This window comes from Halorientalis salina (assembly GCF_005049285.1).
Taxonomy (GTDB): Archaea; Halobacteriota; Halobacteria; order Halobacteriales; family Haloarculaceae; genus Halorientalis; species Halorientalis salina.
Genome location: NZ_SOSC01000006.1, coordinates 1 through 57671 on the forward strand (window position 1 = coordinate 1; position 57671 = coordinate 57671).

Annotated in this window: 48 protein-coding genes, 2 tRNA genes, 2 rRNA genes and 1 pseudogene (1 of these 53 running past the window's edge); 25 read left to right on the forward strand and 28 right to left on the reverse strand. The window is 65.8% G+C overall.

Annotation, left to right across the window (positions count from 1 at the left end; all coding sequences use genetic code 11):
* From E2481_RS19010 to E2481_RS11950, 4 genes are all read right to left on the reverse strand, one after another.
* Nucleotides 1-660, reverse strand: a 23S ribosomal RNA gene (locus E2481_RS19010); the annotation flags it as partial.
* A gap of 269 nt (nt 661-929) precedes the next feature.
* Nucleotides 930-1001, reverse strand: a tRNA-Ala gene (locus E2481_RS11940).
* Between the two features lie 138 nt (nt 1002-1139).
* Nucleotides 1140-2610 (reverse strand): 16S ribosomal RNA (locus E2481_RS11945).
* Between the two features lie 832 nt (nt 2611-3442).
* A complete protein-coding gene (locus E2481_RS11950) occupies nt 3443-3754 on the reverse strand; it encodes a non-histone chromosomal MC1 family protein (protein WP_136717383.1) in 312 nt (103 codons plus the stop codon).
* 270 nt (nt 3755-4024) lie between these two features.
* On the opposite strand from E2481_RS11950, the gene E2481_RS11955 reads away from it, so the two are divergent.
* Together E2481_RS11955 and E2481_RS11960 are read left to right on the forward strand one after the other, a co-directional pair.
* Nucleotides 4025-4222 carry a hypothetical protein gene (locus E2481_RS11955; protein ID WP_136717384.1) on the forward strand — a complete coding sequence of 66 codons (198 nt, stop codon included), beginning with the start codon at nt 4025-4027 and terminating at the stop codon, nt 4220-4222.
* Nucleotides 4223-4273: 51 nt separating this feature from the next.
* Nucleotides 4274-5329, forward strand: a complete 1056-nt coding sequence (locus E2481_RS11960) for a quinone-dependent dihydroorotate dehydrogenase (RefSeq protein WP_136717385.1) — start codon at nt 4274-4276, stop codon at nt 5327-5329.
* Between the two features lie 211 nt (nt 5330-5540).
* Here E2481_RS11960 and pheT read toward each other — a convergent pair whose 3' ends face one another.
* From pheT to E2481_RS12000, 8 genes and pseudogenes are all read right to left on the reverse strand, one after another.
* Nucleotides 5541-7253 (reverse strand): phenylalanine--tRNA ligase subunit beta, encoded by a 1713-nt coding sequence (pheT, locus tag E2481_RS11965; protein WP_136717386.1) that lies wholly within the window; start codon nt 7251-7253, stop codon nt 5541-5543.
* Nucleotides 7253-8764: a phenylalanine--tRNA ligase subunit alpha gene (gene pheS, locus E2481_RS11970; protein ID WP_136717387.1), complete on the reverse strand. Its 1512-nt coding sequence runs from the start codon at nt 8762-8764 to the stop codon at nt 7253-7255. The genes pheT and pheS overlap by 1 nt, the downstream gene beginning before the upstream one ends.
* 267 nt (nt 8765-9031) lie before the next feature.
* Nucleotides 9032-10690, reverse strand: a complete 1659-nt coding sequence (gene thsB / locus E2481_RS11975) for a thermosome subunit beta (protein WP_136717555.1) — start codon at nt 10688-10690, stop codon at nt 9032-9034.
* Between the two features lie 269 nt (nt 10691-10959).
* Entirely contained in the window at nt 10960-11784 is an 825-nt protein-coding gene (locus E2481_RS11980; protein WP_136717388.1) for a DUF6159 family protein, read from the reverse strand.
* Nucleotides 11785-11946: 162 nt separating this feature from the next.
* A pseudogene (locus E2481_RS11985) lies at nt 11947-13196 on the reverse strand (RNA-guided endonuclease InsQ/TnpB family protein).
* A 75-nt stretch (nt 13197-13271) separates the two neighbouring features.
* Nucleotides 13272-13353 (reverse strand) — tRNA-Ser (locus tag E2481_RS11990).
* Nucleotides 13354-13380: 27 nt separating this feature from the next.
* A complete protein-coding gene (locus E2481_RS11995; RefSeq protein WP_136717389.1) occupies nt 13381-13584 on the reverse strand; it encodes a hypothetical protein in 204 nt (67 codons plus the stop codon).
* On the reverse strand, nt 13584-13961 hold the full coding sequence (locus E2481_RS12000) for a Rid family detoxifying hydrolase (protein WP_136717390.1): 378 nt from the start codon (nt 13959-13961) through the stop codon (nt 13584-13586). Before E2481_RS12000 ends, E2481_RS11995 begins: the two co-directional genes overlap by 1 nt.
* 120 nt (nt 13962-14081) lie before the next feature.
* Between E2481_RS12000 and E2481_RS12005 the strand changes: the two genes are divergently transcribed.
* Together E2481_RS12005 and E2481_RS12010 are read left to right on the forward strand one after the other, a co-directional pair.
* Nucleotides 14082-14939, forward strand: coding sequence for an SDR family NAD(P)-dependent oxidoreductase (locus E2481_RS12005; RefSeq protein WP_136717391.1), 858 nt, complete (start codon nt 14082-14084; stop codon nt 14937-14939).
* On the forward strand, nt 14932-15897 hold the full coding sequence (locus E2481_RS12010) for a patatin-like phospholipase family protein (protein ID WP_136717392.1): 966 nt from the start codon (nt 14932-14934) through the stop codon (nt 15895-15897). The genes E2481_RS12005 and E2481_RS12010 overlap by 8 nt, the downstream gene beginning before the upstream one ends.
* A gap of 14 nt (nt 15898-15911) precedes the next feature.
* Here the strand turns inward: E2481_RS12010 and ilvA are convergent, their stop codons facing one another.
* The 4 genes from ilvA to E2481_RS12030 form a co-directional block, all read right to left on the reverse strand.
* A complete protein-coding gene (ilvA, locus tag E2481_RS12015) occupies nt 15912-17123 on the reverse strand; it encodes a threonine ammonia-lyase (RefSeq protein ID WP_136717393.1) in 1212 nt (403 codons plus the stop codon).
* 209 nt (nt 17124-17332) lie between these two features.
* Entirely contained in the window at nt 17333-17722 is a 390-nt protein-coding gene (locus E2481_RS12020) for a gamma-glutamylcyclotransferase family protein (RefSeq protein ID WP_136717394.1), read from the reverse strand.
* Nucleotides 17723-17761: 39 nt separating this feature from the next.
* On the reverse strand, nt 17762-18409 hold the full coding sequence (locus tag E2481_RS12025; protein WP_136717395.1) for a CRISPR-associated protein Cas4: 648 nt from the start codon (nt 18407-18409) through the stop codon (nt 17762-17764).
* A 236-nt stretch (nt 18410-18645) separates the two neighbouring features.
* Nucleotides 18646-19251, reverse strand: a complete 606-nt coding sequence (locus E2481_RS12030) for a conditioned medium-induced protein 4 (protein ID WP_136717396.1) — start codon at nt 19249-19251, stop codon at nt 18646-18648.
* Nucleotides 19252-19414: 163 nt separating this feature from the next.
* Between E2481_RS12030 and E2481_RS12035 the strand changes: the two genes are divergently transcribed.
* Together E2481_RS12035 and E2481_RS12040 are read left to right on the forward strand one after the other, a co-directional pair.
* A complete protein-coding gene (locus E2481_RS12035) occupies nt 19415-21613 on the forward strand; it encodes a heterodisulfide reductase-related iron-sulfur binding cluster (protein WP_136717397.1) in 2199 nt (732 codons plus the stop codon).
* Nucleotides 21614-21717: 104 nt separating this feature from the next.
* Nucleotides 21718-23241 (forward strand): hypothetical protein, encoded by a 1524-nt coding sequence (locus E2481_RS12040; RefSeq protein WP_136717398.1) that lies wholly within the window; start codon nt 21718-21720, stop codon nt 23239-23241.
* Between the two features lie 18 nt (nt 23242-23259).
* Here the strand turns inward: E2481_RS12040 and E2481_RS12045 are convergent, their stop codons facing one another.
* From E2481_RS12045 to E2481_RS12060, 4 genes are all read right to left on the reverse strand, one after another.
* Entirely contained in the window at nt 23260-23592 is a 333-nt protein-coding gene (locus E2481_RS12045) for a HalOD1 output domain-containing protein (RefSeq protein ID WP_136717399.1), read from the reverse strand.
* Nucleotides 23589-23963: a winged helix-turn-helix domain-containing protein gene (locus E2481_RS12050; RefSeq protein ID WP_136717400.1), complete on the reverse strand. Its 375-nt coding sequence runs from the start codon at nt 23961-23963 to the stop codon at nt 23589-23591. The genes E2481_RS12045 and E2481_RS12050 overlap by 4 nt, the downstream gene beginning before the upstream one ends.
* Nucleotides 23964-24084: 121 nt before the next feature.
* Nucleotides 24085-24750 (reverse strand): helix-turn-helix domain-containing protein, encoded by a 666-nt coding sequence (locus tag E2481_RS12055; protein ID WP_136717401.1) that lies wholly within the window; start codon nt 24748-24750, stop codon nt 24085-24087.
* Between the two features lie 71 nt (nt 24751-24821).
* A complete protein-coding gene (locus tag E2481_RS12060) occupies nt 24822-25454 on the reverse strand; it encodes a DedA family protein (protein ID WP_136717402.1) in 633 nt (210 codons plus the stop codon).
* Nucleotides 25455-25557: 103 nt separating this feature from the next.
* Here E2481_RS12060 and hemB point away from each other — a divergent pair, with 103 nt between their 5' ends.
* The 8 genes from hemB (at nt 25558) to lrp (ending at nt 32454) form a co-directional block, all read left to right on the forward strand.
* Nucleotides 25558-26538, forward strand: coding sequence for a porphobilinogen synthase (gene hemB, locus E2481_RS12065; protein WP_136717403.1), 981 nt, complete (start codon nt 25558-25560; stop codon nt 26536-26538).
* Nucleotides 26539-26614: 76 nt separating this feature from the next.
* A complete protein-coding gene (locus E2481_RS12070) occupies nt 26615-27301 on the forward strand; it encodes a DUF4129 domain-containing protein (protein WP_169302433.1) in 687 nt (228 codons plus the stop codon).
* Nucleotides 27301-27846 carry a DUF7269 family protein gene (locus tag E2481_RS12075; RefSeq protein WP_136717405.1) on the forward strand — a complete coding sequence of 182 codons (546 nt, stop codon included), beginning with the start codon at nt 27301-27303 and terminating at the stop codon, nt 27844-27846. Before E2481_RS12070 ends, E2481_RS12075 begins: the two co-directional genes overlap by 1 nt.
* Nucleotides 27843-29129 carry a DUF58 domain-containing protein gene (locus E2481_RS12080; protein ID WP_136717406.1) on the forward strand — a complete coding sequence of 429 codons (1287 nt, stop codon included), beginning with the start codon at nt 27843-27845 and terminating at the stop codon, nt 29127-29129. Before E2481_RS12075 ends, E2481_RS12080 begins: the two co-directional genes overlap by 4 nt.
* Nucleotides 29126-29623 carry a DUF7519 family protein gene (locus E2481_RS12085; RefSeq protein WP_136717407.1) on the forward strand — a complete coding sequence of 166 codons (498 nt, stop codon included), beginning with the start codon at nt 29126-29128 and terminating at the stop codon, nt 29621-29623. Before E2481_RS12080 ends, E2481_RS12085 begins: the two co-directional genes overlap by 4 nt.
* Before the next feature lie 482 nt (nt 29624-30105).
* Nucleotides 30106-31569 carry an ammonium transporter gene (locus tag E2481_RS12090; RefSeq protein WP_136717408.1) on the forward strand — a complete coding sequence of 488 codons (1464 nt, stop codon included), beginning with the start codon at nt 30106-30108 and terminating at the stop codon, nt 31567-31569.
* Nucleotides 31569-31922, forward strand: coding sequence for a P-II family nitrogen regulator (locus E2481_RS12095; RefSeq protein ID WP_136717409.1), 354 nt, complete (start codon nt 31569-31571; stop codon nt 31920-31922). Before E2481_RS12090 ends, E2481_RS12095 begins: the two co-directional genes overlap by 1 nt.
* 64 nt (nt 31923-31986) lie before the next feature.
* The gene (gene lrp / locus E2481_RS12100) at nt 31987-32454 is read left to right on the forward strand and encodes an HTH-type transcriptional regulator Lrp (protein ID WP_136717410.1); all 468 of its coding nucleotides are present in this window, start codon (nt 31987-31989) and stop codon (nt 32452-32454) included.
* Between the two features lie 20 nt (nt 32455-32474).
* Here the strand turns inward: lrp and E2481_RS12105 are convergent, their stop codons facing one another.
* Nucleotides 32475-34352: an SLC13 family permease gene (locus E2481_RS12105; RefSeq protein ID WP_250137817.1), complete on the reverse strand. Its 1878-nt coding sequence runs from the start codon at nt 34350-34352 to the stop codon at nt 32475-32477.
* A 260-nt stretch (nt 34353-34612) separates the two neighbouring features.
* Entirely contained in the window at nt 34613-35089 is a 477-nt protein-coding gene (locus tag E2481_RS12110) for a hypothetical protein (protein ID WP_136717412.1), read from the reverse strand.
* 58 nt (nt 35090-35147) lie between these two features.
* Here E2481_RS12110 and hemL point away from each other — a divergent pair, with 58 nt between their 5' ends.
* The 7 genes from hemL (at nt 35148) to E2481_RS12145 (ending at nt 41351) form a co-directional block, all read left to right on the forward strand.
* Nucleotides 35148-36488: a glutamate-1-semialdehyde 2,1-aminomutase gene (gene hemL, locus E2481_RS12115; protein ID WP_136717413.1), complete on the forward strand. Its 1341-nt coding sequence runs from the start codon at nt 35148-35150 to the stop codon at nt 36486-36488.
* A 155-nt stretch (nt 36489-36643) separates the two neighbouring features.
* Nucleotides 36644-37594, forward strand: a complete 951-nt coding sequence (locus tag E2481_RS12120; RefSeq protein WP_136717414.1) for an ABC transporter ATP-binding protein — start codon at nt 36644-36646, stop codon at nt 37592-37594.
* The gene (locus E2481_RS12125; RefSeq protein WP_136717415.1) at nt 37591-38445 is read left to right on the forward strand and encodes an ABC transporter permease; all 855 of its coding nucleotides are present in this window, start codon (nt 37591-37593) and stop codon (nt 38443-38445) included. Before E2481_RS12120 ends, E2481_RS12125 begins: the two co-directional genes overlap by 4 nt.
* Entirely contained in the window at nt 38442-39086 is a 645-nt protein-coding gene (locus E2481_RS12130; protein ID WP_136717416.1) for a hypothetical protein, read from the forward strand. Before E2481_RS12125 ends, E2481_RS12130 begins: the two co-directional genes overlap by 4 nt.
* A gap of 54 nt (nt 39087-39140) precedes the next feature.
* A complete protein-coding gene (locus E2481_RS12135; protein WP_136717417.1) occupies nt 39141-39941 on the forward strand; it encodes an HVO_0234 family beta-propeller protein in 801 nt (266 codons plus the stop codon).
* A 77-nt stretch (nt 39942-40018) separates the two neighbouring features.
* On the forward strand, nt 40019-40867 hold the full coding sequence (locus E2481_RS12140; protein WP_136717418.1) for a ribose-phosphate diphosphokinase: 849 nt from the start codon (nt 40019-40021) through the stop codon (nt 40865-40867).
* Nucleotides 40868-40925: 58 nt separating this feature from the next.
* On the forward strand, nt 40926-41351 hold the full coding sequence (locus tag E2481_RS12145; RefSeq protein ID WP_136717419.1) for a hypothetical protein: 426 nt from the start codon (nt 40926-40928) through the stop codon (nt 41349-41351).
* Nucleotides 41352-41379: 28 nt separating this feature from the next.
* On the opposite strand, the gene E2481_RS12150 is transcribed toward E2481_RS12145, so the two are convergent.
* From E2481_RS12150 to E2481_RS12160, 3 genes are all read right to left on the reverse strand, one after another.
* Nucleotides 41380-42306: an alpha/beta fold hydrolase gene (locus E2481_RS12150; RefSeq protein ID WP_136717420.1), complete on the reverse strand. Its 927-nt coding sequence runs from the start codon at nt 42304-42306 to the stop codon at nt 41380-41382.
* 224 nt (nt 42307-42530) lie between these two features.
* Complete coding sequence (gene ileS, locus E2481_RS12155; RefSeq protein ID WP_136717421.1) at nt 42531-45728, reverse strand: isoleucine--tRNA ligase; 3198 nt, start codon at nt 45726-45728, stop codon at nt 42531-42533.
* An 89-nt stretch (nt 45729-45817) separates the two neighbouring features.
* The gene (locus E2481_RS12160) at nt 45818-46606 is read right to left on the reverse strand and encodes a hypothetical protein (protein WP_136717422.1); all 789 of its coding nucleotides are present in this window, start codon (nt 46604-46606) and stop codon (nt 45818-45820) included.
* A gap of 386 nt (nt 46607-46992) precedes the next feature.
* On the opposite strand from E2481_RS12160, the gene E2481_RS12165 reads away from it, so the two are divergent.
* From E2481_RS12165 to E2481_RS12180, 4 genes are all read left to right on the forward strand, one after another.
* The gene (locus E2481_RS12165; protein WP_136717423.1) at nt 46993-47628 is read left to right on the forward strand and encodes a uracil-DNA glycosylase; all 636 of its coding nucleotides are present in this window, start codon (nt 46993-46995) and stop codon (nt 47626-47628) included.
* A gap of 98 nt (nt 47629-47726) precedes the next feature.
* On the forward strand, nt 47727-51428 hold the full coding sequence (locus tag E2481_RS12170) for a PAS domain S-box protein (RefSeq protein WP_136717424.1): 3702 nt from the start codon (nt 47727-47729) through the stop codon (nt 51426-51428).
* Between the two features lie 391 nt (nt 51429-51819).
* Nucleotides 51820-52653, forward strand: a complete 834-nt coding sequence (locus tag E2481_RS12175; RefSeq protein WP_136717556.1) for a ZIP family metal transporter — start codon at nt 51820-51822, stop codon at nt 52651-52653.
* 142 nt (nt 52654-52795) lie between these two features.
* Nucleotides 52796-54604 (forward strand): LEA type 2 family protein, encoded by a 1809-nt coding sequence (locus E2481_RS12180; RefSeq protein WP_136717425.1) that lies wholly within the window; start codon nt 52796-52798, stop codon nt 54602-54604.
* Between the two features lie 32 nt (nt 54605-54636).
* Here the strand turns inward: E2481_RS12180 and E2481_RS12185 are convergent, their stop codons facing one another.
* The 3 genes from E2481_RS12185 to E2481_RS12195 form a co-directional block, all read right to left on the reverse strand.
* Nucleotides 54637-55713 (reverse strand): hypothetical protein, encoded by a 1077-nt coding sequence (locus E2481_RS12185; protein ID WP_136717426.1) that lies wholly within the window; start codon nt 55711-55713, stop codon nt 54637-54639.
* 109 nt (nt 55714-55822) lie between these two features.
* Nucleotides 55823-56974 (reverse strand): thiolase family protein, encoded by a 1152-nt coding sequence (locus E2481_RS12190; RefSeq protein ID WP_136717427.1) that lies wholly within the window; start codon nt 56972-56974, stop codon nt 55823-55825.
* Nucleotides 56975-57118: 144 nt separating this feature from the next.
* A protein-coding gene (locus E2481_RS12195; protein ID WP_136717428.1) for a hypothetical protein crosses the window boundary here: on the reverse strand, nt 57119-57671 show its 3' portion. 119 nt of this gene lie beyond the right edge of the window; the window shows 553 of its 672 coding nt (coding positions 120-672); its start codon lies off the right edge, out of view; its stop codon occupies nt 57119-57121.

Below are 57671 nucleotides of genomic sequence, written 5' to 3' on the forward strand. Positions count from 1 at the left end.
CCAAACAAGTACACTCCCTGGTTCGTTTTTCAAAACGTACGACGGAACATCGGCTTCCCGTAACCCCTACTGGAGGATCGCTCCTCGGTCGTTTGTTACGGGACCTTGTATGCCCCGTCGCTCCATCACCAACTGATTTCAAGCCCTATTGCACCTCCCTTCTGAGGGTGCTTTTCAGCGTTCGCTCACGCTACTTGTTCACTATCGGTCTCAGGTAGTATTTAGCCTTGGCAGTCGATGCCTGCCATGTTCACGAGGGATTTCCAACCCCCGATACTCCGGAGCTGACGCACACCGTACTGGTCTTCATTACGGGGTTGTCACCCTGTTTCACGCTCCGTTCCAGGAGACTTCGTGAAGACGATCCGGTGATGAGAGCCAGTCCAAACACCACATTGCGCGTAAGCGCTTCGGTTTGGGCTGCGTCGCGTTCACTCGCGGTTACTAACGACATCACATTCGTTTTCTTTTCCTGTCCCTACTGAGATGTTTCAATTTGGGACGTTCCCCATTGCGCAAAGCAATTGCGAAGAGGATTCCTATTCGGAGATCCATGGTTCTTAGCCTCCGTGCGGCTCCCCATGGCTTATCGCAGCTTGGCACGTCCTTCGTCGGCACCTGAGCCGAGCTATCCACCAGCTGGCATAGTAGCCAATCTGATATGGTGACCCGGACTAGGTCCGGGTCGTGTTGTAGTGACTCGGATATAATTCCGAGTCGACGTCGTTGAAGACTCGATGTAACTGCACACGAGTCCAGTGGACGCCTGGATCGCACGTACACACAGTCTCATCCGCACGCCCGGTGACAGCCGGCCGTGCATCAACCCTTCCCACCCGCGTTCACACGGGGTGGTGCATCGGTTCTCCGTACCCGATCCGAGCGCCGTCTCCCACTTAAGGGACACGGTTCGGAGCAGGCACGGGGTATGGACCCACAGGGATTCGAACCCTGGGCATCCTCCTTGCAAAGGAGGCACTCTACCACTGAGCTATGGGCCCGTGCGGTTCCGCCGACAATGTTAGCCCTGGCAGTTCATAGGTGCTCGGTCGGTTCGAGTGTGTCGAAACGTGAAAGTCACCGTGTGCCTGTCCGAAGACAGGACTTGTGGGCTGGGGCGAACCCCAGTCCCGTACGTTAGGAGGTGATCCAGCCGCAGATTCCCCTACGGCTACCTTGTTACGACTTAAGCCCCCTTGCGAAGCCCAGATTCGACCATCGCATGATGGCCTCATCCGGACCTCACTCGGGTGCTTTGACGGGCGGTGTGTGCAAGGAGCAGGGACGTATTCACCGCGCGCTTCTGACACGCGATTACTACCGAATCCAGCTTCATGCGGACGAGTTTCAGTCCGCAATCCGAACTACGACCGGGGTTAGAGATTAGCGCCCCCTCTCGGGGTGGCTTCCCACTGTCCCGGCCATTGTAGCCCGCGTGTTGCCCAGCACATTCGGGGCATACTGACCTACCGTTGCCCGTTCCTTCCTCCAGTTTGGCACTGGCAGTCTCCCTAGTGTACCCAACCACCGCAGGGTGTTGCTGGCAACTAGGGATGCGGGTCTCGCTCGTTGCCTGACTTAACAGGACGCCTCACGGTACGAGCTGACGGCGGCCATGCACCTCCTCTCAGTGGCTCCAGTAAGGTCATCAACCTGACCTTCACTGCACACTGTCGGTGCTGGTGAGATGTCCGGCGTTGAGTCCAATTAAACCGCAGGCTCCTCCGGTTGTAGTGCTCCCCCGCCAATTCCTTTAAGTTTCATCCTTGCGGACGTACTTCCCAGGCGGCTCGCTTCTCGGCTTCCCTACGGCACAGCGCAGGCTCGTAGCCTGCGCCACACCTAGCGAGCATCGTTTACAGCTAGGACTACCCGGGTATCTAATCCGGTTCGAGACCCTAGCTTTCGTTCCTCACCGTCGGGTCCGTTTTTCCAAGGTGCTTTCGCCATCGGTGGTCCGTCCAGGATTACGGGATTTCACTCCTACCCCGGACGTACCCCTTGGATCTCCCGGCCCCAAGCCACTCAGTTTTCGCCGGACGCCTGCCCGTTAAGCGGGCAGATTTCCCGACGAACTTGAGTGGCCGGCTACGAACGCTTTAGGCCCAATAAAAGCGGCCATCACTGGTGCTGCCGGTATTACCGCGGCGGCTGGCACCGGTCTTGCCCAGCACTTGTTCCTGTACCACCTTACGGTACAGAAAAGCGAGGACTATATGCCCTCGCACTCGGAGTCCCCCTATCGCACTGTCGTGCAGTGTAAAGGTTTCGCGCCTGCTGCGCCCCGTAGGGCCCGGTATCTTGTCTCAGATACCGTCTCTGGGTTCTTGCTCTCACAACCCATACCGATTATCGGCACGGTGGGCCATTACCCCACCGTCTACCTAATCGGCCGCAGCCACATCCTATGGCGCCGGAGCGTTTCTAGCACCCTGTGTTCAAACATGGGTGCTGTATTCGCGATTAGCCTCAGTTTCCCGAGGTTATCACGATCCATAGGGCAGTTTGGCCACGTGTTACTGAGCTATCTGCCACGGGTCTAAACCCGTGCGACTAGCATGGCTAAATCGGACTCCGATAGCAATGGCCTCCGGCAGGATCAACCGGAATGTCCCTGGCACAAGGCCAGGGGGGCTGGCGGGAATACTCTCGAATGAGAGTGTTCCGCTATCGAAGGTTCACGTAGTTCGACGACACACGGACCGACCGAGTGTCACCGAACTGCCAGGGCTAACATCAGATCCCATCTGTACGGCGGACCGCAGGGGTGGAATCCTCATTTACTACGGATCCGAATGTAGACCACGATGGGCTATAAACCCATCGAAGTTCATCGATCCGTTGGCCGGGCGATTTCGGCCCCGGCCGGGCCGTGTCTGCAATCATTCCGAGCGCCCTTGATCACTTAAGGGCGTCGGATCGGTCGCAGCCGGAATCGGCATCCGGTGCGGCCGTGTGTGTTCTGTCGGAACCCTCGTTCGTACTTAAGGGCACCGATGCAGACTGCGGGTGAACGGGTCGATCCCACCACGCCGCCTTCGTAACTCAACAGAGAGGGGTGATTCACTTAAGACCGTCGAACCGGAGCGCCACCGTAACGAAATCACATGGGGAGCGCTCACGCGCGGTTGCTGAATTATCTGTTTTAGTATGTGAGTGATTTCTTATAATTCGCCGTTTGCTGGCCACTGGTCGTCCGGAAGATGTCACGTGGGAGGAGACCGGCAGTTCATCCCGCGCATGGCACGTGCGGTCGGGCCGGGTGCTGTCCACGCGGTCGAACGTTCACGCGGCACCGAGTTATACTGTCGGTTTGGATCCGGCCCGAAGTCGGGATGGACACACCCGGAGCCACGCAGTCGTGCGACCGTCCCGTCGGTTCTGGTGACGTAGTTGTGTCTTCACACGTGGGCGCAAAAGAATCCCAGACAGACGATCCGAACTAGATCTCTTCTAAGTGTTCGACGCCCTGTTTCTCCACGTTACCTTTGGTGATTTCGTTCGGCATCCAGTCGGGCTTGTCGTCGGGTGCCTCCTCTTCCCAGGCCCAGCCCTCGTAGATGTGGATCTTGTGGGTCCCTTTCTCTCGAAGCCGTATTTTCGTCCGGTCAGCCGCCGACTCGCTGTCTGCGGGGTCGAGCCGCCGGGCTGCCTTGAGTGCCGCCTGCCGGGGCGTGCCACCGGAGAAGACACTCGACTCGTCACCACTCTCTTTTCGAAGCGCGAAGTTGCGCTTATCTTCGTCACGTGCCATGGTTTTCACCTCTCCATGTCAATTCAGCACATGACCCACCATAAATATACCCCCCGATCGGCCCGCCGTCTGGCGATACATTTATATAAGAGAATGTGAACCACTCGATAGTTCAGGTCGAAACCGGGGGACAGAGTACTGGTTCGTCGCTCGCCCGCAGTTTCGAGTGGTCACGGCGGGGAGCCCAGAGACGGAGAGCGGATATCGAGGCACGGGTCGCACGGTAAGCTTAAGTATATCCTACGGCGAACCACGACGTACGATAGCGCGATGGTGCGAAAAAAGAAGCTGAGTCCGAGTGGTGCCAAAGACGATGATGGCGAGTACCACAACGTCCACATCAACCTGCACGAGGACGAACTGGCCGTCGCGGGCATGGAAATCGGAGACGAGGTGTTCGTACGGGTTCGCGACAACAAGATCATCATTCAGAAGGCGGACCCGGAGGACGTGGAACACGAGTTCTAACGTGTCCACCCGAACGCATTCTTCGAGAGCCGACCACCAGGAGCCCGAACAGTGAGTGTCTACGACCTCGCCAAGCCGCTGTTGTTCCGCCTGCCCCCCGAGACAGCCCACGGGTTCGGCCACGGAATGCTCGCACTCGCCGACGGGACGCCCGTGACGGAACTGCTCGCTCGCCGGTACGCGGTCGACGACGACCGGCTCGGCGTCGACGCCTTCGGCCAGTCGTTTTCCAATCCCGTCGGCGTCGCCGCGGGGTTCGACAAGAACGCCGAGGTGCCCGGCGCGCTCGCAGCGCTCGGGTTCGGCCACGTCGAGGTCGGGGGCGTCACCGCCGAGCCACAGGGCGGGAATCCGCGGCCACGGATGTTCCGTCTCCGCGAGGACGACGGCATCATCAATCGGATGGGGCTGAACAACGACGGCGCGGCCGAGATCGGGCGACGGTTGGCCGACACCGATGTCGACGTGCCGGTCGGCGTCAACATCGCCAAGACCGAACGCGTCGCGGGCGAGGACGCCCCCGCCGACTACCGCGAGACCTACGAACAGGTCGCCGAGGGCGGGGATTTCTTCGTCGTCAACGTCTCCTGTCCGAACTCGGAGGGCTTTCGCGAGTTGCAGAACCGCGACTCGATGGAAGCCATCCTCGGCGAACTGGTCGACGCCGGGGCGTCTCCACTGCTGGTGAAACTCTCGCCGGACCTGCCGGACCCGGCCGTCGAGGACGCCCTGGAGTTGGTCGACGAACTCGACCTCGACGGCGTGGTCGCGACGAACACGACGACGGACAGGCCGGCGTCGCTCCGCAGTCCGAACCGCGCCGAGAAAGGCGGACTCTCCGGGAAACCGATCGAACACCGGGCGACGGAGATGGTCCGGTTCGTCGCCAAGCGGACCGACGTGCCCGTCGTCGGCGTCGGCGGCGTCTCCAGTGCGGAGTCGGCCTACCGGAAGATCCGCGCGGGCGCGAGCGTGGTGCAACTCTACACGGCCCTCATCTACCACGGGCCCTCGATCGCCCGGGACATCAACCGGGGCCTCCTCGAACTGCTGGATCGGGACGGGTTCGACTCCGTCGCGGACGCGGTCGGCGTCGATCTGGACTGACGGCTCCACGTTCTTCGCGAAAACCCGTAAAAAACGCCGCCCGTCCGCCCCGACAATTCGGGACTGAGTAGTTGAGAGCGTCCAGTCGGAACTCGAACGCCGCAACCAGCCCACCTTTTTCTTCGTCGGGTTCGTCGCTTCGCTCCGAACCCCTCCTCGAAAAATCTGGACCAAAAAGGCCGCTCGCTCACTGCGTTCGCTCGCGGTTCAGCTACTCGAGTGCATCCAGACGGAACTCGAATGCCGCCACGGGCAGTTCCAGGTCGTGTTCGACGATGACCTCGGGATGGACCTCACCGATGACGCCCACGTCCTCGCCGTCGAGAACGACGCTGGCGGTTCGACCGGAAATGAAGGTCGGATGCTCCGTCGGCGGCGTTTCCAGCTCCTTGTCGAAAGCGTCGGCGACGGCCTGGAGTCGCGCTTTGGCGTCCTCGTAGGACGCCCCGTCGTGACACAGCGCGGCGGCGACGGTCCGATGTTCGGCGACGTTCGTGTTCTCGCTCTCGTCGACCTCGACCGCCAGGCCGATCTCGGCTAAGTCCTGGGGATACGCGCGGTGCGTGTTGTTCTCCAGAACCATCATGATCGAGGGGAGCGCCCACGAGCGGACCATCGTGAAGTCCTCGCTGTACGGTTCCTGAATGGTGACGGCCTCGCCGCCACCCACGACGTCGCTGTCCTGTTCGATCCCGAGCCGCTCGTAGTTCTGCTCCTCGTCGATGAGATAGAAGTTCAGTAGGTCCTCGAAGCCCAGACCCACCAGCGTCTCCCTGGCCGCGCGTTCCAGCCGGGAGCGCTCGTGCCGGCCGCCGACCGTCGACACGTCGGGGTAGCGCGGTTCGAGCTCGTTGAACCCGTAGGCCCGGCCCACGTCGTCGACGAGGTCGACGGGATGGAGGACGTCCGTCCGGTACGGCGGCACCTCGACCTCGTAGGTGACGGTGTCGTCGGTCTCCTCGGTCGCGGCGTTCATCCCGGCGCGTTCGACGAGGTCGACGACGGTCTCGGGATCTAGGTCGATGCCGAGCGTCGTCTCGATGTCGCCGTGGTCGACGGTCTTGGTCTTCGTCTCGAAGTTTGGCCGCACGAGTTCGCGGTCCTCGTAGACCACGCGAACGTCCTCGACTTTCCCGCCCCGGGCGTCGAGCGCGTAACAGACGATGTTCAGCATCTTGTCGATGGTCCACTGATCAGTACCAGTCATCTCGATGAACAGGTCCCGGGACTCGGCCGAGACCTCCGTCCGGCGACCGTTGACCACCGGCGGGAACGAGAACAGTCCGATCTCGTCGTAGATGGCGGGGTAGGTGTCGTACTCGGTCACGAGGTCGGCGTACTCCTGGCCGATGTGGTGGTCGTCGAGGACCTCGGCGAGCGTCATCTCCGCGTCGCCCTCCAGCGGCACCATCGTGTCGCCCTCGGGGTCGATCCCGGTGTAGGTCACCGACTTGGCCCGCTCGTCGTCCTCCAGCGAGTCGCCTTTGAGCATCGTCAGGTCGTGGACGCCGATGGCCCCTTTCGCGCGCTGACGGCCCATCGTCGCGTGGAGTTTCTCCTGGACCTGGATGAGCGACTCCAGGGCCCCCTCGTCCATGTCCAGCCCGCGAACGACCGCGCCGGTCACGTAGGGGCGTTCGTCGGGCACGTCCTCGACGCGGATGGCCCAGTCCGCGTCGTTCGTGTTCGGGACGTAGACGCCCCGGTCGTCGCCGTAGTGATACCGCAGCGAGCGGGCGACGCCCTCGACAGAGAGGCGGTCGAGGCGGTCGGGCGCGAACTCCAACTCGAACTCGCCGTCGTCGGTCTCGCCCTCGAATTCGAGGCCCAGACCGAAGAGGTCCTCCTTGAGCTGTTCGTCGTCTTTCTCGTCGTGGCCGGTCAACCGGCGCAGTTCGTCGGGGTCTACTTCGACTGTTGGCATCAGTAGATCGCCTCCTCGCTTCGCAGGTAGTCGATGTCGAGCAGCGTGCCGTGGACGTCCCGGATGTCCTCGGCCCCGGTGACCAGCATCATGAGCCGTTCGAGGGCCAGCCCCCAGGCCATCACGTCACAGTCGACGCCGAGCGGTTCGAGCATCTCCGGCCGGAAGATGCCGGAGTTGCCGATCTCGATCATCTCGCCCGTCTCGGGATGCCGACCGAACAGCTCGAAGCTGGGTTCCGTGTAGGGGTTGTAGTGGGGTTTGAACTCGATGTCCGTGATCCCGAACTGCTCGTAGAATTCGGTGAAGGTGCCCATCAGGTCCCGCACGGAGAGGTCCTCGGCCATCACCCAGCCCTCGATCTGGAAGAACTCAAGCAGGTGGGTCGCGTCGAGCGTGTCGTTCCGGTAGGCCTTCTCGATGGAGAAGAAGCGCTTGGGCGGCTCCAGCTCGCCCATCGCCTCGCCCGAGAGGTGCCGCGCGGTGAGCGACGTGGTGTGACCCCGGAGCGCGAGCGCCTTCGCGAAGTCCAGGTCCCACGGGGAGTGGTAGCCCTCGCCGTCCGCGCCGACGCCCTCGCGGTGGGCGGACTCGACGGCGTCGACCAGGTCCTCGGGCAACTCGTCGATTTGTTCCGGATTGTCCAGCGCGAACCGGTCCCAGTGATTTCGAGCAGGATGGTCCTGGGGCATGAACAGGCAGTCGTTGATCCAGAAGTCCGCGTCGACGGTCGGCCCCTGCATCTCCTGGAACCCCATCCCCACGAGCACGTCCTTGACGCGCTCGGACATCTGTCGGAGGACGTGGGTCTTCCCCGGCGTGAGGTCCTCGGCGTCGGCCTCGACGTTGTACTCGGCGAACTCGACGTCGTCCCACTCCCCGCTAGTGATGAGATCCGACGTGACCTGGCCGACCGTTTCGGCCGCTTCGACGCCCTCCATGAGCGCGGTGACGCCCTCGTCGGTCAGCAGAATCGAGCGGACGGTCGTCGCCGAGCGGTCGACGAGCCCCCGTTTCTCCAGGTCTTCGAGCGCGAGGTCGCTCTGGTAGGCGACGTTCCCCTCGTCGATGGCGTCGAGTGCGGCCGCTTCGCCGTCATCGTCGGGGTCGGCGTCGGGGTTCGCCTCGATCTCGCCGCTGTCGATCGTCCCGTACCCCTTCCGAGCGTAGTTCGAGAGCGCGATGTCGACGGCCTCACCCTCGAGCCCGGCCTCGCCGATGACCTGGCCGAGCTGGACCGACTCGTCGTCGGCACCGATCGAGACCGCGGCCTCGTACAGCCGGAGTTCCGGCAGCCGCTCGTCGAGGTAGGTCTCGGCCTCCTCGGTCAGTTCCACCTCGTTGCTCGTGCGTTCGACGATCTCGACGAGCCCCTCGTCTTCGAGTTCGAAGGCCGCCCGCGTCACGGCGGCGGGGTCCATGTCGATCTCCTCGGCGATGCGTTCTGTCGTCTGTTCCTCGTCGGCACTCGCGGCGTTCAACACCGCGACCTGTGCTTGTGGGAGCTTCATGCGTAGTGGTCGTTGTTCGAGAAAGCGCGGGACGGCCAGTTAACGGTTCTCATACGGACAGCTGTAAATCAGTTTTAGCCGAAAATAGACAGTCGACGAGCGGTGCGGTCGGCGGTGTAGCAAGCACAGCACCCGCACGCGAGCGGCGAAGCCGCGAGCGCGCGGACCGGCGCGTCCGACGAACGGGAGGACGCGGCGATTTTTGTACTAAATTTTTGCCTGAGCGAGGGCGCGGTTAGCGCCCGAGAGAAGTGCAAAAATTTAGCTTCACATCATGCCGCCCATGCCGCCGCCCATGCCGCCCATGCCGCCGGGGGCGCCACCGGGGCCGCCGGGGCCGCCTTCCTCGCCGCCCTCGGTCGAGAGGTCGTCGGCGGCGATGATGTCGTCGATCTTCAGGACGAGGTTCGCGGCCTCGGTGGCCGAGGAGATCGCCTGCTCCTTGGCGTGGGCCGGTTCGACGACGCCGGTGTCGAGGGTGTCCTCGACGTCGCCGGAGAAGACGTTCAGGCCGGCGCGTGTGTCGCCCTCGTCGTGGGCCGCACGCAGGTCGACCAGCGTGTCGATCGGGTCCAGTCCGGCGTTCTCGGCGAGCACGCGCGGGATGAGCTCGACCGCGTCGGCGAAGGACTCGACGGCCAGCTGTTCGCGACCCTCGACGGAGTCGGCGTAGTCGCGCAGCCGACGGGCGAGTTCGACCTCGACGGCACCGCCGCCGGGGAGGACGCGACCGTCCGTGACCGTTGCGGCGACCACGTCGAGCGCGTCACTGACGCCGCGTTCGAGTTCGTCGACGACGTGCTCGGTCGAACCGCGCAGCAGGAGGGTCACGCCGTGGCTGTCGTCGCCCTCGACGTAGAACAGTTCGGCGTCCTCGTCGCGGCTGATGTCGCCGGTGCCGAGGTCGGCCGCCGAGGCGGCGTTGAGGTCCGAGACGATGTTCGCGCCGACGACCTCCTTGAGGAACTGCATGTCCGATTTCTTGACGCGGCGCAGGGCGAGGATGCCCTCCTTGGCCAGGTAGTGCTGGGCCATGTCGTCGATGCCCTTCTGGCAGAAGACGACGTCCGCGCCGGTCTCGACGATCTTGTCGACTTTCTCCTGGAGCTGCTGTTCTTCCTGCTCGATGAACTGCTGGAGCTGGTCGGGCGAATCGACCGAGAGGGACGCGTCGGCTTCCGCTTCCTCGACCTCGATCGGCTGGTCGACCAGCAGGATGGAGGCGTCCTCGAAGTCGGTCGGCATGTCCTCGTGGACGGGGTCCTTGTCGATGATCGACCCGTTGAGGAGTTCGGACTCGCTGGCGGAGCTGCCTTCCTGGGTCTCGATGTTGAGGAACTCCAGGTCCGAGATGAACGAGCCGTCCTCGGCCTCGACGGTGACGGCCTGCACGGCGTCGTAGATGAGCTGGGAGAGGTGTTCCTTGTTGAGCTCCGCGCCCTTGCCGGTCATCGAGGTCTCGGCGACTTTGCGGATCGTCTCCTCGTCGTCGGGCTCGACGGACTCGGCGATGTCGTCGATCTCTTCCTGGGCCTGCTTGCTCGCGAGGTCGAAGCCTTTGATGATGGCCGTCGGGTGGATGTCCTGCTCGATGAGGTCCTCTGCCTGTTTGAGGAGTTCGCCCGCGACGGCGACGGCGGTCGTCGTCCCGTCACCGGCCTCGTCCTCCTGTGTCTCGGCGACCTCGACGATCATCTCGGCCGTCGGGTTGTCGATGTCCATCTCCTGGAGGATGGTCACGCCGTCGTTCGTGACGGTGACCGACCCCATCGAGGAGACGAGCATCTTGTCCATGCCCTTGGGACCGAGCGTCGAGCGTACCGACTCGGCGACTGCGCGGGCCGCCGCGATGTTGTGTTCCTGTGCGTCCTTGTCTTTCATCCGCTGGGCATCGTCGCCCATGATGATCATCGGCTGCCCTTGCATTCGCTGTTGCTGACTCATATGGGAGAAAGATTGAAAGCCCTTCTATATAAATCCATCGTACCCGAATCGCTTCGAGAACGGCCCCGACCGACCGGTGGAGTCGTAGAACCGACAGCAGGCGACCCGGTTACCGGAATCGGTATGTGTCCGAGTACCATGGATTCGACCAAGCAGACGGTCGGCTTGGACGAGGGTTTAAATGATATAGGAGTCTCGACGGCGTGAAAGCGCCATCGACGACGAAAACCGGAGATTCAGCGGTTGGGCGATCAGTTCGCGCCGCGATCGAAGTCGACGTTCTCGAACTCCGACGGTCGCTGGCCTTCGGTCGCGTAGACGTACAGCGCGGTCTTTGCGATGGCTCCCAGCGCGGACGCGAACAGGAACATCGCGAGGACGATGACGGCACCGATGACCGCGCCGACGACGAACCCGCCCGAGCCGACGGCGGAAGACAGCAGGAACGTCACGCCGACGGCGATAACGATGCCGACGACGACGAACAGCAGCGAGACGAGGCCGACCCCGAAGTTGGCACCAGCCGTCTCGCCCCACGTGTTCTTGAACGTCTCACCGCTGCGCTTGAACATCTCGGTGACGCTCACGTCCTCGAAGACGATGACCGGGATGATGAAGTAGGTGATAATCGACCACGCGACGCTGAACAGCAGGGCGGCGACGTCGGCCAGGAGGTTGTCCTGCTGTTCGATGGCTCGCATGATCATCCCGACGACCGCGGAGATGATCGCCCAGGCGAACAGCGGACCCTTGTGTTTCCAGGCCTCGGCTAACCCCGATTTGAGCGTCGGCTCGCGCCCCTCGAAGGCCTCGCGTGCGCTGTAGACCAGCGCAGCGTTGAAATACGCCGCGATAAAGGCCGTTCCCAGGTAAAACAGGAACAGCACGGCGAAGCCGGTCGATTGGGCGTCGAACAGCCCGGCGACGAACGACCCCCCGAACAGGAGGGCGATGTACAGCAGGCCGGCGATACCACTGATCAGCGGGAAGAGGGCCAGTTCGGGTTGTCGCTTGAGGACCAGGAAGCTGTCTTTCGACAGGTTCCACCCCATCTTCAGGCGGGCAAAGATTCCCATAGCACAGGTTTCACCGAGGCATCATATAGGAACTTTGGGTTGGGTGGTCGCAAAGAGCACCAGGTATTGACGGGTATCAAATCGGGAGAACGGCCGTCGAAACGCCAGGACTGGGATGTCAACAGCCCCACCCTGCTCGCTCACACCACGGAGTTTGCTTTGTTATGGGTGAGACTTGTCCATGTTCTCTGCCTCAAACCCATCAGGGTAGGGAGTAAAACCCCGTTCGGCGTCACTGTTCCGGACTTCAGGGCGTATTGACTGACGCCCCTCCGCCGAGAAGACTGTTGCTCTCGACGGAGATACGCATCTGCAACGTTCTTTGCCGCGTTGTAGTCGGCGTGATTCTTGTTTCCGCATTGCTGGCACTCGAAAGCGTCGCGTTCAGGTCGGTTGTCGTCAGCAACAAAACCACACTCTGGGCATCGTTTCGACGTGTTGTTCGGTGGGATTGTCTCGACGAACAGACCTGCTGCCTCTGCCTTGTACGTAACGTAGGTGAGCAAGACATCGAAGGCCCACTTGGAGTGCCAGTCTGCGTTGGGGAGTCGCTCACGGATACCAGCTAGTTCCTCAAACACGATTCCGGCACAATCGTACCGTAGCGCCTCCGCTACGAGTTCTTTGGAGACACTGTGGAGGACGTGTTTTACGTACTCGGTTTCTCGACCGGTAACCGTCTCAAGTGTCCGGTGAGCGTTTCGTGTCCCACACGCCTGAAGACCGAAATGAACACGGTCGAATTCCCGACGTTTGTGATTGAGTTCGCTCGCCGAAAAGAACCTGGCAGTGCTCGTGACGGCAATCTCGTTGACACCGAGGTCGACCCCGAGAACCGTCCCGTTCTCGGTAGTCTCTTCGGCTTGCTGGGTTTCGGGAGCGAGTTTGCGAACCCCAATATGCAGGTACCACTCCCCGTCCCGGTAATGAAGTGTACTTTCGGTCAGTTCCCAGTCCTCGCCGTCGAGGTACTTGTACTGATACCCGTTCTCGTCGGCTGGGAGAACTAAATCAGCTTGAATACGCGATTCGATAGTAGTGAGAGTCACCTGTTCTTTTTCGCGGAACAATGTCAGCGTCCGTGGATCATACGTGACGGTTGGACTGGTGTAGGTCGGCTTCGATACCGATTTGCCGTCTTCCCGGCGGCTAAGACATGTCTTGATGTTCTCCGCGGCCTGGTGACTTGCGAGGATTGCGTGTTGACTCCCTAACTCCGTTTGCTCGCGGATGTCGTCGTAGGCAATCTGCTGGACCGTGGTTTTCGATGTGTACTGGTCCCACGACTTGTCGACAGCGATCTGGCAGCCGCGTTTCCACTCAGATACCGTCTCCCGCAGTAGGCTCTCGTCAGACGGTGATACGTCCAGTCGTGTAATCACGGTTCGGCGCAGATAATCGTCCGACGACACAGTACACAGTGGCTACGTTATGCAACTTAATCTCTCGCCGTGCCCTGAGCTAGCAGATTGTTTTCCGGCAAAAAGCGCCGGGACAGGGATTTGAACCCTGAATCCCATAAGGGAACACGCTTTCCAGGCGTGCGCCTTACCGTTCGGCCATCCCGGCCCAGTCGTACCTATCCGGGTTCGCCGTTTAAAGCCTTTCTTTCCTTCTCGCCCGCTGTTGATAGGCGTACGACAGGCCGGTCGCGCCGGCGACGACGACCAGTGCCACGCCGAACTTCACCAGCCAGTCGACGCGCTGAGTACTAAGCAGTTCGTACCCCTGGAGGAGCACGAGGAAGGACAGGCCGCCGACGAATCCCCAGAGGAGACTCGCCTTCCGGATCGGCCCCATCACTTCGTCGCGACGGCCTCGATCTCGATGCCGACGCCTTTGGGCAGGGCCGCCACCTCGACGGCGCTCCGGGCGGGCGGGTCCGTCTGGAAGTAGTCGGCGTAGGTGTCGTTCATCGCCTCGAAGTCGTCGATGTCCGCCAGGAAGACCGTAACCTTCAGCACGTCGTCGAGCGACGAGTCGGCTTCTTCGAGGACAGCCGCGATGTTGTCGAGCGCCTGCTCGGTCTGGACTGCGATGGGTTCGTCGTCGAGCAGGTCCCCGTCGGGGGTAAGCGGGATCTGGCCGGCGGTAAACACCATGTCGTCGGTCTCGGTCGCCTGACTGTAGGCCCCGACTGCTGCGGGGGCGTCGTCGGTGCTGACGATACGTTTCATACCTTCACGCGCGGACGGGACCGACTTAGTTCCCGTGGCGGCGATGACTCCGACCCCGAACACGGTCCTGCCGCCACCCGCCTCTTTTTCCGGACCGATGGTGTGAGTTGAGCCGTACCCATGACTGACGACGCCATCGAACCGCCGGAACTGACGACGGACCGAATACTCACGATCGACGACGACCACTTCACGACGGACAGCGTGGCGCTGGTGACGGGTGCCGGGTCCGGGATCGGTCGGGCGACGGCCGTGGCGCTCGCACAGAACGGCCTCACGGTGGCTGCGACGGATATCGATGCGGAGGGGCTGGCAGGAACCAGCGAGAAAGCGGCGGAGCTGGACGTTCCCGGCGAGATCGTCGAGATCGAGGGCGACCTGACCGACGACGAGGACGTGCGCCGCATCGTCGACGAGGCGGCCGAGGAAGGGGCGGTACGGTACGCGGCCAACATCGCGGGCCTCCAGCACATCTCGCCGCTGCCGGAGTTCCCCATGGAGAAGTACGACCTGATGCACGACGTGATGCTCCGTGCGCCGTTCCTCGTCTCGAAACTGGTGATGCCACACATCCGCGACACCGACGACGGGGTCGGCGCTATCGGGAACATGTGTTCGATCCACGGCCACACCGCGACCCAGGACAAGGCGGGCTACATCACCTCGAAGTTCGGCCTCCGGGGGCTCACCCAGTCCATCGCCGCAGAGGGCGATGGAACGCTGCGGGCCTTCACGATCTCGACGGGCTACGTGAAGACCCCGCTGGTCACCGACCAGATCCCCGATACCGCCGAGGAGCGGGGGATCAGCGAACAGGAAGTCGTCGAGGACGTGATGCTCGGAGAATCACAGGTCAAGGAGATGATGGAGCCGGTCGACGTGGCGAACCTCTTTACCCTGGGCTTTTCCCAGCACGGCCGCCATCTCGATGGCGGTGACCTTACGTGGGACGGTGGTCACCTGACCACGTATGAGTGATCAGTCGGGCGACAACATCGCCATCGCCTGTCAGGGCGGCGGCAGCCACACCGCGTTCACGGCGGGCGTTCTGTCCCGGCTGCTCCCGGCGATCGACCGCAGCGACGACACGCTCGTCGGCCTCAGCGGCACGTCGGGAGGTGCGTTCTCGGCAGTCACCGGCTGGTACGGCGTGCTCGCCGACGGGGAGTCCGCGCCGGACCTGCTGGAAGCCCTCTGGTCGGACATTACCGCGAGTTCGCCGGTCGAGCGGGCGACCAACAACTGGATGGTCTGGGGGACCGCCTTCGAATCGATGGGCGTCCCGACGCCGGCCGTCAGCCCGTACCAGCACGGCCTGTCCGAACTGGGTAAACAACAACTGCGCGACACGCTGGAGGCGCACGTCGACTTCGACGCGGTGCCGGAACTGGCCACCGACGGGACGCCCGAACTCGTCGTCGGCACCGTCGACATCACTGCCGGCGAGTTCGACACGTTCACCAACGAGTCGGTCACCGTCGAGTCGGTGCTGGCCTCGGCGGCGGTCCCCGAACTGTTCGAGGCCGTCGAGATAGACGGGGATTACCACTGGGACGGCCTGTTCTCGCAGAACCCGCCCATCCGCGACCTCTTTCACGTCCCGGTCGGCCGGAAGCCCGACGAGCTGTGGGTCGTCCAGATCAATCCCCAGACGGTCGATGGCGAACCGCAGACCCGCCGGGAGATCATCGACCGGCGCAACGAACTCGCGGGGAACCTCTCGCTCAACCAGGAACTCCGCTTCACCGAGCAGATGAACGAACTCCTCGCGGAGGGACATCTCCCAGGAGACGAGTACAGACACACCGAGATCCGGCGAATCCAGTTGAACGGGGACTTCGCGTACGCCTCGAAACTCGATCGGAGTCCGTCCTTTATCGACGAGTTGCTCGAACAGGGCCGGGAGCGCGCCGAAGCGTTTCTCGCCGAGCGGTAGCCCGAGTCGACGTTCTACACCAAGACGTCCGTCTCGTAGCCGTTGGCTTCGAGCGCGTCGAGCAAGTCCGCGGCGTGCTCGTGACCCCGCGTCTCCAGGTCCAGTTCGACCTCGGCGTCGTTCATCGCCACGTTGCGGGACGTGCGGTCGTGGCGGATCGCGTAGATGTTCGCCCGGTGCTCGGAGATGACCTCGGTAAGGTCTTCGAGCGCGCCGGGGCGGTCCTTCAGCACCGTCCGAAGCCGGAGGTACCGGCCGGTTTCGATGAGCCCGCGCAGGACGACCGTCGAGAGGACGTTGAGGTCGATGTTCCCCCCGCAGAGCCCCGGGACGATCACCTCGCCGTCGTCGTAGTCGAACTTCTCCTCCAGCACGGCCGCCAGGGGCACTGCCCCGGCCCCTTCGACCAGCGTCTTCGAGCGTTCGAGGAGCTTCGTCACGGCGACGGCGATCTCCGAATCGGAGACCGTCACCACCTCGTCGACGCGATCCTGTATGACCTCGAAGGGTTTGTCGCCGACCCGCCGGGTGGCGATCCCGTCGGCGATGGTGTTGACTCCCTCGCGCTCGACGATCTCCCCCTTGTCGAGCGACTCGGCGACGCTGGATGCGCCTTCGGCCTGGACACCGACGACCCGTGTGTCGGGGTTCTTGCCTTTGATCGCGGTAGCGACGCCGCTGATGAGTCCACCGCCGCCGATCGCACAGACGACGGTGTCGACTTCCGGCAGGTCCTCGACGATCTCCAGTCCGATAGTGCCCTGGCCGGCCATCACCGCCCAGTCGTCGAAGGCGTGGACGTAGGTCCGTCCCTCCTCGCGTTCGATCTCGTGGGCGCGGTCGGCGGCCTCGCTGTAGTCAGTCCCGTGGAGGACGACCTCGGCCCCGTAGTTGCGGGTGGCTTTGACCTTCGAGACCGGTGCGCCCTCGGGCATGACGATTTTCGAGTCGACGCCGGTGCGGGTCGCCGCCAGCGCGACGCCCTGGGCGTGGTTGCCAGCACTGGCGGTGACGACGCCGGCCTCGCGTTCTGCCTCCGAGAGGGTCGCGATGCGGTTGGTCGCACCGCGAATCTTGAACGACCCCGTCCGCTGGAACGTCTCCAGTTTCAGGTGGACCTCCGCCCCCGACATCGACGAGAAAGTATGTGAGTAGTCGAGCGGCGTGTGCCGAGCGGTTTCGGCGACCCGGTCCTGTGCGGCCAGGACGTCGGCGAGTTCGAGCATGCACGGGCTTCCCGCTGCTCGGTGTTATGTGTTGGTGAGATGGACCAGGAGCGGAAAGGGGAGCGTGTGACCGCATTCCGATTGGGACACCGGAGGTATATAAACGCCCGGGAGACATACGTCAGACAAAACCACCAGAAGAAGAGCGGATATGACCTGTGTCAGACGGTGGACTGACGGGTGTCATTGTATATAAATTACCGAGCCCCTTACCCGGGGACGACACGCACATCGTTCGCGTCGAGACACGCGCGGACGCGGTCGGCGAAGGACCCGGTGCCGGGCCAGTCGGCCGGCGCGCCGAGCGGGTCGGGGTCGCCGACGTAGACGGCCGCGCAGTCGTCGGCCGCGTCGGTTTCGAGGGGGACAGACACCCGGACGTACAAGCCGCGGTCGACGCCCTCGTAACGGTCCAGCATCTCGACGTCCGTCGTCCGAAGGAGCCGTCCCTCGACGGACCCGCCGGGTGCGAGGGTCGGATACGTGCCCGCGACGCGATGGAGTCCGGAGAGAACGACATCCCCGACGTACTCGAACGAGTAGAGGAACTGATCGGCCTGCTCGGGGTCGGCCAGAGTCCCGTAAACGAAGACGTCCATGCCCGCGCGTACGCGGACGGGTCGTATCAGCGCCGGGGTTCAGAGCAACGAGCGCAGCGAGCGCGTCCGGACGCCACACTGCTCGCGGAACTCGCACGGGGCGCACTTGGCGTCGTTGTCGATTCTCGCTGGCGGCCCGTCGACGGCGTCGGCGGTCCGGACGGCCTTGCGGTAGGCCGCCTTCCGCCGCGTGGTCAGGGACACGTCGCGGACGACGCCGTGGGCCGGGTACTCGGCGAAGGCGCGCTCGACGGGCGTCTCGCGCTCCCAGGCGAGGGCTTTCGCGGCGGCGACCAGCCGGACCGACTGGGGTTCCCAGACCCCCTGGTCCGGCGGCTGTCCCGAGAAGACCAGCGAGGGGGCCAGCGGGTCCTCGATGATCTTGTGGGCGACTCCGCGACACTCTCGACCTTCGAGCAGCCGCTCGCGTTCGGGCGGGTCGACCAGCGACTCCCAGCAGTCCAGTCGAGCTTTCGTCGCCCCGAGCCTGGACCGGAACTGCGTGGGGGAGGCCTCGATGGGGGCCGCGAGCAGGTCGGCGTCGCTGTCGAGCAGGCGTTCGTACTCGAAGGCGAGGCTACGGCAGGCGGCCACCTCGTCGGGAACGTCGGGCGGTCCCGAGCGACGTCGGTAGTAGAGCTTTCGCGGGCAGTACGCGGCCGTCTCCACGTCCCGGAAGGAGTGCATGGCCGGGGCTGGTCCCGGACTGGTATTTGAAGGTACGGGCGGGAGCGGAGGCGGGGGGACCACAAGCATCCGCCGCCGGAGGCGGCGGTTCACTCGGCGCGAACGGAGTGAGCGCCGAGCGGTTTTTAGTCCACTGTCAGAGCAAGCTCTGACAAGCACCCGCTCGCATGCTCGCGGGAACAGGTTTTTGCTTCGGGGGGTCGCCGCCGGCGACCCCCCGCAGTAAAAAAGTGGTGTCAGAATTTAGTGTCCGTCTCGATGTCCTCGGCGGCCTCCTCGAGGCCGTCCTCCCTGGCGGACTCGGTGAGCGTGAGCGACAGGGCGGCGTCGGGGATGGCGTCCTCGAACTCGCTCCGGAAGCGGTGGCTGACCCGGCGGCTGCGGGCCTGGGCGTTCGCGACGCGCAGGGCGCGAGCGACGGTCGCGGGGTCGGAGTCGAGTCGCTCGGCGAGATCGGGCACGTCCGGAGCGTCGTCGTCGCGCTGGTCGCGGAGATCGGCGAGGTCGAACGGGAAGTCGGTATCGGCGTCGCGGAGGAGATGCAGGTCCATACGGGCGCGGAACACGGTAGCGGGATCGGCGTCGACCGCGGCAGCGATGGTCTCGTCGTCGTCCCCGTCGTAAAAACCCTGAACGACCTGCTGGAGGGTGTCCTCGTCCAGGTCGGTGTCGAACTCGTAGCGGTCGCGCATACGATCGATGACGGCGACGAGGCGTTCGGGCACGTCGGCCTCGTCGGCGTCGGCGAGCGATCCCCGGTCGTCGGCCTGGGCCTCGGTCACAGTTTCCTCGTCCGTGACGTCCACGAAGATGTCCCGGAGTTCCTCCGTCTTCTCGTCCATGGTGACCGTCAAAGGGTGGGTGTGGCTATTTAAACCTATTGCCGAACGCGGTAACGGGGATGCGACCGGTATCCGCCAGAGGAACAACTCGTTTGCCGTTTCTCCGCGATGGAGGGGTACTGGTTGGCAAGACTTAAGCGCGGAGCGACCACGGTGATAAAATATGGCATTCCCGTTGCAGGCGGGGGAACCGATCACGCGTCCCACGATGTGGCGGATCGGGCACACTGGCGAGGTAATCTTCTATTACCTCGCAGCGGTCACCGTCGCAGTGTTCCTGTGGGGCGTCTATCAGCGGTTCAACCGCTATACGGACGGCAGCGAGGACTGGTTCGAGCGGATGGACAACCTCGGTGGGCGGATCGTCAGCGCCGCGAAGATCGTCGGGACGAACGAGAAACAGTTCGACCGCGACCTGGTCGGCGGCCTGATGCACTCCTTTATCATGTGGGGCTTTCTCACCCTGCTCATCGGGACGACCATTCTGGCGATCGACATGGACTTCCTCGAGAAAGGCGGGAAGCTCCTGACCGGCCAGAGTTACTCGGTCTTCCACGGTGACTTCTACCTGTCGTACTCGCTAGTGATGGACTTCATGGGCCTGCTGTTCGTGGTGGGCATCGGCATCGCGCTCTACCGACGCTACGCCATCCGGAAAGAGCGCCTGCGCGGCCCGAACAGTAGCCTCGAAGACGACCTGTTCATCTGGTCTTTGTTCCTGCTGGGCGTCGGCGGCTTCGTCCAGGAGGGCATCCGCATCGTCGCGATGGAGTTCCCGGACTTCGAGACGGTGAGTTTCGTCGGCTGGTTCGTCGCCGACGTGTTCACCGTCGTCGGGATGGACGCGGACATGGCGCTGTTCCTCTATCCCATCTCCTGGTGGTCCCACGCACTGCTGGCGTTCGTCTTCATCGCGGCCGTCCCCTACGCCAAGCCGTTCCACATGATCTCCTCCTTTGCGAACGTCGTCGCACGGGACGAGAAGGCCGGCAAGCGCCTGCCCGGCATCCCGGCAGACCTGGACGCCGACACCGGTGCTGAATCCATCGACGACTTCTCCTGGAAGGAGAAACTCGACCAGGACGCCTGTACCAAGTGCGGTCGGTGTACCTCGGCCTGTCCGGCCAACAACTCCGGGCGTAACCTCTCGCCGCGAGACGTCATCCTCGACCTGAAGAACTACCGCGAGCACGTCGAGTCCGGCGGCGACGAGTCCGAGATCGTCGGCAGCGGCGACGACGCGGTCATCCAGGCCGAGACGATGGAGTCCTGCATGGCCTGCATGGCCTGCATGGACGCCTGTCCGGTCGAGATCGAGCACCTCAAGACGTTCACCCGGCTGAACCGCCAGCTCACCGACGAGGGCGAACTCCAGCCCAGCGTCCAGGACGTCTTCCAGAACCTCATGCAGAAGGGCAACACCTTCGGCGACTCCCAGCGCAACCGCGGCGACTGGGCCGACGATCTGGAGTTCGACGTCACGGACGCCCGCGAGGAGGAAGTCGAGTACCTCTGGTACGTCGGCGACTACCCGAGTTACGACGACCGGAACAAGAAGGTCGCACGCTCGCTCGCGAAACTGTTCGAGGAGGCCGACGTGAGCTTCGGCATCCTCTTCGACGACGAGAAGTACGACGGCAACGACATCCGGCGGCTCGGCGAGGAGTTCCTCTACGTCGAACTGGCGGGCCACCACGTCGAGACGTTCGAGGACTGTGAGTTCGAGAAGATCGTCTGTACGGACCCACACTCCTACAACACGTTCAAAAACGAGTACCCAGAGGTCGACTTCGACGAGTTCGCCGACGACCCGATGATGCCCTTCGAGTACGAGGGGCAGTGGAACGAGGACGGCGAGATCGAGATCTACCACTGGACCCAGGCCGTCGAGGAGATGGTCGAGAACGGCACGCTCGGTCTGAACGGCACCGAACTCGACTACACGGTCACCTACCACGACCCGTGTCACCTGGGCCGGTACAACGACGAGTACGAGGCGCCGCGCGAACTCGTCCGCGCCACCGGGTGTGACCTCCACGAGATGCCGCGCAACCGCGACAACTCCTACTGTTGTGGCGGTGGCGGCGGCGGCCTCTGGATGGAACTCGAAGAGGAAGAGAAACCCAGCGAGGAGCGCCTCCGCGAGGCACTCCAGGACACCGAGGCCGGCAACGCCGTCGAGAAGTTCGTCGTCGCCTGCCCGATGTGCATGACGATGTACGAGGACGGCCGCAAGACCGGCGGCTACGAGGACGACATCGAGATCGTCGACGTGGCCGAACTGCTCGTCGAAGCCGTCGAGTCGAAGGGCGTGACGGCCGGAACGAGCGCCAGCAGCGACGCCGCGCCCGCCGACGACTGACCCCTAAGGGTCCGTTTTTTTGCGCCGAGGAGTTCGGTCGCCACCGATCAAGAACCCACCACGGCAAATACATATACGTCCCGAGACAAACACCGCAGCACACAGTGGTCAGTCGTCGCCAACTCATCGTGGTCGGGTTAGTCGTCCTCAGCATCAGTTACGTGATCGCGGGGGGTCTCGGACAGCCGACGTCGACCCCGACCGAGAAACGCGACATGAGCGACGCCAAGTTGGTCCAGCCGGTCGAGAACGGGAGCTACCTCTGGCCGTACACCTCCCGGCACAAGTCCACGTCGGGGCGGACGCTAGCGATCAACCTCATCATTCACGGCGACGACGAACGCGTCAGAACGGTGCTGACCGAGCAGACGACGCTGAACTGGGAGCTGACCGAAACCGTCGCGAACAACAGCACGAGGCGAGCGGCCAACGAGTCCGTCGGACCGGACGTACAGGCGAACGACTCGGTTGGGGGGCCGACCGTGGAAGACGACGGGTCGAACGGGACAGTGACGGGGACCGACTCGCCGGTCGGGACGCCGACCGGGACCGAGACGCTCGTCGGGACGGCAAACGGGACCGAGACGCCCGTCGGGACGGCGACGGCCAACGAGTCGAACGCGACCAACGGCACGGAGCGGACCAACAGGACCAGGGTGTTGTCCCTCGCGGTCGACGAGGCGGCGATCGACTGGAACGACGCCCACGGCTCGACGCGGTACTCCTACATCGACGCGCGGCCCCGTGGCGGCGAGGCCGTCTGGCTCGACGAGAGCTATCAGGTCCACGCCGGCGACTACTTCGGGAGCCGGTACCACATCCGGGCGTACACGGTGCCGCGGTCGGAGTGGACGGCGATCCAGATCCACCAGGAGTACTGGGACTGGTTCCGGCTGCGCCACACGGTGACCGACATCCGGAACTCGCGGCACGCGCTCGAATCGGACTTCCTCGAACAGCCGTACGTGACTGACGTGCGACGGGAGTACTACGGCGTCAACGGGGGCTGGAACGACGGCTGGCTCTCGGAGATCGTCCTCGCGCCGGGGCTGGCGGTCGCGCTCGTGCTCGGCCTGTTCACGCGGGAGACGCGCAGGGAGCTACAGCGGGACGGCCGGCTCGTCCTCAGCTGGGTGCGCCAGAACGTCCGCGGGTTCGTCCTCGCGGGGGTGTTGGCGGGCCAGTACCTGGGTGTCAGGAGCGCGGGCATCGTCCTGGAGTCGGTCCAGCCCGAGTTGGACCCGCGAACGTACATCGTCGTCCTCTATCCGGCCATCGCCGTCGGCCTCCCGATCGTGGCGTTCGTGTTCGCCCAGCCGTTCGGTGCGACCTCGCGCTTCGAGCGCCTCCAGCGGGTCGCCCGCTGGCTCGGCCCGCCGCTCGACGCGTTGCCGGCGCTCGGCTTTACCGTGGCCGGCCTCGGCTGGGCGTTCGTCGTCGACTTCGGCGGGCTCGGCATCACCTCGGTCCCGGTCCAGCTCGCGCTCCACCGGATCGCGCTGTCGGTCGCGCTGGGGTTGATCGCCGCCGGCGCGACCCGCATCGACGAGCGGGGCGGCGGCCTCCTGCTGGTCGGCATCGTCGGCTGGATCGTCGGCCTCGGGATGCCCCTGTTCGGGTATCTCTGAAGCGCGTTCGGCAGCCGGTTACCCATCGGACGAGGGGGTCCCGTTTTGACGCCCACTCGCGGACCCGTTTCCGGCCGGTCCCGGTCCAGGTATCAGGGACCCGTCACTGTGGGCGACCACGTCACAGTCACAGCAGCGAAATCGAACGGCGGCGTCACCGGGCGTTCTTCGGGTTCCGTCGGCCATCGGCGAGAACAGGTGGTTGAGAGCGTTCGTGTCGACGACGGCCTGAAGTGTACGTTCGATGTCGCCCGGGACGGCGAGTTCGTCGGCGATGGCACGGACCACCGCGACGCGTGACACGTCGCGAGCCCGCGGGTCGTATTCGACGGTCGACAGAGGGTCGCTCACACCCGACTGTATCGGCCGGTGAAGGACTCGGAGAGCAACCCGCCTTCGAGCGGTCGGGAGAGGGGCAGTACCGTCGCGTGCTCCGAGAGGGTCACGGCGTCGTCGTCCCAGTCGATCAGACCCGCAGCCCGGAGCTTCGGGAGATGAACGTGGAGAAGGGAGACAAGCGTCTGCTCGGCGGTGAGACGGGCCGGTTCGTCGTCCGACCCGAGGATCGTGAGCTGCCGGGCGAGCCCCGAGACCGTCTCCGATCCGCCGCTGGCATCGAGCGCCCGAAGCACGCGGCGGCGAGTGCTGTCGGACAGCGCCTCGAAGACGGCGTCTTTCGTCGTTCGCTCGTCAGTTGGCCGGTCGCTGGCTGATGACTCCATACGGGAGTTGTGGACGGCACACCAATGATTCGATTGCCTGAGCAGTCATGGCGTTTAATCCGTCCGAGAATCGGACCTGAAAGCGCTCCTGTAACGAGTAGTGTCACGTTTCGTTGGCGTTTCATCGGCCGTTGCTCGCGCGTTGCCTCTCGTCGAGGAGGGTTCGCGTGAGCACCGTGTTCGCGCCCCGCCGGACGCGTTCGGAGACGGCCTGTTCGGAGATGCCGAGGTCCTCGGCGAGTTCGGCGAACGTGACCTCGCGGGGAACCTCGAAGTAGCCGCGTTCGACGGCCGTGGACAGCGTCTCGTACTGGGCGTCCGTCAGCCCGTAGGGGTTCCCGACGACGGGGTCGGGCAGCGCGTACACGCGGGAGAGTTGATACGTGATGCCGTGCTCGCGACAGAACTCGTGGAACTCGGACATGCCCTCGTGTGTCTCGAAGCGGATGCGGAACGTCCAGGCGTCGGTCCCGCGGGCCCTGAGGATCGTCGCGTCCGTTTCGGCGATGCCGGTGACGAGTTGCTCGGCGGGCTCCTCCCACTGGATCTTGTAGAGTGCGCTTTCGTCCAGACGGTCCAGCACCTCGAACGTCCGGACGCTCTCGGCCGAGGAGAGGTGATCCTCGAACTCCGCGAGACCATCACCGTAGCCCCACACGTACGGCATGACGCGTTTGGCCGCCGGGACGACCCGCTCCAGTTCGACGGTCAGCGTGGGATGGGCCGCGACGAGTTTCCCCAGGAGGAACTCCTCGGCCTCGATGGTGAACTCGGCGATGACACTCATAGGAACCGTACGGCGCGACGGTCGAAATAGTTCGTAGCCGGATTGCAAGCGATTCGATGCGAACTGCTGGCCTAGATCGGCACGGAGTCGGGCAGGTACTCGACGAAGTACAGCGCGGCGAGAGCGAGCCACGTCTGGAAAATTAGCGTGCCCAGCGCCGAGAGGGCGAGGAACTCCCAGTCGCGCATCTCCGCCAGGCCGGCGGGAACCGTCACCATCCCGCGGGTGAAAAGCAGGGCGTTGCTGGCCGGGACGACGATCCGACCCCAGCGGTCGAACCAGCCGTCGAACCGGTCCAGGGCGTCCTCGCTGACCCGGAACCACGGCTTCTGGAGGAGGTACTCCCGACCGCCCCGCTTTGCCAGTTGGAACAGACAGAACTGACCGATGGTCGCGCCGACCACGGCAACGAGGATGGCCGCGACGTAGCCCGGCACCGAATCCATCACGAACAGCACCGTGATGGGGATGAGACTCTCGCTGGGGGCGAAGTACAGCAACATCGCGCCTTCGAGGACGAGGATGAAAAACAGGGCGGCGAGGCCGTACCGGTCGAGCCAGCGCTGGGTCGCCGCGGCGTCGCCGATCATCGCCAGCGCGATGCCGGCCCCGGCCAGTACCAGCGCGAGACCCGCCAGGAGAAACGGACCGTAGTCCGACAGGAACCGCCGGATCGGACCGCCGGTCGAGACCTCCGACGCCATTTGATTCGTGTGTCGCCGACGACGACCAAATGTCTTGTGAGACGAACGGAACGACGACCGGCGCGAACAGTGGGTTTTTGCGCGCACCGTCGATACCTGGGGTATGGACCTCACACATCGCCCCCGACGGCTGCGACGCGACGGCGTCCGGTCGCTCGTCAGCGAGGTCGACCTCTCGGCCAGCGACCTCATCGCCCCACTCTTCGTCGACGCGACGACGGACGAACGCCAGCCCATCGAGTCGATGCCGGGCCACGAGCGCGTCCCCGTCGACGAGGCGGTCGCCCGCGTCGAGGAAATCCGCGAGACCGGCGTCGAAGCGGTCATCGTCTTCGGCATCCCCGAGTCGAAGGACGACCGCGGCTCCCGCGCCTGGGCCGAAGACGGCGTCGTCCAGCGCGCGGTGCGAGCGATCACCGCCGAGACCGACGCCTACGTCATCACCGACGTCTGTCTCTGTGAGTACACCGACCACGGCCACTGTGGACTCATCGAAGATGCCGCCGCCGAGTCCCCGGACCTCACCGTCAGGAACGACGAGACGCTCGACCTGCTCGGGAAGATCGCGGCCTCACACGCCGAGGCCGGCGCGGAGATGATCGCACCGAGCGGGATGATGGACGGGATGGTCGGCGCGATCCGGGAGCGACTGGACGCCGACGGGTTCACCGACGTGCCGATCATGAGCTACGCGGCGAAATACGAGAGTGCCTTCTACGGCCCGTTCCGGGACGCCGCCGACGGTGCGCCCGCCTTCGGCGACCGTCGCCACTACCAGATGGACCCCGCCAACGCCCGCGAGGCGATGCGCGAGGTCGAACTCGACGTCGAACAGGGCGCGGACGTGCTGATGGTCAAGCCCGCGCTCCCCTACCTCGACGTCGTCAGCGCGATCCGCAGGGAGTACGACCACCCGGTCGCCGCCTACAACGTCAGCGGCGAGTACGCGATGCTCCACGCCGCCGCCGAGAAGGGGTGGCTCGACCTCGAAGGGGCCGCCTACGAGTCGTTACTGTCCATCAAACGGGCCGGTGCGGACCTGATTCTCACCTACTTCGCCGAGGACATCGCGGACCGGCTGTAGTCGGGCAGTTTCGGTCGGTTTCTCGGTCAGAAAACGTCGGTATCGGTTGAAGGGAGTGGCGGCTGGACCGTACGGTGTGGACCGAACCGCGCTGATCGCCGTCCTGACGGCCGGCTGTGCAGCGGTCGCGTTCGCCGTCGGCGCGGCCGCCCTCGACGACGCCGCACCCTCCGTCTCCGTGGAGTCGCCCGGGGGCGAGGTCACCGCACAGAACAACACCACCGCCGCCAACGACAGCGGAGCGAGCGGTGACTCGATCGACGGAGAGAACGACGGAGGCGACTGCGTCGACTGCGGCCTGCTTGACCTCCGGTCGCTGCTCGCCGGATACCTCCCGGGCATCGACAGCCGGCTCCTGTTCGGGGTCACGGCGCTCGTCGTCGTCGGACTTGGCCTCGCGGGCCTCCGCCGCGGTGAGACGGTGGCCGCGGAGACCGAAGAAGGGGAGCCGGACCGGGGGCTGGACCGCGAACCGCACCGGGCGGGGACGCCCGAGTTCGCCGCGCCGGACGCCGAGGCGACCAACGACGTGTATCGCGCCTGGCAGCGACTGGTCGACCGCGTCGAGGTGGCCGGACCCGAGACGACCACGCCCCGGGAGTACGCCCGGCGGGCGGTCGAGGACGGGTTCGACCCCGAGGCGGTCGACCGGCTCACCGACCTGTTCGACCGGGTGCGGTACGGCGACGCGCCGCCGACCGAGCGCCGGGAACAGCAGGCCCGCGACGCCGCGGAACGACTCGACGACGGGGGTGAGCGCTGATGGAGCGCGTGTTGCTGGCGGTCGGGTTCGCGACGACCGGCGCGGGCCTCGTCCTCACGCTGACGCCGCTCTCGGTGGCGGGAACGGGGTGGACGCTGTTCGCACTCGCCGGCGTCGCGGTGGTCGCACTCGCCGCCGGGACTCTGACCGGGCTCGAACGGTCCGTGACCAGCACGGCCTCGGGGCAGTTGCCGACGCCGGACGGTCGAACCGGCGTCCGGGTCCCGGGCGAGGGGTTCGATCGCCAGCTCGGGGACCTGTCAGTCGGTTCCGGGGACGATCTGGACGCGCTCCGGGACCGACTCGAAGCAGTCGCGCTGGCGGTTCTGGCCGAACACCACGACTGTTCGCGAGCGGCCGCCAGGGACCGACTGGAACGGGGAGACTGGACCGACGACCCGCGGGCGAGCGCCTTCTTCGCCGACGACCCCGCACCGCTCACCGAGCGGTTCCGGACCGTGGTGACCGGCGAACCGACCGCGACTCGACGGGCGCGCCGGGTCGTCGACGAACTGACCGCGCTCGGGGAGGACGAGGACGGATGAGCGTCGATGAGGAGGGCGAGATCGAGGCCGGCGTCCGTCGGACGGGCCGCTGGCGGGGAGTCGGTGCCGCGGCCTTGCTCGCCGGTGCGATCGCGCTGGTGACCCGGACGCCGGCACTGCTGTTCGTCAGCGCCGCCGGCGTGGCCCTGCTGGCCTACGAGCGGGTCGTCTCCCCGCCACCCGTCTCGCTGGCCGTCTCGCGGACCGTCGACGACGAGGACCCGGAACCCGGAGCCATCGTATCGGTCACGCTCACGGTCCGGAACGTCGGGGAGCGCACGATCCCGGAACTCCGATACGCCGACGGCGTTCCCCAGACGCTCACTGTCATCGACGGGGCGGCGAGCGTCGGGACGGCGCTCAGACCCGGCGCGGCGACGACGGTGCGCTACGAGGTGGAAGCGGGCCACGGCCGTCGGGAGTTCCGGCCGGGAACGGCAGTGGTCCGCGACGTGACCGGCGTCATCGAGCGCCGGGCCCAGGTAGCGGTGAGCGGGGACGACACCGTCGGTCACCGACCGAAAGTCTCCGAGGGGGCCGCGCCGTCACTCCCGCCCATCGCGGCACGGTACGTGGGCCAGCATCCCACCGACAGGGCCGGGTCGGGGCTGACCTTCCGATCGGTCCGGGAGTATCAGCGCGGGGACCCGCTCGGTCGCATCGACTGGCGGCGACGAGCCAAGACCGGCGACCTCGCCACCGTCGAGTTCCACGAGGAGCGGGCCGTCTCGGTCGTCCTCGCCGTCGACACGCGCCTGGCGGCCGCGCTCGCCCCGTCGGCCGGCGAGCCGACGGCCATCGAACGAGCGCAGACGGCGGCAGCGACGCTGTTCAGTGGGTTGCTGGCCGAGGGGCACCGCGTCGGGATCGCGACGCTCGGCGCCGAACGGGCGTGGCTCGCGCCGAGTCGCGGTGCCGAACACGAGCACCGCGCCCGCGAGTTGCTGTCGGCAGCGCCCCCGGCACTGTCGGCCGACGGCAGCGGTGCAGAGACGGACGACTGGCTGACCGACCGCCTGCCGCCCCACGCGACGGTCGTCCTGCTGACGCCGCTCTGTGACGACGGCGTCGCCGACCTGGCACGGCGACTCGACGCGGCCGGGACGCCCGTCACCGTCTGCAGTCCAGACCCGACGGCGACCGAAACGGCCGGCCAGCGACTCGCGCGCCTCGAACGTCGAGAGCGTCTCCGGCGACTCCGGGCGACCGGGATTCCGACCGTCGACTGGGAGCCGACCGGGGACCTCGACCGCGCCCTCGCAACGGCGAGGTGGTCGGCGTGAAACCCGGCCGCGTCGCCACCGTGTGTGCGCTCGCGTTCGGGACACTGGGGTTTGTCCTGGTGGCCGTCGGCGGGCTGGCGACCGTCGTGGGCGCTGCCGGGCTGTGTTCGCTGGCCGTCGGCTGCCTCACGGGGTCGCGGTCGGCCGTCACCCTCGGCGCCGTCGGACTGTTCGCCGCGATGGTCGTTGCCGGAGTCGGCGGCGTGGGTGCGCCGACGCTCGTCGGATCGAGCGCGGCCGCCCTGATCGCCTGGACGGTCGGGCAGACGGCGACCGAGCTACGGACGGCCTTCGATGCCCGAGCGCGGACGCAGGCGCTCGAACTGACCCATGTGGCGGGCACGGCCCTCGTCGCGACCGCGGTCGGCGGGGTCGCACTCGCCCCCCAGGCGCTCACCGTGGACCCGACGCCGCTCGGAACGACACTGCTCCTGGGCGGAGCCGTCCTCCTGACCACGTCGCTGCTCGGGTCGACCCGAAGCGGCGGCGAGTAACCGGGAACCCCACCGGTCGATGCGATCCATCCCAGGCCCCATGAGACACAGTCAGACTGGTCGTCTCTAGAACCGCGAGTACGTCCAAAACCACCTTTGATTTTCATATATTCAACTAAAGTGCCACCAGATCAAATAGATCAGCTACCACACAGACGTAGAAACGCCCATTCGGATACCAGTCGGCGCGCGCCGAGTTATTCTCGGAAATTACGCCGAATCCCGGTTGACAAACGTCCGGAATTCAGCCTCACGAACGCCCAGAGACTGGACGGAATACAACCTTATATCGATAATAGTTCATTGTAATCTGGACGCTCGTCTATTATTCTCGCCCAAATTCAAACACCGTCAAGCCAACCCTTATGTAGTGGTATTCCATGACCTATTCCCGTGAGCTACCAAACGAATGGTTCAGAATCAGGGCGCATTGCGTACAAACACTCAAAGAAGTGTGCCGGAACTGTACGGGGTGAGCGCGAATGGTGAGTGAGCTGCTCGTTCCCCTGCAGTTGAGCGAGGCCGAGATCTCGGCGCTGGTCGAGGGGATCAACCTGCTGTGGGTGCTGGTCGTGACCTTCCTGATCTTCTTCATGCACGCAGGCTTCGCGATGCTGGAGGCGGGCCAGGTTCGCTCGAAGAACGTGGCCAACCAGCTGACCAAGAACCTGCTGACCTGGAGCGTCGGCGTCACGATGTTCTTCCTCATCGGTGCTGGCATCTCCAGTATGGTAGGATCGATAACCGGGGGTGGCGGTGAGTACAGCATCGTCGGGACGCTGACTGCGGGATCGAGCGGCTGGGTGTCCTGGCTGTTCGGCGCGGTGTTCGCGATGACGGCCGCGACCATCGTCTCCGGGGCGGTGGCCGGTCGCGCGAAACTCCGCGCGTACATGAGCTACACCATCCTGCTGGCAGCGGTCATCTACCCTGTCGTCACGGGCCTGACGTGGGCCGGTGGCTTCCTGGCGACCGTCGCCGGCGTCGGCTTCAAGGACTTCGCGGGCGGGATGATCGTCCACGGCATGGGCGGCGTCGCCGGCCTCACGGCCGCGTGGATGCTCGGTCCGCGCCTCGACCGCTACAACGCCGACGGTTCGGCGAACGTCATCCCGGGCCACTCGATCACCTTCGCAGTGCTGGGAACCCTCATCCTGGCCTTCGGCTGGTACGGGTTCAACGTCGGGACGGCCGCATCCGTCCTGACGGTCACGGACGCGGGCGTCATCGAACTCGGTGCGTTCAGTTACGTCGGTCGCGTCGCGATGGCAACCACGCTCGCGATGGCGATGGGTGCCATCGGCGCGAGCGCGATGTCCATCGTCAAGACCGGCAAAGTCGACACGCTGTACGTCGCCAACGGCCTGCTCGCGGGCCTGGTCGGCATCACGGCGTTCCCCGACGCGGCGACCTGGTGGGGTGCGATGCTCACCGGCGGCCTCGCCGGTGCCCAGCTCCCGCTCGTCTTCAGCTTCGTCGAGACCAGACTGAAGATCGACGACGTCTGTGCGGTCTTCCCGGTCCACGGCAGCGCCGGGATGCTCGGCGCGCTCATGTACCCGTTCGTCTCGATCAACGGGTTCAGCACGAGCGCCCTCGTCGCGCAGGTCGCTGGCGTCGCCCTCATCACGGTCTGGACGGTCGGCGCGACGACGGTCGTCTTCGGCGTCCTGAAGGCGCTCGGGCAGATGCGGGTGACCGCGGAACACGAACGCGAAGGCCTCGACATCTCCGAACACGGCGTCGAGACCTACCCCGAATTCAGTGACGGCGACCAGTCGACGGTCGCGGACGGCGGTACCATTCGGACCGACGGCGGTCACGTGAGTGAAACGGACGAGAACTCGTCGGAACTCCGTTCCGACGGCGGATACGAGCGGTTCAACGAAGGTCCCGACGGAACGTCGGGGGCACAGCAGACGGAGTCTGCTGGAGGTGACAACTAATGAGCGAAAGTGACATCCAGATGGTCGTTGCGTACATTCGTCCAGGAAAGCTAACCGCAGTCAAGAAGGGGCTGGCCGAGGCCGGCGCGCCGTCGCTGACTGTCAACAACGTTCGCGGACGCGGCAGCCAGCCGGTCAAGAAAGGGCAGTGGCGCGGCGAGGAGTACGTCGTCGACCTCCACGAGAAGGTCAAACTCGAGTGCGTCGTCGCGGACGTGCCGGCCGACGACGTGGTCGAGGCGATCAAGGAGGCCGCCCACACGGGCGACCCCGGCGACGGGAAGATCTTCGTCATCGACGTGGCCGACGCCATCCAGATCCGGACCGGCAAGAGCGGGCCGGAAGCGGTCTGATCGGCGATCTCACGGCTATTGTTTCCCCGCGATTACAGCGAACGACAGGACCCACAACCGGACAATGGATATCGACGATACTGACAGACGAATCGTGAACGCCCTGCTGGGCGACGGCCGAGCGAGCGCGCGTGACATCGCCGCCGAGACGGGCGTCGCGGCGACGACCGTCACCAAGCGCCTCTCGGACCTAGAAGACCGGGGCGTCATCGAGTCGTACATCCCGACCGTCGACTACGACGCGCTGGGGTACGACGTGACCGCCGTGTTCCGGCTCAGCGTCGAGGGCAACGGCCTGGGGACGGTCGTCCAACGCCTCCACGACCACGACCGGATGGTCGGCGTCTACGAGGTCACCGGCAGCGACGACGTCGTCGCCATCGGGAAGTTCCAGAGCACGGACAGCATGAACACCGAGATCAAGGACCTGCTCACCGACCCGTCGATCACGGCGATGAAGACCAACGTCGTCCTCGAGACCGTCCGGGAGTACGAGCAGTTCGCCGTCGACCTCGAAAACGGCGAAGCCTGATTGGGCTCTTTTTTTCCAGGTCACGCCGGGCGCAGGCCCCAGAAGAACGCGATCCCCAGCACCGTCACCACCGAGAGGAGGAGCTGGAGCGGCGCGCCCACCCGAAAGAAGTCGGCGAACTTGTACCCGCCGGGCCCGTAGACGAACAGGTTGGTCTGGTAGCCCACGGGCGTCAGGAAAGCCGTCGAGGCGGCGAAGGTCACTGCCATGACGAACGCGAAGGGGTTCGCGCCGATCTGCGCGGCCGATTCGATCGCGACCGGGATCATCAACACGACGCTCGCGTTGTTCGAGATGACGCCGGTGATGAGCCCCGTCGCGACGTAGAACACCCACAGGACGCCGATGACGGGGAGGAACTCGGCGGTCGAGGCGACCAGGCTCCCGAGGAGGTCGGCCCCGCCGGTCTGTTCGAGCGCGATGCCGAGCGGGATGATGCCCGCGAGCAACAGGATCACGTCCCACTCCACGGCGTCGTAGAGTTCGTTCGGCTTGATGACGCCCGCCACGACCATCGCGACCACGCCCATCAGCGCGGTGAGCAGGATCGGAAGCGAGAGGGCAGAGAGCGCCTCGAAGGCGGCGATCCCGGTCGCGCCGGCCAGCGCCGAGCCGATGGCCCCGAACGGGATCGCGACGAGCCCCACGACGCCGGCCATGATCGCGGCCGCGTGCGGGATCTTTTCGGTCCGATAGTCGGGGGATTCGGGTTCGTGGGCGACGATGAAGTCGTCGTTGCGCGAGAGCCGGTCGATGCTGTCCGGCGGCGCCTGGAGCAAGAGCGTGTCGCCGACGCGGAGCCGTTTTCTGTCCATTCCCTCCCGGATCGTCCCGCCACGGCTCCGGAACGCCAGGACGTTGGCGTCGTAGCGCTGCCGGAACGTCGAACTCGCCAGCGACTCGCCGACGAGGTAGGAGCCCCGGGGAATGACGACCTCGACGATGGTCTGTTCGTCCGTCGAGTCGGGTTCGAGGTCCGCGTCGGTCTCCGGTGTGCCCGACAGCGAGAGCGTCTCGCGTTCGACGAGCGTGCCGAGCGTCTCCCGGTCGGTCCGCAGCCGGAGGGTGTCCCCCGACTGGAGTTCCTTCGTGCCGATCGGCTCGAGGAACTCCTCGTCGCCCCGAACGATCTGGAGGATGTCGGCGTCGAACTCGAGTTCGTCGATGGCGGTCTCGACGGTCTTCCCGACCATCTGGGAGTTCTCGGTGACGACCACCTCCGTCAGGTACGCTTCGAGTTCGTACTCCTGGATGTAGTCCTCCTCGGCGGGGACCCGCTCGGGGAGCAGTCGGTGGCCGATAGTGAGCAGGTAGATCGAGCCGACGACGAAGACGACGATGCCGAGCTGAGTGAACTCGAACATCGAGAAGGGCTCGCCCAGCAGCCGGTCGGAGACGTCGCTGGCGAGGATGTTCGTCGACGTGCCGATGAGCGTGAGCATCCCGCCGAACATCGAGGCGAACGAAAGCGGGATGAGGAGCTTCGACGGGGAGGTCTTGCCCTTGTGGGCAATGTCGGAGACGACGGGGACGAGGATCGCGACGACGGGCGTGTTGTTGATAAAGCCCGACACCGGGCCGGCGACGCCGATCGTGGCCAGCAGTTGCCTGTCTAAGCTGTCGCCCGCGAAAGCGGCCATCTTCCGCCCGACGATCTGGACGACGCCCGTCTGGCTGATCCCCGAACTGAGAATCAACATCGCGAGGACGGTGATCGTCGCCGGGTTCGAGAACCCCGAGATGCCCTCGTTACTCGTGATCTGGGTGAAGTTGGCCACGCCGTCCGGACCGAGCAGTATCAACAGCACCATCACGAAGATGGCGGTCACGTCGATGGGCAACAGTTCCGTGACGAACAGGAACAGGGCGACGAAGATGATCCCGAAGACGACGAGCATGTCGACCGTCACGTCGCCGACGACGGTCCCTGCTGCCAGCGGCGCGGCGACGTCGAGTGTCGGGACGGGCCCCTGCATGATACGACGGTCGATGCGGGCTGCGAACTTCAAGCCGGCGAAGGCGGCGACGGAGACGTCCCGCCCGGCCCGTCGTCGCCGCCTCGGCCTTCGCGAAAATCGAAAATCCGGTCCGGTTCGGGTGGACCGGCGGCGAATCCCATGCGCATGTTTTCTGGACGTGCGTTCAGCAGGATGGCGTCTTAGGTCGAGTCGTGCCGACGGCAGGAACCACCGACCGTGAACGCGTCGACCTGGGTGCCGTCGTCGGTCAGTGTGACGCGGTAGGTGCGATCGAACGGAACCTCGGGGCTGGGCCAGCGGACGTAGAATTCGCGAGTCTCGTCGGTCGCGTCGAGTTTGGGGAACAATCCGTCGGGAATGTCGTCTGCCTCGGCGTCGCGGGCTGGCTCGGCAGCGTGGGTCACGACCTCGTCGCCCTCGTGAGAGACGGTCGCCTCGCTGACCGATATCTCGGGGCGGTCGAGCTGGACGCCGACGACGAACTCCCCCTCGTACGTCGTCACGCCCTGGAGGCGGACGCCCTCGCGTTGGGGATGCCGGGGCGCCCGCATGGCACAGGACACCGCGTTCGGGTCCTCACTCGAACCCTCACCGGAACAGCCGGCCAAGGGGACTGAGAGCAGGCCAGCCAGCAGTCTGCGACGCGTGGCGAACATATGCCGGCTGCAAGCCGGACACAGTAATTACTTTCTGCTGGTGGTCCAACGCCGCAATATGAACCACGACGAGTCGCGCGACCTGTACGACCGGGCGCTGTCGGTCATGCCCGGCGGCGTCAACTCCGCGGTCCGTGCCGCCATCGAGCCGTATCCTCCCTTCATCGAACACGGCGACGGCGGGCACGTCATCGACGCCGACGGCAACCGCTACGTCGACTGGGTGATGGGTCTGGGTCCGCTGCTGTACGGCCACGACCTGCCCCAGCCGGTCGAGGCGGCCGTTCAATCCCGGACCAGCGAAGGGCCGATGTTCGGGATGCCCACCGAGATCGAGGTCGAACACGCCGAGTTCGTCACGCGGCACGTCCCGAGCGTCGAGATGCTCCGCTTCGTCAACTCCGGGACCGAGGCGACGGTGTCGGCCTGCCGGCTCGCCCGCGCACACACGGGCCGTGACAAGATCGTCGTCATGCAGGGCGGCTACCACGGCGCACAGGAGACCACCCTCGTCGACGGCGAGTACGACGACACCCGCCCGTCGAGCCCGGGCATCCCCCAGTCCTTCGCCGACGAGACGCTCGCGATCCCGTTCAACGACAAAGAGGCCGCCCACCGCGTCTTCGAGGACTACGGCGACGAGATCGCGGCCGTCCTGGTCGAGCCCATCCTCGCCAACTACGGTATCGTCCGGCCGGTCGACGGCTACCACGAGACGCTGCGGGACCTCACCGAGGAACACGGTTCGCTGTTGATCTTCGACGAGGTCATCACCGGCTTCCGCGTGGGCGGCCTCCAGTGTGCCCAGGGGAAGTTCGGCATCGAGCCAGACCTGACGACGTTCGGCAAACTCATCGGCGGCGGCTTCCCGGTCGGGGCCATCGGTGGCGCGGCCCGGCTCATGGAGCAGTTCACGCCCTCCGGCGACGTGTTCCAGGCCGGCACCTTCTCGGGTCATCCCGTGACGATGGCCGCCGGGCTGGAATCGCTCAAGTACGCCGCCGAACACGACGTCCACGACCACATCCACGGCCTGGGCGAGCAGCTCAGGTCTGGCCTGCAGGACATCGTCGAGGACCAGGCTCCCGAGTACACGGTCACCGGCACCGACGGAATGTTCAAGCTCGTCTTTACTCGGGAAGCCCCCGATACCTTCGAAGGACATTGCGAGGGTGGCTGCGAGCAGCGCGAGGACTGTCCGCGCTACGAGCGGTGTCCCAAGACCGGTGGCGACGTGGCCGCCGGGGAGACCGACCGCTGGCGGCGCGTCTTCTGGCCGCAGATGAAAGAACAGGGCGTGTTCCTCTCGCAGAACCAGTACGAGTCCCAGTTCGTCACGCACGCACACACCGGCGAGGACGTCGAGGAGACCCTGGAAGCGTACAAGCAGGCACTTTGATTCAGTGCTGAATCGGCGGTATCAATCAGAAGGCTAATCGGCCAGGACTGAGAGGCGGTAGGTATGGACGGTCCCCTGTCCATCGACGGCCCTCCCCGACGCGCATCGGCAACAGACCACGACGCGACCAGTCTCGCCGAGGAGGTGGGGTAAGCGTGGCGACCATCGAGACTACCGGACTGACGAAGTCCTTCGGTGACGTCCACGCGGTCGAGGACCTCGACCTCACCGTCGAGGAGGGAGAGATCTTCGGCTTCCTCGGCCCGAACGGGGCCGGGAAGTCGACCACGATCAACCTCCTGCTGGACTTCATCCGCCCGACCAGCGGGAACATAGAAGTGTTAGGCATCGACGCCCAGGAACGGCCCGCGGCGGTGCGCCGCCGCGTCGGCGTCCTCCCGGAGGGATTCGGGTTCGACGACCCCCTGCTCGGTCGGGAGTACCTCGAATGGGCCATCGAGACGAAGGAAGCCGACGACGACCCCGACGAACTGATCGATCTGGTCGGGCTCACGGGCGACGCCGACCGGCTCGCCGCCGACTACTCGACGGGGATGCAACAGCGCCTGGCCTTCGCGATGGCGCTGGCCGGCGACCCGGACCTGCTCATCCTGGACGAGCCCTCGACGGGACTGGACCCCAACGGCATCCAGAACATGCGCGAGATCGTCCGCGAGCAGGCCGAGCGGGGAACGACCGTCTTCTTTTCCAGCCACCACCTGGCGGAGGTCGAGGCGGTCTGTGACCGCGTCGGCGTGATGAACGAGGGCGAACTCGTCGCGGTCGACACCATCGAGGGCCTCCGGGAGAGCGCCGGCGGGCCCGCGACCATCCAACTGGAGTGTGCGACGCCGCCGACCGAGCTGGGAGTCGCCGACCTGGACGTGGTCACCGACGTCGCGGTCGACGAGCGGACGCTGTCGGTCACCTGTACCGGTGCGAGCGCGAAGGTCGACGTGGTCACGCACGTCGCCGAGCGGGCCGAGATCGTCGACATCCTCTCGGAGTCGGTGTCGTTGGAGGCGCTGTTCAACGACCTGACCGACGGCGGGCGCGACGGCGACGACGCCGATTCCGAGCAAGCGGCGACGGAGGTGGCACAGTGAGCGTCCGCACCGTCGCCAAACAGGACTTCCTGAGCGCGCGCCGGTCGCGCGCGCTCTGGTTCGCGACGACGCTGTTCGCGCTACTGGCGGTGCTGATCGCGTACGGCTCCCAGGGGTATCGGCTCTCTGCCACCGAGCAGGTCCAGAACACGTTCCGATCGTTCGGGATGGTCCTGGCGGTGCTGTTGCCCATCGTGGCGCTGGTCGCCAGCTACATGTCCATCGCCGGCGAGCGCGAGAGCGGCGGTATCAAGTTCCTGCTGAGTTTCCCGAACACGCGACGGGACGTGTTCCTCGGGAAGCTGGCCAGTCGCCTCGCCGTCGTCGCGGCCGGCCTGACCTTCATCTTCCTGGCGGCGACGGCCGTCGCGGTCGCCAGACACGGCGCGTTCCCGGTCGGCGTCGTCCTCGGAACCTACCTCGTGTCGCTGCTGTACGGGTCGGTGTTCGTCGCCGTCGCGGTGGCGCTGTCCTCGGCGGTCGGGGCCCGGAGTCGAGCCATCGGCGCGGCCGTCGGATCCTACTTCGTCCTGATCGTGCTGTATCTGGTGCCGACCATCCGGATCACCGCGCTCGTCCAGTGGGTCCACGACACGATGCTGGGGATGGAGCCGAACCCGCACCTCTACGACGCCGTCACCTACACCAGCCCGTACATCGCCTTCCGGAAGGCCCTGAACCTGGTCCTCCCGACGGAGATGCAACAGGAGGTGTTCAGAGGGAGCCTCGAGGCGGGCGGGGAGTTACCCGTCTACCTCACCGACGAGTTCTCTCTCGTCGTCTTCGCCGTCTGGCTGACGGTCCCGCTCGTCGTCGGCTACGTGCGATTCGAGGGGAGTGATCTGGAATGATTCGAGACCTCCCGCTCGCCCGCGTCCTCGTCGCGCTCGGTATCGTCATGCTCGTCGTGCCCGCACTGGTCCCGGTCCAGCCCATCCTGTTCCACGAGACAAGAGCGGGGACGACGGCGAACGGCACGCAACTCGAAGCGAACGGCGTCGACGTTATCGCCTACGAGAACCTCTCGGAGCGCGGCCAGGAGCTGTACGTCGCGGCCCTCCGGAACGGCGGCAGCTACACCGTCCCGAAGGGATCAGGTGCGTCGGACTTCGAGTACGCGAGCGCGGCGGATGAGGCGGAGGACGCCAGAGCCCAGCGGTTGGCCGGGACCGTCGCCATCGAGCGCCCGCCGGACGCCGACTTACCGCCTGCCGACGAACCCGTCGGCGCGGCCGAGCGCGAGCAGCGACGCCAGCAGGAGCGACAGCGCACGACCAACGAGAGCGCGTCGGGCAACGAGACCAGTTCGAAGGCGAACCAGTCGACGCCCTCCATCGAGGAGCGCCGACAGCAGATCGCCCGGTACGACCTGATGAGCACGCGAACGGACTCGCCGCCGCTGACGGCCGGGCAGAACCTCGTTCGGCTTCTCGCCTCGGTCGTCGGCGTGGTCGCCATCGGCGTCGGCGGCTACCTCTCCTCGCGACCCTGACCCCCGGACGACGCAGTCGGTAGGCTTTCGGGAACGGCCCTCTGGGGTTCTGGTATGAGCGACGAGGACATCAGCATCGACGAGAAGCGCGTCTACGCCGCGAAATCGGACGCGACGGAGCTGTACGTCGCCACCGGCCTCGGTCTGGCCGTCGTCTCGGTCTCGGCCGACATCGTCGGCGAGTTCTCGCTGGTCCACCGGTGTACGGCGACCGACGTGGCCACCGACGCCGATCGGCTGGCCGTCGCGACCGACGAGGACGTACTCGTCGCGGACAGGACCGACCAAGAGTTCCGGGAGACCGGCTTCGGCCCCGCGAGCGCCGTGGCACTGGCCGACGGGGACCTGCTGGCGGGCGATACCGATGGTCGAGTCGCCCGCTACGACGGGAGCGAGTGGACGACGCTCGGGACCGGCGGGTCGGTGCGAGCCATCGACGGCGACCTCGTCGCAACCGCAGAGGGGATCGCTCGAATCGGTGACGAGGGGCTCGATCACGTGGGGTTGGACGACGTGCGCGACGTGGCCGCGGCGGGCACGCCCCTGGCGGCGACTGGCGACGGGCTGTACTACCTCGGTCCCGGCTGGGCGCGGGCGCTCGACGGGGCCTTCACGGCCGTCGCACGCGACGGCGAGCGCGCCCACGCCGCGTCGGGGGAGACGCTCTACGAACACGTCGACGGCGAGTGGCGCGACCGCGAGTTCCCGGCGGACGAAACAGTCGTGGCGCTGGCCCACGGGCCGGGGACCTACGCGGTGACCGAGACCGGGCGGGTGCTGGTCGACGCGGGCGACGGCTGGCGCGACCGGGCGCTGGGGCTGCGCGACGTGAGTGGACTGGCCGTCGCCCCCTGACGGTCAGCGGTGGCGGGACAGGACACTGCACGGAGCGAAGAAAAAGTGGTTTTACTACGGGTGGTGACGGCTGGGATATGATTGTTAGTGGGTCCACGTCGCAGTCACTCGCGGCCGCACTCGCCGAGGCGACCGGCGAGGCGCTCGCAGGGGTCGAGTTCGAGCGGTTCCCCGACGGGGAACTGATGGGGAAAGTCGGGGAGTTCGAGGCCGATCGGGCCGTCGTCGTCGCCTCGACCGTCTCCAGCGACGCCCATATCGAACTGCTCCAGCTGCAGGACGCCGTCCGCGAGGCCGGCGCAGAAGAGGTCGTCACCGTCCTGCCGTACATGGGCTACGCACGCCAGGACGCGGCCTTCGAGCCGGGCCAGCCGGTGTCGGTCCGCGCGATGGCGCGCGCCATCAGCACCGGCACCGACCGCGTCCTCACGGTGAACCCGCACGAACCGGACGTGACCGATCACTTCTCGGTCCCGGCTGAAACCGTCGACGCGGCCGGGCTGCTGGCCGACCCGCTGCCCGAGGACCTGGTCGAACCGGTCTTCTGTTCGCCCGACGAGGGGGCGATCGGCATCGCCGAGACGGTCCGAGAGACCTACGGCGGCGGCGAGACGGACTTCTTCGAGAAGACGCGCCTGTCGGGCAGCGAGGTCGAAATCGAACCCAGCGACACCGACGTCGAGGGCCGGGACGTGGTCCTGACCGACGACATCATCGCCACGGGATCGACGATGTCAGAGTCCGTCGCCGTCCTCGAAGAGCGCGGCGCGGCCCGCGTGTTCGTCACCTGCGTCCACCCGATGCTCGCGGCGAACGCCCACACGAAACTCGCCAGGGCCGGCGTCGAGACCGTCTTCGGCACCGACACCATCGAACGACCCGTCAGCGCCGTCAGCGTCGCTCCCGTCGTCGCCGACTCGCTCTGAGGCGGCGGACTGCCCCAGCAGAGGGATGAAGAGGGCGAGCGTGGTAGTTAGTGCCACGATGGGCGACCCCACGGAGATGCCGGACCGGGCCGCCCCCGAGTCGGCCCGTCGGCGGTTGCTGCTTTCGTTCGTCGCCTTCCTGTTCCTGTTCGGGCAGCCAGTGGTCGTGTTCGCGCTGACGGTGCTGTCGGCGCCGCTGCCGTCGCTGGCCGTCGTCGTCGCCGGAACGGGACTGCTGGCCGCACCGACGGCCAGTGCGTTCGTCCGGGCCGATAGATCGGTGGGTCGTCTGGCGGATTTCGTCCTCGCCGTCGCTGGCGTCCAGATCGTGCTGATACTGCTCGCGCACGTCGCGCTGTCGGACGCCGGCTCGATGGCGACCGTCGCCCGGCCGGCCATCGTGTTCGTCTCCTATCCGGTCGCCTACTATCTGGTGTATCACAGCGGGGCAGCGAAAGCCCTGAACGACAGGTCGCGCGGGTAGCCGTCGCCGGCCACTCGCAGTGGGACCGTCAGAACTGGCCGACGATCTGCGGGACACACCCCACGTCCCGCTTGTAGTAGTCGCCGTGGGCGTCGATGCCGGCGGTCACGTCGACGTCGGTGTAGTTGTCGGGGGCCGGGCCGTCGATGCCCTTCTCGCCGACGGCGTCCTCGAACTCGCGGGTCTCGAAGACGTACTCCAGGACCTCGTCGTCGTCGGCGTAGAAGTTGTCGAACTGCCGGGTGGCGTACTCGATGTGGTCGCCGTACTCGCTGTCGAACCAGCCGGCGTCCAGCGAGGGGGCGTCCCGTGCGATGGCCCCACCGACCAGCGTCACCGATTCGACGGCGTCGGCCGCGCCGAAGTCGTCTTCGAGCGACTGGAGCGCGAAGATCGCGACGCGCGCGCCCAGCGAGTGCCCGACGAGTCGGACCGGACCGGACCGGTCGGTGACGAAGTTCGCCAGTTTCGGCCCGTTTTTCTCCGCGATGTCCTTGGCCGTCGACCAGCCCAGATCCCAGCTGTCGCCCTTGTCCGAGTCCCAGCTGTAGGCGGCGACGTTGCCCCCGTAGCCGTTCTGCTCTAACGCCAGCTGGCACTCGTAGGCCGAGTTCACGTCGTCGTCGTTGGCGTCGTCGTTGTTCCAGCCGTGGACGAACAGGAGGAGTTCGCCGCTCCCGAGGTCGCCCTCGACGTCGTAGTTCTGATCGGTGTTCCCACCGACGAGCGACCCGTTGTCGTCGAAGTGGTCGCGAGTGCTCACCCGCGGGTAGCCGTCCGGTGCCTCGGCGTTCTCCGAGTCCGACTTCGCTGCGGCCGGTCCGGAAAGCGCCGTCACACCGCCCGCACCGACGACCGCCGTCGCCGCTCCCCGGAGGAACGTCCGCCTGCTCACCGCTGTCCGCGTTTCTTCCGCGTCGATGCTCCCAATCAGTGATTCGTGTGAACGAGTCACAGATTGGCATTCACCGCGATACTAATTGTAAATTTTCGCTAGTTTTATATTATTATTTTTTATGCTATGGTGTGAAACGAAATTGTCGTTTATAACTAGCCGTATATGTACGGCAATATATACAGATAGTTGCGATGCTGCTGATGGTTCACCCATCGTGAATGCAGGTTTCCGTCGCTATCGGGGCGCGGTGGATCGTGAATTGGGGAAAAAGTACCGGCTGTTCAGTCAGACGCTTCAGCCGCCGCCAGCGGCTCGACCGCGATCGTCATCGTCACGCCTTCGACTTCCCAGTCCTTCCGGTGGCCGTCCTCGACCGCGCCGAACTCGTCGGCGCGGACCTCCTCGGCGATGAGGCCCTCGTGTTCCCGCACGAGGTCGGCGATCCGGTCGTCGTCGATGTCCAGATCGACAGCGATGCGCTCCTCGATGTCCAGGTCGAGGTCCTTGCGCATCTCCTGGACGCGGCGGATGACCTCGCGGGCGTACCCCTCGCTCTCGATGTCCTCGGTGAGTTCGGTGTCGACGTACACCGACCCGCTCCCGTCGAGAGCCTCGAAGCCGGTGCCGCTGATGTCCTCGGGGGTGTGGCGGACGAACTCGACCATCTCCTCGGTCAGGTCGACCTCGCGACCGAGTTCGTCTTCGACCGCGGCTTCCAGCGCGTCGAGGGACTGCTCGGTGACCCGGGCGTCGTTCAGTGCGTTCATGACGCGGCCGGCCTCGTCGCCGAACTCGGGACCGAGCAGACTCATGTCGGCCTCCGCCGAGAAGGTGATCTCGCCCCAGTCCTCCTCGGGATCGACGACCGTGACCGTGCGGGCGTTGAGCCGCTCGGCCAGAATGTCGGTCCGGTTCGCCAGCGACGCCGTCAGGTCCTCACCGGTCGTGACGTCGACGATGACCTCGGTGACCGGCCAGCGGAGGCTCCGTTCGGCCTGCTGGCGGGCGTTCGAGCCGGCTTCCTCCGCGGCACGGACGGCCGCGACGTCGGCCTCCAGGGCCTCGTCGTGCCAGAACTCTGATCGGTCGGGCCAGTCTTTCATGTGGACCGTATCGAACCCGGCGTCACCCGTGAGGTTTTGATAGATCTCCTCGGCGATAAAGGGCGAGAACGGCGCGAACAGCGCGACCGTCTCTTCGAGGACGTGATACAGCGTGGCGTACGCGGCCTCCTTCGAGGAACTGTCGTCCTCCTCCCAGAGCCGGTCGCGGACGGTCTGGACGTAGAACCGCGAGACGTCCTCGACGACGAACGAAAGCAAGGCGTCGAGCGCCTTGTGCTGCTCGAAGTCCTCCATGTACTCGGTCATCTCGGCGGTGACGCTCTGGAGCCGGGAGAGCACCCACTCGTCGACGAGTTCCGTCTCGGCGTCCCGGACGTCCACGCTCTCGGGGTCGAACTCGTCCATCCGCATATAGGGGAGCGGGAACCGGAACACGTTCCAGAGGATGTTGAGTCGGCGTTTCATCTCGGCCATCTCGTCCCAGGAGAACTTCATGTCGTCGCCCTGCGGGTTGACCGACAGCAGGAAGAGGCGCATGGGGTCCCTGCCGTGGCGGTCGATGGCCTCGCCGGGTTCGACGATGTTGCCAAGCGACTTGGACATCTTCCGACCGTCCTCGTCCAGCGCCCACCCGTGCATCAGGACCTGCTCGTAGGGTACCTCGCCCATCGCGGCCGAGCCCATACCCAGTTGCGACCAGAACCACCCGCGGGTCTGGTCGTGGGCCTCCATGATGAGGTCGGCGGGCCACAGTTCCTCGAAGGTCTCCTCGTCGCTCGGGAAGCCGATGGTTCCCCAGGTCGCCACCGAGGAGTCGAGCCACACGTCGAAGACGTCGCCGACGCGCGTGTACGTGGTGCCGTCCTCGGTGATGGTCAGGTCGTCGACGGTCCCCTTGTGGATGTCCACCGTGTCGGGGTCGATGTCCTGGTCGACCCGTTCTGCGAGTTCCTCGCGGGTGCCGACGACGATGGCCTCGTCCATCTCTCCGCTCCAGTCTTCGGGAGTCCAGATAGGAATCGGGATCCCCCAGTAGCGCTGCCGGGAGACGTTCCAGTCCGGCGAGTCCTCGACGAAGTCCCGGAAGCGCACGTCCCGGGCTTCCTGTGGGTACCACTCCGACTCCTCGATGTTGTCGAGCAACTCGTCTTTGATGTCGGTGACCGTGATGAACCACTGGTCGGTGACGATCTGGATGATGCCCGTGTCACACCGCCAGCAGTGACCGTAGTCGTGGTGGACGGTGTCGCGGGCGAGCAGGTTGCCGTTCGCCTCCAGATCGCCCATGATCGCCTCGTCGGCGTCCTTGACGAACTCGCCGGCGTACTTGCCGGCAGCGTCCTCGTAGACGCCGTCGGGGCCGACGGGACAGAAGATGTCGAGACCGAGTTCCTGCCCGCGCTCGAAGTCCACCTCACCGTGGCCGGGCGCGCTGTGGACCAGGCCTGTTCGATCTGCCTCGACGTAGTCGGCGGTGTAGACCTGGAGCGTCCCCTCGCCGCTCGGGGCGTCGGGCACTTCCTCGCGCAGCGGGTGGTCGTACTCCCAGCCGACCATCTCCTCGCCGGCGACTTCCTCAATTACCTCGTAATCGCCGTAGCCGCCCTGTTCGAGGGCGTCTTCGACACAGTCCTCGTGGAGGTACAGCGTCTCCGTCTGGCCGCCCCGCTGGGCCTCGACGGCCTGATAGGTCGCGTCGCCGTCGACGGCGACGAAGGTGTTGGCTGGAATCGTCCATGGCGTGGTGGTCCAGATAACCAGGGAACCCTCCTTCTCGCGCAGCGAGAACTTCACGTAGATCGACGGGTCCTGCACGTGGTCGTACTCGACCTCGTTGTTGGCGATGGCGGTCTCACACCGGGGACACTGGGAGATAGAGCGCTGTCCCTGCTCGACGAGCCCGCGGTCGTCGGCCTGCTGGAACCCCCACCAGGCCGCTTCCATGTACTCGGGGTCGACCGTCTTGTAGGGGTCGTCCCAGTCCATCCAGACGCCGAAGGACTTGAAGTCGTCCTGGAGCCCCTGGAGTTGCTCGTCGGCGAACTCCTTGCACTCCTCGATGAAGGCCTCCTCGCCGTACTCCTCGATGTCCTTCTTGTTCTCGAAGCCCAGTCGCTCCTCGACTTTCGTCTCGATGGGGAGCCCGTGCATGTCGTAGCCAGGGCGGTCGGTCACGTCGTAGCCCTGCATGCGGAGATAGCGGATGTAGAGGTCTTTGAGCGTCTTGTTCCAGGTCGTCCCCATGTGGGCCGACCCAGAGGTGTACGGCGGGCCGTCGACGAAGAAGTACGGCTCGCCGTCGGCCCTGTGGTCTTTGGTCTGCTCGTAGGCGTCGACCGCGTCCCAGTAATCGAAAACCCCCTCCTCGACCGTCTGCGGGTCGTACTGGTCGTCGACCGGATCGAACCTGCTCATGTGTGCCCCATTCGCGGCCGGGACTAAAGGGGAATCGGTCCGACAGCGGCCCAGGGTCCCATCGGCGTGAAAAAACCGAACGCGGGCGGCTACACCGGGAGGTCCAGGGAATCGGTCTCCAGTTCCGAGAGGACCGTGAGCAAGGAGAACAGGAACAAAAGCAGACACGTGAACCCGAACTCCGTCTCGACGAGCGCCAGCACGCCACGCTCGTCGATCTCCGCGATACACTGCTCGGACAGTTCCTCGACGCCGCCCGCCTCGTCGAGTTCCGCTTCGAGTTCGTCGAGGATGTCGTCGAATGCACTCTCGAACTGGTCGCCGAGAGAGGGAGCGAGGTCCAGCAGCGCGGCCTGGCCGTCTTCGAGTGCGGGTTCGACCGCGTCGTGAATCTCGTCCTCGTTCGAGTTCAGGATGGACACCATCAGGTCGCGAACGTCATCGACTCGCTCGTCGTCACCCCGTATCATCGATTCGACGTCGGATTCGACCGTCCCGTGGAATTCGAGCGAGCCGTGGTTGAGTTCCGTGAGGTGGTCGTCCTCGACGACTGCTTCGAGGTCAGTCACGCACAGCAACTCGGCGTCGGTGTCGTTCCCGACGGGCCCTTCGAGTTTGAGTTCCTCGAGGGTAATCGCGTCGTCGTGAGTCGACAAACCGTGCAGTTCGAGCAGGTCGAAAATCCAGAACGAAAGTCGCTCGTGCGCGACTGGTTGGCCGTCGTCGTGGTCGTCATCGTCGCCACCGGCGGCGATCCCCGACATCGCGCCGACGACGGCCGTCCCGCCGAGGGCACGGAGCAGGGTTCGTCGCGTGTTTTCCAGAGGCAGGTCGTCGAGCGGTACGCCGTCGGTCGAGTTCGTGGAGTCGTCAGTCATGGGTGGAGGGCAGTGTTGCCGACCGGTCTCGGTCGCTGTCGACCGCGTCGACGCTAGCACGCATTCGAACGAATTCGGTCTACCCGTTTGGTTATCTGGCCCCGGAATCGGCCCACCGGGACAACTTACTCGGGTAATGGCTGGATGAGTGGGCGAGCGAACAGATACGAACGGGCAACCGCGACGCAAATGAACGGAGCTGGGAGAGAGTCCGCTTCGGGAGACTCCCAGTCACAGTACGAGCAGAACCGCCGTATAATAGCCCGCACCGACGGCAAACGCCCAGAACCGACTCTCCCGTCGCGCCGGCATTCCTCCTTGCTGGCGTTGAGGACGAGCGGCCCGGAACGAACCGCTCAACTGGATCGCACGGAAACTGGCCGACGATGCCCGAGTTCCCCGACCCCGGGTCCAGGAACCCGCTCGCGACCGACTGCCGGCGCTGTCCCGCGCTGGTCGAGTCCCGGGAGTGTATCTCGTGGGGGAACGGTCCGCTGGACGCCGATCTGGTCGTCGTCGGCGAGGCACCCGGTGCGGGCGACCCCGAGGCCGACCGGTGGCAGGGCGGCAACTGGACTGGGATGGCCTACACTTCCCGCCACTCCGGCCGGCGCATCCGCGAGTTGCTCGCGGACGCGGGCTACGGTCCCGAACGCTGTTATTTCACGAACGCCGTGAAGTGTTTCCCCGCCGACCCCGACGCCGAGTCGCCGACCAACCGGGAGCCGACGGCGGCCGAGCGGGACACCTGCCGGCCGTACCTCCGCGAGGAGATCGAGACCGTCGCCCCCCGGGCCGTCGTCCCCACGGGCAAACACGCCACGAAGTCCGTCCTCGCCATGGACGACCGCGAGGTGAACGGCTTTCTCGACGCCGTGCTGGAGCCGGTCGAGTCCCCCGCGCTCGGAACGACCGTGGTTCCGCTCTTGCACCCGAGCTATCAGGACGTGTGGCTCGGCCGCCTGGGGGACACCCGCGACGAATACATCGAGAAGTTTTCATCAATTCTCGAATACTGCTGAATTATGCTGTTTTACATGCATTAAGACCATCCTAAAGAAGTTCGCGTACTGATATTCGGCGGGCGGCTTATCCGTATCGGTGGGTTACGGGGAGCAAGATGTCCAGAGAGTCAGGGGATTCGAAGAGCGGCCGGTCCACCGATCGCGGTCGGGGGGACGGGCACACCGGCGAACAGTGGTGTAGCGGGCTCGCGGCGGCGGTTCCGGAGAGCGTCTACCGACTCGACGGTGATCGGCACCTGACGGCGGTCGACGACGCGCTCGTCGAACTGACCGGCTACGCGCGCGATGAACTGGTCGGTGAGCACGTCTCGGTGCTGTTCGACGGGGAGGCGTTCGCCCGGAGCGAACTGGCGATCCAGCGGTTGTCGGGTGACAGCGACGGCGACGTCGAACCCGTCGCCGTCACCGTCGCGACCGCGGACGGCGACGCGGTCCCCTGCACACTCCGGGTCGGGGAAGGCGACGGCGGCCGGGGGACCACGGTCGGCGTTCTCACGCCAGCCGACGACCACGACGGGGCCGTTCCGACCGAGCCAGCACCGGCAGTCGACACGGCGGGCAACGAGGGCCGGCAGTGGAAACACAGCCGACAGTTCGAGGGGATGATCGACGCCGTCGAGGACTACGCCATCTTCATGCTGGACCCGGACGGGCGAATCGTCACCTGGAACGAGGGGGCCAGACGCCTCAAGGGCTACGAGGAAGCCGAGATCGTCGGTGACCACGTCTCGACGTTCTACACCGAGGGAGACCGCGAGCGCGGGGTACCCGACCGGAACCTCTCGGACGCGGCCGCCGAGGGACGCGTCGAGGACGAGGGGTGGCGCGTCCGGAAGGACGGCTCGCGGTTCTGGGCCAACGTCGTCATCACGGCCGTCCGCGACGACGACGGCCGGCTCCAGGGATTCACCAAGGTAACCCGTGACATGACCGAGCGCCGGGAGTACGAGCAGCGACTGGCGACCGAGCGGGACGCCCTGGAGTCGGAACTGACCGAGGTGTTCGAGCGGATCACGGACGCGTTCTTCGCGCTCGACGACGAGTGGCGGTTCACCTACGTCAACGAGCTGGCAGCACAGTTCCTCGACACGGAACGGTCGGCGTTGATCGGTGCGGATATCTGGGCCGCGTTCCCGTCGGCCGTCGACACGACGTTCCAGGCGGAGTACGAGCGGGCGATGGCCCACCAGGAGCCGGTCAGTTTCGAGGAATATCTCCCGACGGTGGAGGCCTGGTTCGCGGTCGAGGCCCATCCCTCCGAGAGCGGCCTGTCCGTCTACTTCCGGGACGTGACGGCGCGCAAGCAACGCGAACAGGAACTCGAACGGTACAGACAGTACACCGACGACATCCTCGGTGCCGTCGACGACGTGTTCTACGTCCTCGATGCGGACGGAACCCTCCAGCGCTGGAACGAGCAGTTGTCGGCGGTGACCGGTCGTCCGGACGCCGAGATCGACGGGATGCACGTGCTGGATTTCTTCACCGAGTCGGACCGCAGTGCGATCGCCGAGGCCATCGAGGAGGCGTTCGAGACGGGATATGTCCGGGTCGAAGCGCCGTTCCTGACGAAAGACGGCGAGCGGGTCCCCCACGAGTTCGTCGCGTCCAGGCTCGAAGACCCCGACGGGAACCCGGTGCTGGCCGGCGTCGGCCGGGACATCAGCGAGCGCAGGGCTCGCGAGCGGGAACTCGAACGCTACGAAACCATCGTCGAGACCGTCTCGGACGGGATCTACGTGATCGACAACGACGGGCGACTGACGCTCGTCAACGACGCCTACACCGAACTGGTCGGCCTCCCGGCGGACGAACTGGTCGGCAGTCACGTCTCCAGGCTCGTCGAACGGGGGACAGTCGACGGCGATGTCATCGCCCGAGCACAGGAGGTAGAGGCCGAGATGCGAGCGGGCGGTCGGGACGCCGCCAGCCTCGACGCGACCCTCCACCGGCCGGACGGGACCGCGATCGAGACGGAGGCCACGTTCAGTCTGGTCGAAACCGACGACGGGACCGATCGAGTCGGCGTCGTCCGGGACATCAGCGAGCGCAAAGAGCGCGAGCAGGAACTCCAGACGCGGGTCCGCCAGCAGCGGGTCGTCACGCGACTCGGCCAGCAGGCGCTCGCCGAGGACGACCTGGATGCCCTGTTCGAGGAGGCCGCCGACCTGGTTAGCGGGATCTTAGGCAACGACTACTGCAAGGTACTGGAGCTGCTCCCGGACGGCGAGGAGATGGCCCTCCGATCGGGCGTAGGCTGGCGCGACGGACTGGTCGGGAGCGCACACGTCCCGACCGACCGCCATTCACAGGCCGGCCACACGCTCGTCTCGGAGGAACCCGTCGTCGTGCCCGACATGGACGCCGAAACGCGGTTTACCGGCCCGGAACTGCTCACGTCCCACGACGTGCAAAGCGGCGTCAGCGTCGTCATCGGGGCGCCCGAGGACCCGTGGGGGGTTCTGAGCACGCACGACACGGAGACACGGGAGTACACCCGACAGGACGTGGACTTCGTCCAGTCGGTGGCGAACATCCTCGCGACGGCCATCGACCGCACCGAGCACGAACACCAGATCGAGCGCCAACGCGAGCGGCTGGCCGCCCTGAACAACTTGAACGGCGTCATCAGGGACATCGTCAGCGTCCTCATCGACCAGTCGACCCGCGAGGACGTCGAGCAACTGGTCTGTGAGCGGTTGGCCGACGCGGACTCCTACGAGTTCGCGTGGATCGGCGCGGTCGAGGGCGACACCGACGAGGTCGCACTCCGAACGGAGGCCGGCGTCGAGGGCTACCTCGACGACGTGACGATCACCGTCGACGACAGCGAACACAGCCAGGGACCGACCGGGCGGGCGCTCAGGACCGGCGAGGTACAGATCTGTCAGGACGTGTTAACGGATCCGGCCTACGAGCAGTGGCAGGACAGAGCGAGGGAGTACGGCTACCGGTCCTCGGCCGCCATCCCCATCACCTACGAGAACACCACGTACGGGGTGTTGAACGTCTACGCCGACCGACCGGCCGCGTTCGGCGGCGAGGAGCGGGCCGTCGTCGAACAGCTCGGCAGAGTCGTCGGCCACGTCATCAACGCCATCGAGCGAAAGCGGTTGCTGATGAGCGACGAGGTCGTCGAGGTGGAGTTCCGCATCCGCGACGTGTTCGAGAAACTCGACATCGAGGAGGCCGGTGCGGGCGAAATCGAAATCGAGCAGACCATCCCGATCAGCGAGGGATATCTCGCGTACGGAACGGTCACGGACGACGGCGTCGAGACGCTGGAACGACTGGTCGAGCAGTTACCGGACTGGGAAGACGTGTCGTTCATCGGCGACGGGTTCGAACGGCAACGGTACGAACTGCATCTCTCGGAGCCGCCGGCACTGCACATCGTGACGGCCCACGGCGGCCACATCCCGTCGGCGACGTTCGCGGACGGCGACTACCGGATGACGGCCGAACTCCCGCCGGACGCACCGGTTCGAGCGGTCGTCGACGAGGTCCGCGAGGCCTACCCGGGCGCAGTTGTTCTCGCCCAGCGCCGAACGACCGCCGGCAGGGACGGTGACGCCGACAGTCGAGACCACGTCGACCTCGGCGAGTTGCTGACCGAACGCCAGTTCGCCGCCCTGCAGGCCGCGTACTTCGCGGGCTTCTTCGAGTGGCCCCGCGAGAGCACCGGCGAGGACGTCGCCGACGCGCTCGGCATCAGCCCGCCGACGTTCCACCAGCACCTCCGGGGTGCCGAACAGCGCATCCTCGCCGCCATCGTCGAGGGCGAGTCGACCACATAACGCCGCCCGGCAGTTCGCTGGATCGGTCCTACCCTGCCGGGAGATCGCTTTTGCCAATATCGGAAGTCCATCGGGGTAGACGACCGCACACGCGAACCGACCGGCTCCGACGGCCACCGAAGCGTACGAGGTGCTCGCGTCAGCCGGTACTCACACCCTGATCGTCGCCGACCGACGGGCGGCCATGCTGGCGACGCTCGACGACGGGTCCGATCGGGCCGACACGGCCATCACCGGCGACGGCCGAACCAACGACCACCGCAGGGCCGTCCGGGACCTGCTCGGGACGCGGTTCGACGCCGTCGACGGTCACGAACCCGACGCCCGGTCGCCGGCCTCACCGTCGTCCCGGCGGGACTGTTATGACACTGCCCCCAGAACCGGCAGGCACATGGTGTCGATCGTCGACCTGTTCCAGCAGGTCGCCGGAACTGATCCGGTCATCCAGGGCCTCGTCGGTGGCGTCGTCATCGCGTCGCTGAACCTGCTCGGCGCGTCGCTCGTCCTGGTCTGGCGCGACCCCTCCGAGCGGGCGCTGGACGGTGCCCTCGGCTTTGCGGCTGGGATCATGCTCGCGGCGGCGTTCACGAGCCTCATCATCCCCGGCATCGAGCAGTACTCGGGCGGCGACCCGCTGCCGGTACTGGCCGGCGTGGTGCTGGGCGTCCTCTTTCTCGACCGCGCCGACGTACTGGTCCCCCACGCACACTACCTGCTGACCGGCAGCCGGCGGACCGACGCCGCGAACCCGAGCGAGTCAGTCCCGCTGGACAGCGACCGGCTCGCACCGGTGGTCCTCTTCATCCTCGCCATCACGCTGCACAACATGCCCGAGGGGCTGGCGGTCGGGGTCGCCTTCGGCTCGGGCGACGTGGAGGCGGCCGTTCCGCTCATGCTGGCCATCGGCATCCAGAACATCCCCGAGGGACTGGCCGTGTCGGTCGCAGCCATCAACGCCGGCCTGGACCGGCGCTTCTACGCGACGTTCGCGGGCCTGCGCTCGGGTGTCGTCGAGATTCCCCTGGCGGTGTTCGGCGCGCTGGCAGTCCAGGTCGCCCGACCGCTGCTGCCCTACGCGATGGGCTTTGCCGCGGGCGCAATGTTGTTCGTCATCTCCGACGAGATCGTCCCCGAGACCCACACCCGGGGCAACGAGCGAATCGCGACGCTGGGGACGATGTTCGGCGTCGTCGTCATGCTGTACCTCGACGTGAGCCTGGGATAGCGACCGGGTCGCTCCGTTGCTCACGGGCCACTCCGTTCCCCGTTCGCTTCGAGGTCTCTCTCCGGTCGACCTCGCCCCCGGTCGACCTCGCTCGCCGGAATCGGCCTCAAGACTCTTTGGCATCCGACACGTCGAGACGGCAATGGTAACGCGCAGCGGCTGGTTGAAGATCGGCGGTGCGGTTCTGGGCGTCGTGGTGCTGTTGGGCATCGTCGGGGCAGTCGTCGCCGTGACGACGTTCGAGCCCCCGACGGTCGAAGAGTCGACGTACGCCTGGGGCGAGGTGACGGACGAAACGACCGAGATCCGGACCGAAGTCGTGGTGAACAATCCGAACCCGGTCGGCGTGCCGGGGATCGTCGACGTCTCCTACACGGCGAAGCTCAACGACGTGACGCTCGCCGAAGGCGGCCAATCGGGCGTCGGCTTCGGGCCGGGAACCAACAGCATCGACCTCACGACCGAGATGGAAAACGAGCGCATCGCCGACTGGTGGGTCACCCACGTCAACGGCGACGAGCAGTCGACCCTGGCCATCGACGCCAGCGTCGGCGCAGTCGGGGTCTCCCGGGAAATCCCCGCCAAGGAAGACACCATCGAGACGGACATCCTCGGCGGCTTCAGCCAGGAGGGCGAGCGCACTGTGACGGTTCGGAACGACTCGTTCCTGCGGGTGAGCGACCAGACCGCGACGTGGGGTGAAGCCGACGCCGAGACCACGCCCATCACGTTCGGATCGACCGTCGAGAACGTCCACGACTACCCGGTCACGCTGGACGGCGTCGAGTACGTCGTCACGATGAACGGCGTCGAACTCGGCCGCGACCGACAGACCGCGGGCGTCGACGTCGACCCCGGCCAGCGGGACCAACTCGACGTGGAAGTCGGCCTCGACACGCCGAAGATGGCCGACTGGTGGGCCGAACACGTCCGGGACGACGAGCAGAGCAACCTCACCGTCGAGATGTACGGCATCGTCGAACAGGACGGCGAGCGGAAACGGGTCCCCATCCGCCTCTACGACGAGACGCTGTCGCTTGAAACCGACATGCTGGGCGGCGGCGGGACGAACGTGACGAACGTCGGCGGCGAGCGCGCCCAGTCGTTCGAGTTCCCCGAAACCACCGAGACGAACCGCACGTGGGGCGAGGTCACCGACGCCACGACCGAGATCGACTCGACGGCCACCATCGAGGCCCCCGACGACGAGATGACGGACCTGCTGACCCTGGACATCAGCCAGGAGACGACCATCAACGACGTGACGGTCGCGGAGGGAACCCGGCAGGTGTCGGATCTCGCGCCCGGGACGAACCGGGTCGACAGCACGACCGAGATGGACAACGGCGAGGTCCCGACCTGGTGGGCGCGCCACCTCAATCAGGGCGAGCGGTCGACGGTACGAACCGCGCCGACCGCACTGGTCGACGTCGGCGTCACGAAGTTCGACGTGGCCATGGACACCCGGACCAGCACCTTCGAGACCGACCTGCTGGCCGGGATGAACGGTGACCGCAACGAGGAAGTCACCGTCGAGGGACGACGCGCGCTGGTGGTCCAGGGCGTCGAGTCCGACTGGGGGCAGGCGGACCCCCGGACCGCGCCGCTGAACGTCGACGCGACCGTCGAGAACGAACTCCCCGCGGAGGTGGAAGTCACCCGCGTCGACTACCGCGTGACGCTGAACGACGTGGTGCTGGCCGACGACACCGCCCGGAACGTCGGAACGATCGCGCCCGAATCGACCGACACCGTCGGGCTGACGATGGCACTCGACAATCGGAAGATGGACGAGTGGTGGGTCACCCACGTCCCCGAGGAGCGCTCGGACCTGGAGGTGACCGCCGTCGTGACCGTCGACTCACGGGCCGGCAGTACGACCCAGGAACTCGACTCGCTGGGTCAGTCCGAGACCATCGAAACGGACGTGTTGAACCAGAGCGGGAACTAACAGGTACCAGCGGACGGGGCGGTTTTTCGGCGTCAGATGAGGCGGCCGAGATACATCTCGAAGACGGTGAAAAAGACCGGGAGGAGGATCGACGAGAGCAGTCGGACGATGATGCCGACCGAGAGCGGGTAGAGGCTCACGCCGGCGTACTCGTTGTACTCGTCCCTGAGCCGCTGGATTTCGAGGCGTTTGGCCACTTCGTCCATCGTCGCCGCCTCCTCGGCCGCGCCGTCGGCCTCGGCGAGTTCCGCGGCCTCGGTCCGGAGGCGTTTGATCTTCGCGCTGGTCCGTTCGAGTTCCGCCTCCACGATCGCCTGCGCTCGCCGGTTCACGTACACCGTGGGGTAGACGAACGAGACCGCGATGACGGCGACGTAGACGCCGACGGCCAGGTACACCAGCGTCCCGAACCCCCCGCCGATCCCGAACATCAGTGCCAGGGGGAGCGCCAGCGACCCCAGCGAGATCAGCATCGTCGTCCGAATCGCCAGGTAGCCCACGGCGCTCAACCCGCCGAGGCCGTCCGGGTGCAACGGATCGATCTCCAGGTCGAGTCGCCCGACCGCCCGGATCGCCCGGATCGCCGTGATCGCGCCGTGGAAGCCGATCCCCGTCACGATCCCGAACCACGCGACGATCAGGAGGTAGACCGAGAACGCGGGGTCCGCGACGCCCCGGACGCCGATCGTTTCGAGATAGCCGACGTTCAGCGCCACGACACCCACGACGAGGGCAGTCCAGGGCGCGACGAACCGCAGGAACCGGTCGCTGAAGACCCGTTCGTATCGGTCCCCGACCCGACGGACCGCGTCCGGATCGACGGCCAGGCCCGCCGTCTGTTCGACGAACTGGGCGAAGACGTGCGTATCCCAGTACCAGATGGCGGCCGGCCCCACGAACGGGATCGCCATCGCGAGGAGGTGTGCCGTCACGAAGTCGAGCGGTGGCCGCGCCGGCAGCAGGGCGAAAAAGAGGAGCGACAGCACGGCCGGAATCGTCCCGAAGGTCAGGCAGCCGACCAGGAGCGGGTGGTCGACGGTCCGGGCCGCGAAGCCGTCGATCGACTGGGTGATCCAGATTCGGTGGCGAGAATCGGCTGACTGTCCCATCGTCTGTGGACGAATCCGGACAGCACTCCCTTCAAAACACTGACTGGCTCGCGCGCCGAAAGCGAAGATCGTGACTCGGCCTACACCCGTTCGGTGATCGTCTTCGCAGTTAGACCCGCTCGATGATCGTCGCGATACCCTGCCCGAAGCCGATGCACATCGTACACAGGCCGTAGTCCTGCCCGGTCCGCTGGAGGTCGTGGGCGAGTTTCGTCATGAGCATCGACCCCGTCGCGCCGAGCGGGTGGCCGTGAGCGATGGCCCCGCCGTTGACGTTGGTGTCTTCCCAGGACGCGCCGGTCTCTTCGAGCCAGGCGGCGACGACGGCGGCGAAGGCCTCGTTGACCTCGAAGAGGTCGATGTCGCTGATGTCCATGTCGGCCTTGTCGAGTACCTGCTCGGTGGCCGGGATCGGTCCCTTCAGCATGGTGAGCGGGTCGACGCCGACGACCTCGGTGGCGACGATGCGGGCCATCGGGTCCCAGCCGCGGTCCGCGGCGGCCTCCTCGCTGGCGACGAGCACGGCCGAGGAACCGTCAACGATGCCCGAGGAGTTGCCGGCGTGCTGGACGCCGTTGCCCTCCTCGCGGAAGGACAGCGGGAGATTCGAGAGGGTCTCCAGGTCGGTCTCGGGCCGGGGGTGTTCGTCCTGCTCGACGGTGACGGTCTCGCCGTCGAGTTCCGTCTCGACCGGGACGACCTGGTCGTCGTAGTGGCCGGCTTCCCAGGCCTCGCCCCAGCGGTGCTGGGAGTCGACGGCGATCTCGTCGAGTTCCTCGCGGGAGAAGCCGTACTCCTCGGCGATGCGCTCTGCCCCTTCGCCCTGCGTGGTCACCTCGTCGAAGTGCTCGAAGTAGGAGTCCGTGACGCTGTTGCCGTCCGACCCCATCGGGACGCGAGTCATGTGCTCGACGCCGCCGCCGACGAGCACGTCGTGTTGCCCGGACATGATCATGCTCGCGGCGAAGTTGATGGCCTGCTGGCCGGAGCCACACATCCGGTTCAACTGGACGCCGGGCACCTGATCGTCCCACCCGGCCACCATCGGTGCGAGGCGGGCGATGTTCAACCCCTGCTCGTCGACGGGCGTCACACAGCCGTAGATGACGTCCTCGACGGTCTCCGCGCCGTCGAAGTCGTTGCGCTCGGCGAGGGCTTCGAGCGGTTCGGCCGCCAGGTCCTGGGGATGGGTGTCACGGAACGAGCCGTTCTGTTTGCCGAAGGGCGTCCGTACCGCGTCGACGATGACTGCATCGTGCATGGTTGTGAACTGTCATACAGGTGCGAGTCGTATCAGTGTTTCTTCGGATCCCTTACAAACAGTGTGAGAACAGAACTGGAGTTTCCAACGTTCCAGCGGGCAGGTTCGCGAGTTAACGATCGAAGGCAGACAGGTCGCGTGGGATTACTCGACGGTGAGGGAGCCGTCCTGATGGAGATGGATCTCGTGGCCTTCGACGCCGAAGGAAAGGTAAGTCCCGGGGTCGGCGTCGACCAGTCGGACGACCTGGACGGCGTCGACGTAGGCCTCGGGATGGTCGAGGTGTCCGCGTTCGAGGTCGGTCTCCGCGGTCACGGTGTCGACGATAGCCAGACTCAGCGGGACCCGCGTCGCCCCGCCGGCGTCGTCCTCGGCAGTGACGTAGATGGCGTCCAGATCCGTCTCGACGATGTCGATCGGGGCCGCAGCGTCGGGATCGGTCCCGTTGGCCGCCTGGTCTTCCCCCCAGATGTTCGTCACGATGCCGGTGTCGTCGGCGTCGGACTCGCTCTCGGCCTCGGTGTCCTCGTCGGTCGTGCCCGGTTCGGGACCGCCGAGGTTCGCCGGGAGGACCAGGTCGTCGTACTCACGGGCAACCTCGGTGAGACGCGTCCGGGCGGTAACGCCCATCACGTCGACGTAGGCGGCGACCAGGTCACCGACGACGGCCCGGTCGTCCTCGGCGACCTGCGCGACC

Coding starts and splice junctions, on each gene's coding strand:
- E2481_RS12175 (WP_136717556.1), top strand. CDS start 51,820: ATGGTGTCGATCGTCGACCTGTTCCAGCAGGTCGCCGGAACTGATCCG.
- E2481_RS12140 (WP_136717418.1), top strand. CDS start 40,019: ATGATTGTTAGTGGGTCCACGTCGCAGTCACTCGCGGCCGCACTCGCC.
- hemL (WP_136717413.1), top strand. CDS start 35,148: ATGAACCACGACGAGTCGCGCGACCTGTACGACCGGGCGCTGTCGGTC.
- E2481_RS12105 (WP_250137817.1), bottom strand. CDS start 34,352: ATGCTCGTCGTCTTCGGGATCATCTTCGTCGCCCTGTTCCTGTTCGTC.
- E2481_RS12035 (WP_136717397.1), top strand. CDS start 19,415: ATGGCATTCCCGTTGCAGGCGGGGGAACCGATCACGCGTCCCACGATG.
- E2481_RS11950 (WP_136717383.1), bottom strand. CDS start 3,754: ATGGCACGTGACGAAGATAAGCGCAACTTCGCGCTTCGAAAAGAGAGT.
- pheS (WP_136717387.1), bottom strand. CDS start 8,764: ATGAAGCTCCCACAAGCACAGGTCGCGGTGTTGAACGCCGCGAGTGCC.
- E2481_RS11980 (WP_136717388.1), bottom strand. CDS start 11,784: ATGGGAATCTTTGCCCGCCTGAAGATGGGGTGGAACCTGTCGAAAGAC.
- E2481_RS12095 (WP_136717409.1), top strand. CDS start 31,569: ATGAGCGAAAGTGACATCCAGATGGTCGTTGCGTACATTCGTCCAGGA.
- pheT (WP_136717386.1), bottom strand. CDS start 7,253: ATGCCAACAGTCGAAGTAGACCCCGACGAACTGCGCCGGTTGACCGGC.
- ileS (WP_136717421.1), bottom strand. CDS start 45,728: ATGAGCAGGTTCGATCCGGTCGACGACCAGTACGACCCGCAGACGGTC.
- E2481_RS12010 (WP_136717392.1), top strand. CDS start 14,932: ATGAGTGATCAGTCGGGCGACAACATCGCCATCGCCTGTCAGGGCGGC.
- E2481_RS12180 (WP_136717425.1), top strand. CDS start 52,796: ATGGTAACGCGCAGCGGCTGGTTGAAGATCGGCGGTGCGGTTCTGGGC.
- E2481_RS12185 (WP_136717426.1), bottom strand. CDS start 55,713: ATGGGACAGTCAGCCGATTCTCGCCACCGAATCTGGATCACCCAGTCG.
- E2481_RS12130 (WP_136717416.1), top strand. CDS start 38,442: ATGATTCGAGACCTCCCGCTCGCCCGCGTCCTCGTCGCGCTCGGTATC.
- E2481_RS11995 (WP_136717389.1), bottom strand. CDS start 13,584: ATGGGGCCGATCCGGAAGGCGAGTCTCCTCTGGGGATTCGTCGGCGGC.
- E2481_RS12025 (WP_136717395.1), bottom strand. CDS start 18,409: ATGCACTCCTTCCGGGACGTGGAGACGGCCGCGTACTGCCCGCGAAAG.
- E2481_RS12050 (WP_136717400.1), bottom strand. CDS start 23,963: ATGGAGTCATCAGCCAGCGACCGGCCAACTGACGAGCGAACGACGAAA.
- thsB (WP_136717555.1), bottom strand. CDS start 10,690: ATGCAAGGGCAGCCGATGATCATCATGGGCGACGATGCCCAGCGGATG.
- E2481_RS12000 (WP_136717390.1), bottom strand. CDS start 13,961: ATGAAACGTATCGTCAGCACCGACGACGCCCCCGCAGCAGTCGGGGCC.
- E2481_RS12055 (WP_136717401.1), bottom strand. CDS start 24,750: ATGAGTGTCATCGCCGAGTTCACCATCGAGGCCGAGGAGTTCCTCCTG.
- E2481_RS12135 (WP_136717417.1), top strand. CDS start 39,141: ATGAGCGACGAGGACATCAGCATCGACGAGAAGCGCGTCTACGCCGCG.
- E2481_RS12005 (WP_136717391.1), top strand. CDS start 14,082: ATGACTGACGACGCCATCGAACCGCCGGAACTGACGACGGACCGAATA.
- E2481_RS12145 (WP_136717419.1), top strand. CDS start 40,926: ATGGGCGACCCCACGGAGATGCCGGACCGGGCCGCCCCCGAGTCGGCC.
- E2481_RS11955 (WP_136717384.1), top strand. CDS start 4,025: ATGGTGCGAAAAAAGAAGCTGAGTCCGAGTGGTGCCAAAGACGATGAT.
- E2481_RS12080 (WP_136717406.1), top strand. CDS start 27,843: ATGAGCGTCGATGAGGAGGGCGAGATCGAGGCCGGCGTCCGTCGGACG.
- E2481_RS12160 (WP_136717422.1), bottom strand. CDS start 46,606: ATGACTGACGACTCCACGAACTCGACCGACGGCGTACCGCTCGACGAC.
- E2481_RS12020 (WP_136717394.1), bottom strand. CDS start 17,722: ATGGACGTCTTCGTTTACGGGACTCTGGCCGACCCCGAGCAGGCCGAT.
- E2481_RS12030 (WP_136717396.1), bottom strand. CDS start 19,251: ATGGACGAGAAGACGGAGGAACTCCGGGACATCTTCGTGGACGTCACG.
- E2481_RS12090 (WP_136717408.1), top strand. CDS start 30,106: ATGGTGAGTGAGCTGCTCGTTCCCCTGCAGTTGAGCGAGGCCGAGATC.
- E2481_RS12190 (WP_136717427.1), bottom strand. CDS start 56,974: ATGCACGATGCAGTCATCGTCGACGCGGTACGGACGCCCTTCGGCAAA.
- E2481_RS12170 (WP_136717424.1), top strand. CDS start 47,727: ATGTCCAGAGAGTCAGGGGATTCGAAGAGCGGCCGGTCCACCGATCGC.
- E2481_RS12060 (WP_136717402.1), bottom strand. CDS start 25,454: ATGGCGTCGGAGGTCTCGACCGGCGGTCCGATCCGGCGGTTCCTGTCG.
- E2481_RS12165 (WP_136717423.1), top strand. CDS start 46,993: ATGCCCGAGTTCCCCGACCCCGGGTCCAGGAACCCGCTCGCGACCGAC.
- E2481_RS12075 (WP_136717405.1), top strand. CDS start 27,301: ATGGAGCGCGTGTTGCTGGCGGTCGGGTTCGCGACGACCGGCGCGGGC.
- hemB (WP_136717403.1), top strand. CDS start 25,558: ATGGACCTCACACATCGCCCCCGACGGCTGCGACGCGACGGCGTCCGG.
- lrp (WP_136717410.1), top strand. CDS start 31,987: ATGGATATCGACGATACTGACAGACGAATCGTGAACGCCCTGCTGGGC.
- E2481_RS12110 (WP_136717412.1), bottom strand. CDS start 35,089: ATGTTCGCCACGCGTCGCAGACTGCTGGCTGGCCTGCTCTCAGTCCCC.
- ilvA (WP_136717393.1), bottom strand. CDS start 17,123: ATGCTCGAACTCGCCGACGTCCTGGCCGCACAGGACCGGGTCGCCGAA.